The sequence below is a fragment of the Burkholderia sp. RF7-non_BP4 genome (genome assembly GCF_001521935.1).
In the GTDB taxonomy this organism is placed as follows: domain Bacteria; phylum Pseudomonadota; class Gammaproteobacteria; order Burkholderiales; family Burkholderiaceae; genus Burkholderia; species Burkholderia diffusa.
Window position 1 is genome coordinate 57,672 of the sequence record NZ_LOTA01000098.1, and the last position, 42,604, is coordinate 100,275.

Annotated in this window: 42 protein-coding genes and 1 pseudogene (1 of these 43 running past the window's edge); 32 read left to right on the top strand and 11 right to left on the bottom strand. The window is 67.9% G+C overall.

Going from position 1 to position 42,604, the window contains the following annotated elements; all coding sequences use genetic code 11:
* The 6 genes in view from WS49_RS32580 to WS49_RS32605 are tightly spaced (at most 46 nt apart) and all read left to right on the top strand, a layout consistent with a single transcriptional unit that may run on beyond the window.
* Positions 1 to 455 carry the final stretch of an FAD-dependent oxidoreductase gene (locus WS49_RS32580; RefSeq protein ID WP_059537666.1) on the top strand. It extends 1,303 nt beyond the left edge of the window, so 455 of the gene's 1,758 nt are visible here — the last part of the coding sequence; its start codon lies beyond the left edge, outside the window; the stop codon is at positions 453 to 455.
* Positions 455 to 973, top strand: coding sequence for a flavin reductase family protein (locus WS49_RS32585; RefSeq protein ID WP_059951051.1), 519 nt, complete (start codon positions 455 to 457; stop codon positions 971 to 973). Before WS49_RS32580 ends, WS49_RS32585 begins: the two co-directional genes overlap by 1 nt.
* Before the next feature lie 37 nt (positions 974 to 1,010).
* On the top strand, positions 1,011 to 1,202 hold the full coding sequence (locus tag WS49_RS32590; RefSeq protein ID WP_059537672.1) for a hypothetical protein: 192 nt from the start codon (positions 1,011 to 1,013) through the stop codon (positions 1,200 to 1,202).
* A 10-nt stretch (positions 1,203 to 1,212) separates the two neighbouring features.
* The gene (locus WS49_RS32595; RefSeq protein WP_059537800.1) at positions 1,213 to 2,262 is read left to right on the top strand and encodes a ferredoxin--NADP reductase; all 1,050 of its coding nucleotides are present in this window, start codon (positions 1,213 to 1,215) and stop codon (positions 2,260 to 2,262) included.
* 46 nt (positions 2,263 to 2,308) lie between these two features.
* Complete coding sequence (locus WS49_RS32600) at positions 2,309 to 3,895, top strand: FadD3 family acyl-CoA ligase (RefSeq protein WP_059537675.1); 1,587 nt, start codon at positions 2,309 to 2,311, stop codon at positions 3,893 to 3,895.
* 37 nt (positions 3,896 to 3,932) lie between these two features.
* Complete coding sequence (locus WS49_RS32605) at positions 3,933 to 4,706, top strand: SDR family NAD(P)-dependent oxidoreductase (RefSeq protein WP_059537678.1); 774 nt, start codon at positions 3,933 to 3,935, stop codon at positions 4,704 to 4,706.
* A gap of 48 nt (positions 4,707 to 4,754) precedes the next feature.
* Here the strand turns inward: WS49_RS32605 and WS49_RS32610 are convergent, their stop codons facing one another.
* On the bottom strand, positions 4,755 to 5,480 hold the full coding sequence (locus WS49_RS32610; protein WP_059537681.1) for a lysozyme inhibitor LprI family protein: 726 nt from the start codon (positions 5,478 to 5,480) through the stop codon (positions 4,755 to 4,757).
* Between the two features lie 1,169 nt (positions 5,481 to 6,649).
* Between WS49_RS32610 and WS49_RS32615 the strand changes: the two genes are divergently transcribed.
* On the top strand, positions 6,650 to 7,273 hold the full coding sequence (locus WS49_RS32615; protein WP_373557217.1) for a hypothetical protein: 624 nt from the start codon (positions 6,650 to 6,652) through the stop codon (positions 7,271 to 7,273).
* 10 nt (positions 7,274 to 7,283) lie between these two features.
* Here the strand turns inward: WS49_RS32615 and WS49_RS32620 are convergent, their stop codons facing one another.
* Complete coding sequence (locus tag WS49_RS32620; protein WP_059537686.1) at positions 7,284 to 8,870, bottom strand: hypothetical protein; 1,587 nt, start codon at positions 8,868 to 8,870, stop codon at positions 7,284 to 7,286.
* Positions 8,871 to 8,890: 20 nt separating this feature from the next.
* Positions 8,891 to 9,148: a hypothetical protein gene (locus tag WS49_RS35490; RefSeq protein WP_156441493.1), complete on the bottom strand. Its 258-nt coding sequence runs from the start codon at positions 9,146 to 9,148 to the stop codon at positions 8,891 to 8,893.
* Between the two features lie 276 nt (positions 9,149 to 9,424).
* On the opposite strand from WS49_RS35490, the gene WS49_RS32625 reads away from it, so the two are divergent.
* From WS49_RS32625 to infA, 20 genes are all read left to right on the top strand, one after another.
* Entirely contained in the window at positions 9,425 to 10,321 is an 897-nt protein-coding gene (locus WS49_RS32625) for a VOC family protein (RefSeq protein ID WP_059537690.1), read from the top strand.
* 9 nt (positions 10,322 to 10,330) lie between these two features.
* The gene (locus WS49_RS32630; protein WP_059537693.1) at positions 10,331 to 11,224 is read left to right on the top strand and encodes a CoA transferase subunit A; all 894 of its coding nucleotides are present in this window, start codon (positions 10,331 to 10,333) and stop codon (positions 11,222 to 11,224) included.
* A gap of 10 nt (positions 11,225 to 11,234) precedes the next feature.
* The gene (locus tag WS49_RS32635) at positions 11,235 to 12,032 is read left to right on the top strand and encodes a CoA-transferase subunit beta (protein WP_059537696.1); all 798 of its coding nucleotides are present in this window, start codon (positions 11,235 to 11,237) and stop codon (positions 12,030 to 12,032) included.
* Positions 12,033 to 12,040: 8 nt separating this feature from the next.
* Positions 12,041 to 12,967, top strand: a complete 927-nt coding sequence (locus tag WS49_RS32640; RefSeq protein WP_059537699.1) for an enoyl-CoA hydratase — start codon at positions 12,041 to 12,043, stop codon at positions 12,965 to 12,967.
* Complete coding sequence (locus tag WS49_RS32645) at positions 12,964 to 14,052, top strand: NAD(P)H-dependent flavin oxidoreductase (protein ID WP_059537702.1); 1,089 nt, start codon at positions 12,964 to 12,966, stop codon at positions 14,050 to 14,052. Before WS49_RS32640 ends, WS49_RS32645 begins: the two co-directional genes overlap by 4 nt.
* A gap of 25 nt (positions 14,053 to 14,077) precedes the next feature.
* Entirely contained in the window at positions 14,078 to 14,887 is an 810-nt protein-coding gene (locus WS49_RS32650) for an enoyl-CoA hydratase family protein (RefSeq protein WP_059537705.1), read from the top strand.
* Positions 14,884 to 16,053, top strand: coding sequence for an acyl-CoA dehydrogenase family protein (locus WS49_RS32655; protein ID WP_059537708.1), 1,170 nt, complete (start codon positions 14,884 to 14,886; stop codon positions 16,051 to 16,053). The genes WS49_RS32650 and WS49_RS32655 overlap by 4 nt, the downstream gene beginning before the upstream one ends.
* Before the next feature lie 35 nt (positions 16,054 to 16,088).
* A complete protein-coding gene (locus tag WS49_RS32660) occupies positions 16,089 to 17,159 on the top strand; it encodes an acyl-CoA dehydrogenase family protein (RefSeq protein ID WP_059537713.1) in 1,071 nt (356 codons plus the stop codon).
* Positions 17,156 to 18,307, top strand: a complete 1,152-nt coding sequence (locus WS49_RS32665; protein WP_059537716.1) for an acetyl-CoA C-acetyltransferase — start codon at positions 17,156 to 17,158, stop codon at positions 18,305 to 18,307. Before WS49_RS32660 ends, WS49_RS32665 begins: the two co-directional genes overlap by 4 nt.
* Before the next feature lie 41 nt (positions 18,308 to 18,348).
* Positions 18,349 to 19,227, top strand: coding sequence for an SDR family oxidoreductase (locus tag WS49_RS32670; RefSeq protein ID WP_059537721.1), 879 nt, complete (start codon positions 18,349 to 18,351; stop codon positions 19,225 to 19,227).
* 3 nt (positions 19,228 to 19,230) lie between these two features.
* Positions 19,231 to 20,472 (top strand): acyl-CoA dehydrogenase family protein, encoded by a 1,242-nt coding sequence (locus WS49_RS32675; protein WP_059537724.1) that lies wholly within the window; start codon positions 19,231 to 19,233, stop codon positions 20,470 to 20,472.
* A complete protein-coding gene (locus WS49_RS32680; RefSeq protein ID WP_059537726.1) occupies positions 20,469 to 21,668 on the top strand; it encodes an acyl-CoA dehydrogenase family protein in 1,200 nt (399 codons plus the stop codon). The genes WS49_RS32675 and WS49_RS32680 overlap by 4 nt, the downstream gene beginning before the upstream one ends.
* Positions 21,665 to 22,465, top strand: a complete 801-nt coding sequence (locus tag WS49_RS32685; protein ID WP_059537734.1) for an SDR family oxidoreductase — start codon at positions 21,665 to 21,667, stop codon at positions 22,463 to 22,465. Before WS49_RS32680 ends, WS49_RS32685 begins: the two co-directional genes overlap by 4 nt.
* Positions 22,465 to 22,950 (top strand): MaoC family dehydratase, encoded by a 486-nt coding sequence (locus WS49_RS32690; protein WP_059537737.1) that lies wholly within the window; start codon positions 22,465 to 22,467, stop codon positions 22,948 to 22,950. The genes WS49_RS32685 and WS49_RS32690 overlap by 1 nt, the downstream gene beginning before the upstream one ends.
* A 17-nt stretch (positions 22,951 to 22,967) precedes the next feature.
* The gene (locus WS49_RS32695) at positions 22,968 to 24,173 is read left to right on the top strand and encodes an acetyl-CoA C-acyltransferase (RefSeq protein ID WP_059537740.1); all 1,206 of its coding nucleotides are present in this window, start codon (positions 22,968 to 22,970) and stop codon (positions 24,171 to 24,173) included.
* Between the two features lie 178 nt (positions 24,174 to 24,351).
* Positions 24,352 to 25,311 carry a WD40/YVTN/BNR-like repeat-containing protein gene (locus WS49_RS32700; RefSeq protein WP_059537743.1) on the top strand — a complete coding sequence of 320 codons (960 nt, stop codon included), beginning with the start codon at positions 24,352 to 24,354 and terminating at the stop codon, positions 25,309 to 25,311.
* Positions 25,312 to 25,413: 102 nt separating this feature from the next.
* Entirely contained in the window at positions 25,414 to 27,885 is a 2,472-nt protein-coding gene (locus WS49_RS32705; protein WP_059537746.1) for an efflux RND transporter permease subunit, read from the top strand.
* Positions 27,886 to 27,953: 68 nt separating this feature from the next.
* Complete coding sequence (locus WS49_RS32710; RefSeq protein WP_059537749.1) at positions 27,954 to 29,033, top strand: Rieske 2Fe-2S domain-containing protein; 1,080 nt, start codon at positions 27,954 to 27,956, stop codon at positions 29,031 to 29,033.
* 291 nt (positions 29,034 to 29,324) lie between these two features.
* Entirely contained in the window at positions 29,325 to 29,528 is a 204-nt protein-coding gene (locus WS49_RS32715) for a cold-shock protein (RefSeq protein ID WP_006751843.1), read from the top strand.
* Positions 29,529 to 29,990: 462 nt separating this feature from the next.
* Positions 29,991 to 30,254 (top strand): translation initiation factor IF-1, encoded by a 264-nt coding sequence (gene infA / locus WS49_RS32720; RefSeq protein WP_011355053.1) that lies wholly within the window; start codon positions 29,991 to 29,993, stop codon positions 30,252 to 30,254.
* Between the two features lie 174 nt (positions 30,255 to 30,428).
* Here the strand turns inward: infA and WS49_RS32725 are convergent, their stop codons facing one another.
* Positions 30,429 to 30,872, bottom strand: coding sequence for an alpha/beta fold hydrolase (locus WS49_RS32725; RefSeq protein WP_257127752.1), 444 nt, complete (start codon positions 30,870 to 30,872; stop codon positions 30,429 to 30,431).
* A gap of 114 nt (positions 30,873 to 30,986) precedes the next feature.
* On the opposite strand from WS49_RS32725, the gene WS49_RS32730 reads away from it, so the two are divergent.
* Both WS49_RS32730 and WS49_RS32735 read left to right on the top strand, forming a co-directional pair.
* Complete coding sequence (locus WS49_RS32730) at positions 30,987 to 32,234, top strand: alkaline phosphatase family protein (RefSeq protein ID WP_059537752.1); 1,248 nt, start codon at positions 30,987 to 30,989, stop codon at positions 32,232 to 32,234.
* Positions 32,231 to 32,473 (top strand): hypothetical protein, encoded by a 243-nt coding sequence (locus tag WS49_RS32735; protein WP_059537755.1) that lies wholly within the window; start codon positions 32,231 to 32,233, stop codon positions 32,471 to 32,473. Before WS49_RS32730 ends, WS49_RS32735 begins: the two co-directional genes overlap by 4 nt.
* A gap of 57 nt (positions 32,474 to 32,530) precedes the next feature.
* Here WS49_RS32735 and WS49_RS32740 read toward each other — a convergent pair whose 3' ends face one another.
* The 7 genes from WS49_RS32740 to WS49_RS32770 all read right to left on the bottom strand — a co-directional run bounded on the left by WS49_RS32740 (position 32,531) and on the right by WS49_RS32770 (position 40,385).
* Complete coding sequence (locus tag WS49_RS32740; protein WP_059537758.1) at positions 32,531 to 33,448, bottom strand: DUF5677 domain-containing protein; 918 nt, start codon at positions 33,446 to 33,448, stop codon at positions 32,531 to 32,533.
* 176 nt (positions 33,449 to 33,624) lie between these two features.
* The gene (gene dmpG, locus WS49_RS32745; RefSeq protein ID WP_059537761.1) at positions 33,625 to 34,656 is read right to left on the bottom strand and encodes a 4-hydroxy-2-oxovalerate aldolase; all 1,032 of its coding nucleotides are present in this window, start codon (positions 34,654 to 34,656) and stop codon (positions 33,625 to 33,627) included.
* Between the two features lie 16 nt (positions 34,657 to 34,672).
* On the bottom strand, positions 34,673 to 35,572 hold the full coding sequence (locus tag WS49_RS32750; RefSeq protein WP_059537764.1) for an acetaldehyde dehydrogenase (acetylating): 900 nt from the start codon (positions 35,570 to 35,572) through the stop codon (positions 34,673 to 34,675).
* A gap of 13 nt (positions 35,573 to 35,585) precedes the next feature.
* On the bottom strand, positions 35,586 to 36,368 hold the full coding sequence (gene dmpE, locus WS49_RS32755) for a 2-oxopent-4-enoate hydratase (RefSeq protein WP_059537767.1): 783 nt from the start codon (positions 36,366 to 36,368) through the stop codon (positions 35,586 to 35,588).
* 98 nt (positions 36,369 to 36,466) lie between these two features.
* Positions 36,467 to 37,849 (bottom strand): DUF1329 domain-containing protein, encoded by a 1,383-nt coding sequence (locus tag WS49_RS32760; RefSeq protein WP_059537769.1) that lies wholly within the window; start codon positions 37,847 to 37,849, stop codon positions 36,467 to 36,469.
* A 41-nt stretch (positions 37,850 to 37,890) separates the two neighbouring features.
* Positions 37,891 to 39,456, bottom strand: a complete 1,566-nt coding sequence (locus tag WS49_RS32765; protein WP_059537773.1) for a DUF1302 domain-containing protein — start codon at positions 39,454 to 39,456, stop codon at positions 37,891 to 37,893.
* A 149-nt stretch (positions 39,457 to 39,605) separates the two neighbouring features.
* Positions 39,606 to 40,385: an SDR family oxidoreductase gene (locus WS49_RS32770; protein ID WP_059537777.1), complete on the bottom strand. Its 780-nt coding sequence runs from the start codon at positions 40,383 to 40,385 to the stop codon at positions 39,606 to 39,608.
* Positions 40,386 to 40,523: 138 nt separating this feature from the next.
* Here WS49_RS32770 and WS49_RS32775 point away from each other — a divergent pair, with 138 nt between their 5' ends.
* The 3 genes and pseudogenes from WS49_RS32775 to WS49_RS32785 all read left to right on the top strand — a co-directional run.
* Positions 40,524 to 41,369 carry an alpha/beta fold hydrolase gene (locus tag WS49_RS32775; RefSeq protein ID WP_059537780.1) on the top strand — a complete coding sequence of 282 codons (846 nt, stop codon included), beginning with the start codon at positions 40,524 to 40,526 and terminating at the stop codon, positions 41,367 to 41,369.
* A 61-nt stretch (positions 41,370 to 41,430) separates the two neighbouring features.
* Positions 41,431 to 42,219 (top strand): SDR family NAD(P)-dependent oxidoreductase, encoded by a 789-nt coding sequence (locus tag WS49_RS32780; RefSeq protein ID WP_059537782.1) that lies wholly within the window; start codon positions 41,431 to 41,433, stop codon positions 42,217 to 42,219.
* 38 nt (positions 42,220 to 42,257) lie between these two features.
* Positions 42,258 to 42,604 (top strand): annotated as a pseudogene (locus WS49_RS32785) (electron transfer flavoprotein subunit beta/FixA family protein); the annotation flags it as partial.

Here is a 42,604-nt window from a genome sequence, read left to right on the forward strand (position 1 = left end):
TCGGCGTCGATGCGGCCGGGCTGCACGACACGCTGCGCGACATGGCGCGTTACGCGGCAACCGGTATCGACGAGGCGTTCGGCAAGGGCGACAACCTGTTCGACACGTATTACGGCGATCCGAGGAACCAGCCGAATCCGTGTCTCGGGCCGGTCGACGAGGCGCCGTTCTATGCGGTGCGGATCGACGCGGGCGACATCGGCACGAAGGGCGGGCTCGTCACCGACGCGCACGCGCGCGTGCTGCGCGCCGACGGCGCGCCGGTCGACGGCCTGTACGCGATCGGCAACACCAGTGCATCGGTGATGGGCGCGAGCTACCCCGGCGCGGGCTCGACGCTCGGTCCGGCGATGACCTTCGGGTTCATTGCCGCCGACCACCTGGCCGCGCAAGCGGCCGACGCCGGCGGCCGGTCGGACCGGCCGTCCACGACTGAACTAGACGGAGTCCAATGATGAGCGATCTCACTACCCATCCGCTGCGCACCGACATGCTGCTGGCGATGCGCCGCCTCGCGCGCTCCGTCACGGTCATCAGCAGCGCGCACGACGGCCGGCGCTACTCGATGTCCGCGACGGCGGTCGATTCGCTGTCGACCGAGCCGCCGTCGCTGCTGATCTGCATCAACCGCAATGCGTCGCTGTATCCGCCGCTCGACGCCGGTGCGCCGTTCTGCGTGAACGTGCTGTCGGCACGCCACGAAGGCATCGCGATCGACTGCAGCGGCCGCCTGAAGGGCGAGGCGCGCTTCACGACGGGCGAGTGGCGCACGTCGCCGCTCGGCGTCCCGTATCTGCACGATTCGCAGGCGAGCCTCGTGTGCGAGCAGGACGGCCGTTTCGAATACGGCACGCATACGGTGTTCATCGGGCGAATCCGCGAAGTGCTGATGAGCGGCGACGTCGATCCGCTCGTCTATCTCGACGGCGCATATACGACGCCGGGCGCGCCTGCGAACCGCGCGGCCGCGTGACGGCCGCGTGCTTGACCGCATCGGAAAGAGACGACTCATGACACGCAGACTGAACCGCAATATCGCGAACGATGCGGACACAACGATCATGCGAGCGCTCGTGCCGTTGATCGGTGCTGCGGCAACGCAAGTGCCGAACGCGTTCGCATGCATCGCGCCGGCGCTCGCGTCGAACCCGGCACGGATCCGCGCGGGCGAAACCGGCCGGCATGCGGCCGGTGCGGCATGAGGAGCCGGCGATGAGCGATTCCCGTTTTCACCGGCTGACCGTTGCCGACGTCATTGCCGAAAGCGACGACGCATGCTCGTTCGTGTTCGACGTGCCCGCCGCGTTGCGCGATGCGTTCGCGTACCGGCCCGGCCAGTTCCTGACGCTGAACGTGCCGTGCGCCGACGCGACCGTCGCACGCTGTTACTCGCTGTCGAGCGCGCCGGGCATCGACGCGGCACCGAAGATCACCGTCAAGCGCGTGCGCGACGGCCGTGCGTCGAACTGGCTGTGCGACCGCATCCGTGCGGGCGATGCGCTCGACGTGCTGCCGCCGGCCGGCGTGTTCACGCCGCGCACGCTCGACGGCGACCTGCTGCTGTTCGCGGGCGGCAGCGGCATTACGCCGGTGCTGTCGATCCTGAAATCGGCGCTCGTGCACGGCCGCGGGATGCTGACGCTGATCTATGCGAACCGCGACGAGCGCTCGGTGATTTTCCGCGACGAACTGCGGCAGCTCGCGCACCGCCATCCGGGTCGCCTGCGCGTGATCCACTGGCTCGACAGCGTGCAGGGCGTGCCGCAGCAGCGGCATCTCGAGGAGCTCGCGCGGCCGTTCAGCCAGCAGGAAACGTTCATCTGCGGGCCGGCGATGTTCATGGAGAACGCGCTCGCCGCGATGCTCGGCCTCGGGCTGCCGCGCGCGCGCGTGCATGTCGAGCGCTTCGCGTCGCTGCCCGATGCGCCGGCACAGGGCGACGCGGCGGCATCGTCCGCAGCGACTTCCGCGGCCGACTCCGGCGATGGCGCGGCGATCGAGACGGTGCTCGATGGCGAGGCGTTCGCCTTCGACAGCGCGCCCGGCGAAACGCTGCTCGACGCGATGCTGCGCGCCGGCCTGCCCGCGCCGAATTCCTGCCGGATGGGGCAGTGCGGCGCGTGCATGTGCCGCGTCGAACGCGGAGAGGTGGCGCTCGACGATAACCACGTGCTCGACGACGACGAGATCGCGGCCGGCTGGACGCTCGCCTGCCGCGCGCGGCCCGCGAGCGACGCACTGCGCGTGGTGTTCCCCGATTGAGCCGTGGCGCGCCGGCGGCGCGCGCGGCAACCCTGTTGCGATGCCTATGACGATGGACAACGAAATCCTCACCACGCCCGCGCTGATCGCGCGGGCTGCCGCGCGCCACGGCGCGCATCCGGCGATCGAGTCGGAGCACGGCCGGCTGACCTATGCGGAACTCGACGCGGCGCGTCTCGAGGCGGCGCGCGCGCTGCTCGCGAGCGGCATCGACGCGGGCGACCGGATCGCCGTATGGGCGCCGAACCTGCCGCAATGGATCGTCGCGGCGCTGGCGATCCATACCGTCGGCGCGATTCTCGTGCCGGTCAACACACGGATGAAGGGCATGGAGGTGGGCGGCATCCTGCATGACGGCGGCGCGCGGCTGCTGTTCTGCTGCGGCACCTTCCTCGGCGAATCCTATCCGGCGATGCTCGCGCCGCATCGGCCCGCGACGCTCGAACGCGTCGTCGTGTTCGACGGCGAACCGCCGTCCGGCGCGCGCGACGAAACCTGGAACGCGTTCCTCGCGCGCGGTGCGGCGGTGCCGCTCGCCGCCGTGCGCGAGCGGGAGGCGCAGGTGACACCGGATACGGTGATGGACCTGATGTTCACGTCCGGCACGACGGGCCGCCCGAAGGGCGTGATGACCGCGCACGGCCAGAACCTGCGGGCCGCACAGGCGTGGGCCGCGATCGCCGGCGTGCGCCAGGACGACCGCTATCTGATCGTCAATCCGTTTTTCCATACGTTCGGTTACAAGGCAGGCTGGCTCGCCGCACTGTCGAGCGGTGCGACCGTGCTGCCGCATCTCGTGTTCCAGCCCGCCGACGTTTTGCGGCGCATCGCCGACGAACGCGTGTCGGTGCTGCCCGGCCCGCCGACGCTGTATTACGCGCTGCTCGATGCGCCCGATCGCGCGACGCGCGACCTGTCGTCGCTGCGGATCGCGGTGACGGGCGCGGCCGCGATCGCGCCGAGCCTGATTGAGCGGATGCGCGCGGAGCTCGGCTTCGAGACCGTGCTGACCGGCTACGGGCTGACGGAATCGTGCGGGTTCGCGACGCTGTGCCGGCATGGCGACGACGCGGAGACGGTCGCCTCCACCTCGGGCCGACCGATGCCGGGCGTCGAGTTGCGCATCGCGGGGCAGGACGGCGCGGCGCTCGGGCCGGACGAGACCGGCGAGATCTGGGTGCGCGGCTACAACGTGATGCGCGGCTATTTCAACCAGCCGGACGCGACGCGCGAAACCGTCGACGCGGACGGCTGGCTGCATACCGGCGACCTCGGCTGCGTCGATGCGAACGGCAACCTGAAGATCACCGACCGGATCAAGGACATGTTCATCGTCGGCGGCTTCAACTGCTATCCAGCCGAGATCGAGCGGCTGCTGGCCGCGCACCCGGCGATCGCGCAGGTTGCGCTGGTCGGCGTGCCCGATACGCGGCTCGGCGAAGTCGGGCATGCATACGTCGTGCTGCGTCCCGGCGCGCACACCGACGCCACCGCGCTGAACGACTGGGCGCGCAGCAACATGGCGAACTACAAGGTGCCGCGGCATTTCACGTTCGTCGAGCAACTGCCGACGAGCGCGGCCGGCAAGGTGCTGAAGTACCGGCTGCGCGCGGGCACCGAAGCGGCGGCCTGACCGCCGGCGCGCGATACGTCACCAACGGGATGAACGCATGAACGACAACGGATTTCCGCAGGGCGCGGTGCTCGTGTTCGGCGGCAGCGGCGGGATCGGGCAGGGCGTCGCGCGCGAATTCGCGCGTGCCGGCGTGCCGGTCGCGCTCGGGTATCGCAGCAAGGCCGACGTGGCCGAGCGTGTCGCGCGCGACCTGCGCGGCACGGGTGTCGCGGCCACCACGCATCGCGTGGACGTGACCGATCCCGCGCAGATCGATGCGGCGCTCGCGGCCGCGATCGACGCGCACGGTCACGTGCATACGATCGTGTGGGCGGCCGGCCCGTTCGTGAACCAGCGCCATATCGGCGACATGACGCACGACGACTGGCGGCGCGCGATCGAGGTCGAGACGGTCGGTTTCTTCAATGCGGCGAAGGCCGCGTTGCCGCATTTGCGCGCGTCGGGCGGCGGGTCGTTCGTGACGCTCGGCTCGGCCGGGCATCTGCGCTGGCCGGATCGCGATGGATTGTCGGTCGCGCCGAAGGCGGCGAACGAGGCGCTCGTGAGGGGGCTCGCGCGCGAGGAGGGCCGTCACGAGATCCGCGCGAATTCGATCCTGGTCGGCGTGATCGAGGCCGGGATGTTTCCGGTGCTGCTCGAAAGAGGACAGTTCGACCAGGCGTGGATCGACGAGACGCAGAACATGCTCGCGCTCAAGCGCTGGGGGAAGGCGCACGATATCGGCCGCGCGGCGGTGTTTCTCGCGTCGGATCGCGCGAATTACATCACGGGGCAGCAGTTGAATGTGTCCGGTGGGTACGGGTTGTAGCGGATGCATGGGGCCCGCTCGGGCGAGCGGGCTTGGCAGCGGGATGCTTCAGTTGTCCTGGGCGCTGACGTCGCCGGTTTGCGCAATCTTCGCCAGCACGCGTTTCTGGTATGCGTACCAAGAAGTCAGGCATGCTTTGTCCCGGCAATTCTTCTCGCGAAAATTCCATTGCTTACGCGTTCGTTCGGCAAATGCCGCTTTGTCGATGACGGCGTTTTTTGCCTGCTGGTACGTGGCGGCAAGATCGCGGTCGTCGGCCGCGAGATCCGGATCATGGCAGATCAGAAACTCCGGAATGGACTTCGCCTTGGCACAGTCGAAGCTCGTTTGTTGCAGCGGTGAAGCGGCTACGTTGCTCGCAGACTGGTTTGCTGCCGGATCGGCAGCCGGGGACGTTGATTGTGTCGGAGGCGAGATGATCGCCGGTTGCGGTGCCTGATTCAAGGTTGCGATGCGTTGACCATAGGGTGTCAACTGCCCTGACATCGCGTCTTCGATCATCGCGCCGATCAACGAGTTAGGCACAACCCTGACAGTCTCGGTCTTCAGAACCGAGTCGCCGGCCATCGTTTGCGACTTCGCGAAATTGCACGGAGCTTGGCACGTAATGCGATTCGCTATATTCGGATTGTCCTCGTCTACTAAAAGCAAAATATAACTTCCGTCCCGAAGGCCGACGTAGCGCATCATCACAAGCGCTTTTGCGGCCTTTCCTGCTCGGACGTCATCTTCGCTGAGCGCCGGCTCATACCCGTACGTACCGTCCTGGCTCATTGCGTAATTGTGCGACGGAGGAGCAGGGGTGGGCACGGGTGCCGGGGCGGGCGGGAGTGTGGTGGTGTCGCTTGCCTTAGTCGAGCTAGCTGGCAACGCTTGCGCGCTGCTGTCGGAATGCTTCGAGTCGCAAGCGGCTACCATGCCTGCGGTCAGTAAAAGAAGTGCGATGCGCTTCACGATATCCCCGAGAGTTGACTTGATCTTATTAATTGCTGACGGTCGGTTCAGACATCCGACACATTCCGCTTCGATTGCGATTGAGTTGCGGACCTGCCGGCATTCCGGATCAGCTTTATCTTGGTTGGGCATTGTATCAATGTGGGTCCGCCCTTTTGTAATTCTATAAAGCAGAAAATCAGTGCGCCGCAATGATTCTCGTTCAGCGGTGAGCGTCGCGGATGAATCTCTGTCCGCCAGCATGCGCGTTGACCAGGGCATCGTGGTAGCCGGGTGCGCTTGACGTGACGCATCAAAGCGTTTGAATGCGCGACGACATTCACAGATACCGGTCTCGGTATTCCCCCTGACTCGCACAGCACGCTCCCGCATCCGGATTATCGTCGCGGCCGGCACAAGGTCACACGAATGAAACGCTTTTCGCGTTGCGCGCCGTGTGACGTGGTTGCTCATCGTGCCGAAACGGCATACCGACGGCTCGCCCGTACTTGTCCGGTGCGCATTGCGGTGCTCGCTGCAAGCCGCTCCGGTTATCAGCGTAGCGTCGAAGCCCCGAAAACAGATGCGTTCCTGAAACATTTCCGTCGATTCCCTCCCGCGTAACCCCGCACGTCAGGCCGCGACGCTTGTCCCGCGCCGGTCCGCGCCGCATGGCACACCCCTTGCAGTTAGGCCGGGGCTGCTCGACATAACCGCGATCGATGGCAACCACGAATCGCGGGAGCGGCACGCAACGACATCGAAATATCGGGGATCGGATCGCGCCGCGGGATGACGGCCGGTCGTGTCGGACGCGCGATGCGTCGTATCGGCGACACGAACGGACACCGCACGTGCGATCCGTCAAACAGCAAGCTTGCTTGCAAGATGTCGTGCCGGGGGACCCGCTGCGCGTGGCGGCATGCGCTGCACGCGGCGGGTCGGCTCGCCCGGCACATGTCGGGGAGACGCCCGTGAAAACGACAGTGAACCAATGGGCAGCGCTGGCGATGGTGTTCGCGGCTGGCGCGCACGCGCAGGAAATCTACCTGCAGGGCGGCACGCAAGGCGTCGGCATCGGCGCGGCCGTGAGCTTCAACTCGGTGCTGGGCGCACACGCGGATTTCAATGCGATCAATCTGACGCATGACTTCACCGTGGCCGGCAATCGCTATCAAGACGACATCAAGCTGCGGCAAGGCGGCCTGTATGCGGACATCTTTCCATGGCGCGGCAGCGGCTTTCGCGCGACGATCGGACTGCGCTTCAACGACGACGAAATCCGCGGCGTGTCGGTGCCGACCAACGGCACCTACGTGTTCGCCGGCAAGCGCTACCCGGCGCTGCCCGGGATGTACGCGGTCGCGGAGGCGCGCTATCCGACCGTGATGCCGTATGTCGGGATCGGTTACGGGCATCGGCCGGCGTCGAAAGGGCTCGGCTTCGTCGCCGACATCGGCGTCGCATACGGAATCCCGCGCTGCTCGTACACGCTGTCGCCGGAACTCGCCGCCGCGGCCGGACCGCAGAAGAGCCAGGTCCTGGCCTCCAGCGGCCTCGACGAACTGAACCGGATGATGTCGCGGTATCGCTGGTATCCGGTCCTGCAGATCGGGATCTCGTACCGGTTCTGAGCAGGATGTGCTACTGGATGCGAATCAGCGCGGCGCTCACCGGTGCCACCTTCACGGTCACCTGCCGATTCGCCACGGCAAGCGTCTGCTGCGGCGTGCCGTTCCATGCGCCATTCAGCGCGACCGCTTGCCCGCCGAACGTGATCGGTGTCCCGCCGTTGTAAATGCCCGGATTGGCGAGCTGGGCGCCCGTTGCGTCACCTGACGAAGCGAGCGTCATCACCGTCGCGCGCGACGCCTGCGAACCGAGCGTGACGGTAACGTTTGCGGTGCTCACCGTATCCTTGTTGTTGATGATGACGTAGGTCGCGCCCTGACTGGTCGCGACCGCGAATGCGCTCACGGCCGCCGTGCTCGCGCTCAGCGTCGTATTCAGGAATTCACCTGCGCCGCCGCCCGCGAAGATTTGCGAAAAGAACAGCAGCGCGTAATAGAGCGGCTGCACGGCCGTGACTTCGCCTTGCGAATCGGCGATCGCGGTATAGCTCGCGATCGATCCGTTGTTGTGGAAATTCAGGCCGCTCGCGCCGTACTGCGCATGCGTGAAGATGAAATCGATCGCCCACAGCGCGCTCGCGAACACGTTGCTGACGCCGGCCGGCTTCGTGCTGTTGAAATACGAATTGGTCTCGTCCATCCGGAACGGCACGCCGGCCTTCTGCGCGGCGGACCGCATGCTTTGCAGGGCCGTGACGAGATTCGCATCGGGGTAGGCGAGCATCCCGGCGATCGAGGGCGCGTTTTCGTTGTAGTTGCTGATGTAGTAGTGCTCGGTCAGCAGTGCGATGTTCCTGCCCTGGCTCGCCGCGAACGACTCCGCCCAGCCCGGCGTGTCGCTGGCGGCGGCCGGCCCGCTGAACACGGCGCCGCTGACGGCGCCCGCGATCGCCTGCGCGAACTGGTTCCATCCCGCGATCGTGCCCTGGGCGACGGTGCCGCCGTTCAGGAAGATGCCGTAGGTGATCCCGGCCAGGTTCGGCGTCCTGCTGTCGCCGTATTGATCGGGCTCGTTACCGATCTCGAACGCGAGTAACTGCCCGCCGAGCTGCTGCGACACATACAGCGCTTCGTCGGCCGCTTGCGCCGGCGATGCCACCGAGCCGCGCGCGCCGGCGAAATTGATCCCGTAGATCACTTTCCATGCGGGACATTGCTTGAGGCACGCGACGAATCGCGCCACGTCAATACGCGACACCTGCCCGCGGATCTGCCCCGGCCCGTTGGGCGCCCACGTCATGCGGTCGACGCTGTTCCCGCCGATGCGCAGCACGCCGCCGCCGAGCGCGTTGAGCAGCCCGATCAGGTTCGTGTTGTCTCCGCGGAAGTAGTTGTTGTTGATGTCGGCTTTTTCGAAGCTGAGGCTCGCGAAGTGGGCATCGAGCGCGGCGGTGCCGGACGCGGGCTGCTGCACGGCGAGCGTCAGCGAGACGCCGTCAGGGTGCGGGTCCGGCGGCGGTGCGTCGGACCCGCCGCCGCCGCATGCGGCCAGCATCGATACGGCTGCATACGCGCCAAGGCGAATGAAGTCGCGCCGGTTCATCGCCGCCGACGCCTCGTACAGGTCGGACAGCGAAAGCGGGTTTTTTGTGGTTTTCAATTTGTCATCCTCGTAGGCCGTTATTGATATTTATGAAAGACATTAAACGCCGCCTGCGTAACATACCCGTTACAAGGATCGAAGTCCATGATGCGCGTGTCGAAGTTTGTCTCGGCGCTTCGCGACGCGTTTCCAGAAAGCCGGCGGAAGGCCGCGGCGCTTGTCCCGACGGGGCAGACGCCATGACGCCGGGTTATCGACGACGATTCCCGGCGAGTGGGTAAATGGTTGATTTCTACGCAGAAGAAATAAGCATTCCGGCCGATTTTTTCAGGCATTCCTGATGTTTCGACCGTAAGAAAGATAATCCGCCGAACCGGTTATTCCGGCCGAGCCACACGCATGTTGTCGCCAATGCCCGCGCGTCGTTGCGGCCACGCTTTACCGACGTCGTTTGCGGCGCCGCAGCAACGCGGCATCGTTTCGCTGTGCGCACCCGCCGCGCCGCGCTCCCGCCCCCCGCCGGCTCTCGTCCCAACAGACGATGTGACGCCATCCCCGACCGGCCAGAATCCTTTCACGAACAACGGAATCTGAACCTGGAGGAGGCCGACATGATCGATGTCCGTGCGCTCGGCTACGTCGTCGTCGAGGCGACCCGCGTCGATGCGTGGCGCCGCTACGCGGAAGACGTGCTGGGCATGCAGGCGCTCGACGCACCCGACGGCGCGCTGTACCTGAAGATGGACGAGCGCGATTTCCGCTACGTGATCGTCCCCGGCGCGACCGACCGCTATTTCGCGTCGGGCTGGGAACTGCCCGACGGCGCCGCGTTCGACGCCGCGCTCGTGGCGTTGCAACGGGCGGGCGTCGAAGCCGTGCGCGCCACGCGCGACGAAGCCGCGCTGCGCCGCGTGCAGGCCATGGCGTGGTGCACCGACCCGTCCGGCAATCGTCACGAGCTGTACTGGGGCGCGCGCTGCGACTTCCGCCGCTTCGTGTCGCCGCTCGGCGTCGCGCGCTTCGTCACCGGCGACATGGGGCTCGGCCACGCGGTGCTGCCCGCGCCGCAGTTCGACGCGACCGACGCATTCGTGCGCGGCGTGCTCGGCTTCGAACTGTCCGACATCTACCGCGTGAAGTTCACGCCGGACCCCGCCGAACCCGAGAAGCGCATCCACTTCATGCACTGCCGCAACGCGCGCCATCACAGCCTCGCGCTGTTCGAGATGGCCGTGCCGTCGGGTTGCGTGCACGTGATGGCCGAAGTCGACTCGATGGACGAGGTCGGCCGCGCGCTCGATCGGGTCGTCGCGCACGACGTGAAGATGTCGGCGACGCTCGGCCGGCACTGCAACGACCAGATGATCTCCTTCTACATGAAGACCCCCGGCGGCTTCGATCTCGAATACGGCTTCGGCGGCCTCACGGTCGACTGGTCGAAGCATGCGGTGTTCGAGGCCACGAAGGTGAGCCAGTGGGGCCACGATTTCAGCATCGGATACCGGTAAGCCAGCACGATGACGATGAAACCTCTCGACAAGACGATGTCCGCGCGCGACGTGGTCGCGCAACTCGCCGACGGCATGACGATCGGCATCGGCGGATGGGGGCCGCGGCGCAAGCCGATGGCGCTGGTGCGCGAGATCGCGCGCTCGAACCTGAAGGACCTGACGGTCGTCGCCTACGGCGGCGCCGACGTCGGCCTGCTGTGCGCGGCGGGCAAGGTGCGCAAGGTGGTGTTCGGCTTCGTGTCGCTGGACGTGATCCCGCTCGAACCGCATTTCCGCCGCGCCCGCGAACAGGGCCGCGTCGACGTGCTCGAACTCGACGAAGGGATGCTGCAGCTCGGCCTGCGCGCGGCCGCCGCGCGGCTGCCGTTCCTGCCGACGCGCGCCGGGCTCGGCACCGCGCTGCTCGATCACGCGCCGGAGCTGCGCACGGTCAGGTCGCCGTACGACGACGGCGAGACGCTGCTCGCGATGCCGGCGCTCGAGCTCGACGTCGCGCTGCTGCACGTGAACGCGGCCGACCGGATGGGCAACACGCGCATCGACGGCCCCGATCCGTTCTTCGACGCGTGGATGGCGCGCGCCGCGCGGCGCTGCTACGTGTCGGCGGAAACGGTCGACGCGTCGCTCGCGACCGAAGACCTCGATGCCGCGAAACGCAACCCGTTCGAGCGCTCGCTCGTCACCGGCGTCGTGCCTGCGCCGGGCGGCGCGCACCCGACATCGTGCGGGCCGGCCTACGGCTGGGACCTGCCGCACCTGCGCGCGTACTGCGCGAGCGCGGAAGACGATGCGAAGACGGCGGCGTACCTGCGCGACGTGGTCGGCCAGGACGAACGCCAGTATCTCGAAGGCGTCGGCGGCCTGCCGCATGTGACGACGCTGCCGTTGCCGATTCTGTAAAGGAGCGCCTGTGAGCGAATCTCTCGACCATTCCCTCGCGGAACTGATGATCGTCGCGTCCGCGCGACTCTGGCGCGACGACGGCGAAGTGCTGGCGACCGGCATCGGCACGGGCCCGCGGCTCGCGGCCGGCCTCGCGCGGCTCGCCTACAACAACGGGCTGATGCTGACCGACGGCGAGGCGTATCTCGTCGAGGAGCCGGTCCCGCTCGGCCCCCGTCCCGACGGCTATCGCGTGAAGGCGAGCGGCTGGATGACCTACGAACGCGTGTTCGACTGCCTGTGGCACGGCCGGCGCCACGCGCTGGTGATGCCGACGCAGATCGACCGCTTCGGCCAGGCGAACATCTCGTGGCTCGGCAATGACTACGCGCGTCCGAAGACGCAGCTGCTCGGCGCGCGCGGCTTCCCCGGCAACTCGACGAATCACGCGAACTCGTTCTTCGTCAGCGGCCACGGCAAGCGCACGTTCGTCGAAGGCGAAGTCGACATGGTCTGCACGGTCGGCTACAACCCGGCGCGCCGGCTGCCCGGCATGAAGACCTTCGTCGACCTGCGCAGCATCGTCACCGACCTGTGCGTGATGGATTTCGGCGGCCCCGATCACGCGATTCGCGTGCGTTCGCTGCATCCGGGCGTGAGCTTCGACGAGGTGCAGGATGCGACCGGCTTCCCGCTGGTTGCCGCACCGGAACTCGGCACGACGGCCGCGCCGAGCGCGGAAGACCTGCGCATCGTGCGTGCGCTCGACCCTCACAACCTGCGCGCGACGATCGTGCGCAACAATCCGGCGCCGCGCCGCGGATGAGGTCCGACATGGAAGCGACCCAGATGACGTTCGGCGACGGTGTCGTCGACTACGCGGTCGAGGACGGCATCGCGACGATCACGATGAACCGTCCCGAGTATCACAACGCGCAGAACTCGAAGATGACGTACGCGCTCGACGCGGCGTTCCGGCGCGCATCGCACGACGACGCGGTGAAGGCGATCGTGCTCGCGGGCGCCGGCAAGCATTTCTCGGCGGGCCACGACATCGGCACGCCGGGCCGCGACATTCACGAGTCGTTCGATCGCGCGTCGCTGTGGTACGACCACGTCGACAAGGAAGGCGGCGAATTCCTCTATGCGCGCGAACAGGAGGTGTACCTCGGGATGTGCCGGCGCTGGCGCGACCTGCCGAAGCCGACCATCGCGATGGTGCACGGCGCATGCATCGCGGGCGGGCTGATGCTCGCGTGGGTATGCGACCTGATCGTCGCGTCGGAGGACGCGTTCTTCGCGGATCCGGTCGTGCGGATGGGCATTCCGGGCGTCGAGTATTTCGCGCATGCGTACGAGCTGAACCCGCGCATCGCGAAGGAGTTCCTGTTCCTCGGCGAGCGGATGCCGGCCGAGCGCGCGTATCAGATGGGCATGGTCAACCGCGTCGTGCCGCGCGAGCGGCTGCGCGACGCGACCTACGCGATCGCCGCGAAGATCGCGACGATGCCGCGGCTCGGCCTCGCGCTGACCAAGCAGGCGCTGAACCACGTCGAGGAACTGCAGGGCAAGCGCGCGGCGATGGACGCGGCCTTCGCATGGCATCACTTCGCGCATGCGCACAACGAGCTCGTCAGCGGCGACCGCCTCGGCGGCTACGACGCGCGCAAGATGGCCAGCTCGCAGCGCAGGCCGGAGCAGGCGGAAGGCGAAGGGCGGACCGATGCGGCAACGGCCGCCGTCAACGGAGCCGCCGCATGAGCACGACGCTGCATACCCCGTTGTGCGACCTGCTCGGCTGCCGCTACCCGATCGTGCAGACCGCGATGGGCTGGGTAGCCGACGCACGGCTCGTCGCGGCCACCGCCAACGCCGGCGGCTTCGGCTTCCTGGCCGGCGCGACGCTCGAACCGGAGCAGGTCGAGGCCGAGATCCTGAAGGTGAAGGCGCTGACCGACAAGCCGTTCGGCATCAACTTCCACATGTTCCAGAAGAACGCCGCGCAGGTGGTCGATCTCGCGATCGAGCATCGGCTGCGCGCGGTCAGCTACGGGCGCGGGCCGGACGCGAAGACGATCCGCCGCTTCAAGGACGCCGGCATCGTCTGCATGCCGACCGTCGGCGCGCCGAAGCACGCGGCGAAGGCGGTCGAGCTCGGCGCGGACATCGTGACGGTGCAGGGCGCGGAAGGCGGCGGCCACACGGGCTCGGTGCCGACCACGCTGCTGTTGCCGAAGGTGCTCGACGCGGTGCGGGTGCCGGTCGTCGCGGCCGGCGGGTTCTTCGACGGGCGCGGGCTGGCTGCCGCGCTCGCGTACGGGGCGGCCGGCATCGCGATGGGCACGCGCTTCCTGATGAGCGCCGAATCGCCGGTGCCGCGCGCGACGCTCGAGCGCTACGTGGCGGTGGGCGATCCGGCGCGGATCCGCGTGTCGGACGCGCTCGACGGGCTACCGCAACGCATGATCGACAACCCGTATCTGCTGAAGCTCGAACGCTTCGGCCCGCTGCGCCGCACGCTGTTCGCGCTGAAGACGGCCGAAGCGTGGCGCCGTCAGAACGGATTGCGCACGACCGACATGCTGGGCCTCGCGATCAAGGCGCTGCGCTCGCACGACTACACGGCGAGCCAGACGCTGATGGCCGCGAACGCACCGTTCCTGATTCAGCGCGCGATCGTCGAGGGGCGGCCGGACGAGGGCGTGCTGCCGAGCGGCCAGGCGGCCGCGATGATCGGCGCGATCGAATCGTGCGACGCGCTGATCGCGCGGATCGTCGCGGAGGCCAGCGAGCGGCTCGACGCGCTGGCCGCGTTGCGCGGCGTGGCGGCGGCCCACGCGGCTTGAAAGACATCACAGGGAGGCAGTGGAGATGACTACATCCAAACAACCGGGCGGCGCGATGCCGTTCCGGATCGAGCGCGCCGACGGCATCGCCGAACTGGTGATCGCCCATCCGCCCGTGAACGCACTCGATGCGCAGGGCTGGCACGCGCTCGCGCGGGCGCTCGATGCGCTCGGCGAGGACGACGACGTGCGCGTGATCGTCGTGCGCGGCGAAGGCCGCGGCTTCTGCGCGGGCGTCGACATCAAGGAGCTGGCCGCGCATCCGGAACGGATCGTGTCGGTCAACGCGGGCAACTACGAGACGTTCCGCGCGGTGCACCGCAACCCGAAGCCGGTGATCGCGGCCGTGCACGGCTTCGTGCTCGGCGGCGGGATCGGCATCTGCGGCGCGGCGGATATCGTCGTCGCGGCCGACTGCGCGCGCTTCGGCGTGCCGGAGATCGACCGTGGCGCGATGGGCGGCGGCGCGCATCTGCAACGACTGTTCGGTGTGCAGAAGGTCCGCGCGATGTACTTCACGGGCGAGATGATCGACGCGGCCGAGGCGTACCGGCTCGGTGCGGTCGAGCAGGTCGTCGCGCGCGATGCGCTGCGCGACGCGGCGCTCGCGATCGCCCGCAAGATCGCGGAAAAGAGCCCGGCGATGGTGCGGCTCGCGAAGGAGGCGCTGAACGGCGTCGAGGACGGCGATCTCGAGGACAAGTACCGCTGGGAGCAGGGCTTCACGCTGCAGGCGTACATGACCAACGACTCGACGGAGGCGCGCGCCGCGTTCGTCGAGAAGCGCGACGCGCATTTCGACGCACGGACCAGCGTCGAGGAGGCACGCGCATGAACCTGACCTATACGCCGCAACAGCAGGCGTTCCGCGCGGAAATCCGCGAATGGCTCGCCGCGCACGTGCCGCGCGAGCGGCTGCCGAGTTTCGACACCGAGGAAGGCTTCACCGCGCACCGCGACTGGGAGCGCACGCTGCATTCGGGCCGCTGGAGCATGGTCACGTGGCCGCGCGAGCTGGGCGGGCGCGGTTGCGACCTGATCGAGTGGCTGATCTTCGAGGAAGAGTACTGGCGCGCCGACGCGCCGATGCGCGTGAACCAGAACGGCATCTTCCTGCTCGGCCCGACGCTGATGGATTTCGGCACGGCGGAGCAGAAGGCGCGCTTCCTGCCGGCGATGGCGGCGGGCGAGCACGTGTGGGCGCAGGGCTGGTCGGAGCCGAACGCGGGCTCGGACATGGCCGCGATCCGCACGACGGCGATCCGCATCGGCGACGAATACGTGCTCAACGGCCAGAAGATCTGGTCGACCCGCGCGGTGTGGGCCGACTGGCTGTTCGGGCTGTTCCGCAGCGATCCCGAATCGTCGCGTCACCACGGGCTCACGTTCCTGATGGTGCCGCTGTCGACGCCGGGCATCACCGTGCGCCCGATTCGCCAGCTGAACGGGCAGACGGGCTTCGCGGAAATCTTCTTCGACGACGTGCGCGTGCCGGTCGAGAACCGCCTCGCGGCCGAAGGCGCGGGCTGGCAGGTCGCGATGGCGACGGCCGGCTTCGAGCGCGGGTTGATGCTGCGTTCGCCCGCGCGTTTCCAGCGCACCGCGCAGGCGCTGCGCGACCTGTATCTCGCGCACCGCGACAGCGCGGATCGCGACCCGACGCTGCGCGAACGCGTGGTCGGCGCATGGATGGATGCGCAGGCGTACGCGTTGTCGACCTACGCGACCGCGAGCCGGCTGTTGAAGGGCGGCCATATCGGCGCGGAGTCGAGCACCAACAAGGTGTTCTGGTCGGAGCTCGACCTGCGGATGCACCAGACCGCGCTCGACATTCTCGGCGCGCACGGCGAGGTCGTCCCGCAGACGGCCGCGCAGCACGCGACGCTCGGCCACTGGCTCGACGGCTTCCTGTTCGCGCAGGCCGGCCCGATCTACGCGGGCACCAACGAGATCCAGCGCAACATCGTCGCCGAACGGATGCTCGGCATGCCGCGCGCGTAAGCGCGTCGGCGCCAACCTCACTGAACGGACATCGTATGGATTTCGTATTCGATGAAGACCAGGAGGCGCTCGCGGACAGCGTGAAGCGCCTGCTGATGACCGAGATGACCCCGGAGCTGATCCGCGAGCTATGGGCCACGCCGACGGGCCGCTCCGACGCGCTGTGGTCGCTGTTCGCGTCGCAGGGGCTGACCGCCGTGTCGGTGCCCGAGGCGCACGGCGGTCTCGGCCTGACCGAAGTGGAATGGGCGCTGCTCGCGCAGACCTACGGCTACTTCGGCAGCCCCGAGCCGTTGCTCGACACCGCGCTCGTGTCGGCCGGCGTGCTCGCGCGGCTGCCCGCCGCCGACTGGCGCGACGCGCTGCTGCGCGACATCGCCGAAGGGCGCGCGCGCGTCGCGCTCGTGCATCCGGTGAACCCGTATGCGGCCGACGTGCACGTCGCGCAAGCGCTGCTGTGCGAGCACCGCGGCGAGCTGCACCGCGTGAATCCCGCGCAGTGCGCGTGGCGCGCGGTCGACAGCGTCGACCCGTCGCGGCGCCTGTTCACGCTCGACTGGGAGCCGTCGGCGGCCACGCGCATCGCGAGCGCCGACGAAGCCGCGCCGCTGCTCGATCGCGCGCTCGACCACGGCGCGTTCGCGGTCGCGGCGCAACTGCTCGGGCTCACGCAGCGCGTGCTCGACGTCGCGATCGACTACAGCGCGCAGCGCAAGCAGTTCGGCAAGGCGATCGGCTCATACCAGGCGCTCAAGCATCTGCTCGCCGACGTCGCGATTCGCTACGAGTTCGCGCGGCCGGTGGTGACGCGCGCGGCCCGGGCGATCGCCGACGATCACCCGCAGCGCGCGGTGCTGGTGTCGCACGCGAAGCTCGCGGCGACCGCCGCCGCGCAACTGGCCGCGCGCCACACGATGCAGGTGCACGGCGCGATCGGCTACACGTGGGAGCTCGACCTGCAGATCTTCATGAAGCGGATCTGGGCGCTCTCCGGCAGCTGGGGCGACAACGCATTCCACAAGGCCCGCGTGGCCGACGCGATCCTCGGCGACGCATTGCCGATCGGCCCCGCGCAGACCTTCGACTTCGAGGAAACCCACCGATGAAACAAGCCTATATCGTCGACGCGCTGCGCACGCCGACCGGCCGCCGCAAGGGCGGGCTCGCGCACGTGCATGCGGCGGACCTCGGCGGCTTCGTGCTCAAGACGCTCGTCGAGCGCAACGCGATCCCGGCCGACGAATACGACGACGTGGTATTCGGCTGCGTCGACACGATCGGCCCGCTCGCCGGCAACATCGCGCGCACCTGCTGGCTCGCGGCCGGGCTGCCGCTCCAGGTGCCGGGCGTGACGGTCGACCGCCAGTGCGGCTCGTCGCAGCAGGCCGTGCACTTCGCCGCGCAGGCCGTGATGAGCGGCGTGCAGGACGTGGTGGTCGCGGGCGGCGTGCAGACGATGACGCAGATCCCGATCTCGTCCGCGATGACGAGCGCAGCGCCGCTCGGCTTCAACGACCCGTTCTCGGGCAGCGCCGGCTGGCGCGCGCGCTTCGGCGACGCGCCGGTGTCGCAGTTCGTCGCCGCGCAGCGGATCGCCGATCACTGGAACCTGTCGCGCGATGCGATGGAGCGCTACGCGCTGGAAAGCCACCGCCGCGCGGTCGCGGCGATCGAGGCAGGCCATTTCAAGCGGGAAATCGTGCCGCTCGAAGGCGTGCGGCACGACGAGACGCCGCGCCCCGACACATCGCTCGAAAAGATGGCGACGCTCGAACCGCTGATGCCGGGCGGCTCGCTGACGGCCGCCGTCGCGAGCCAGACCTGCGATGCGGCCGCCGCGTTGCTGATCGTGTCGGAGGATGCGCTGAAGCGCTACGGGCTCACGCCGCGCGCACGCATTCACCACCTGAGCGTGCTCGGCGACGATCCGCTGTGGATGCTCACCGCGCCGATCCCGGCGACCCGGGCCGCGTTGAAGAAGAGCGGGCTCGACTGGTCGCGGATCGACGTCGTCGAGATGAACGAGGCGTTCGCGTCGGTCGCGCAGGCGTGGCTCGCGGACACGCGCTTCCCGCACGAGAAGACCAACCCGAACGGCGGCGGCATCGCGCTCGGCCACCCGCTCGGCGCGACCGGCGCACGGCTGATGACGACGCTGCTGCACGAACTGGAACGCACCGGCGGTCGTTACGGATTGCAGACGATGTGCGAAGGCGGCGGCCTCGCGAACGTCACGATCATCGAGCGCCTGTGAGCGCGGCACTTTCACGATCCCTCGATCCAGGAGGCACAAGCATGGGAATCTGTAACGGACGCACCGCCATCATCACCGGGGCGGGCGGCGGCCTCGGGCGCGAATACGCGCTCGCGTTCGCGGCCGAAGGCGCGGCGGTCGTCGTCAACGACATCCGTCACGAGGCCGCGCAGGCCGTGTGCGACGAGATCGCACGACGCGGCGGCCGCGCGCTCGCGAATGCCGACGACATCACCCGGATCGACACCGCGCAGCGGATCGTCGATGCCGCGCGCGAAGCGTTCGGCGACGTGCACGTGCTGGTGAACAACGCGGGCATCTGCCGCGACAAGATGTTCACCAGCATGACCGAAACCGACTGGGACGACGTGATGCGCGTGCATTTGCGCGGCCACTTCTGCCTGTCGAGCGTGCTGGCGCGCGTGTGGCGCGACGCCGCGAAGGCCGGTCACGCGGTCGACGCGCGGATCGTCAACACGAGTTCCGGCGCCGGGCTGCAAGGGTCGATCGGCCAGTCGAACTATGGCGCGGCGAAGGCCGGCATCGCGGCGCTCACGCTGATGCAGGCGGCCGAGCTGCAGCGCTACGGCGTGCGCGTGAACGCGCTCGCGCCGGCCGCGCGCACGTCGATGACCGAAGGCGTATTCGCCGACATGATGAAGAAGCCCGAGGACGGCGGCTTCGACTATTTCGATCCGGCCAACGTCGCGCCGCTGGTCGTGTGGCTCGGCAGCGCGCTGTCGGCCGACGTGACGGGCCAGGTGTTCGAGGTCGCGGGCGGGATGATCGCGGTCGCCGAAGGCTGGCGCACCGGCCCGAGCGTCGACCGCGGCGCGCGCTGGGCGCCGGCCGAGGTCGGCCCGGCGGTCGCGCGGCTGATCGCCGACGCGCGTCCCGCGCAGCGCGTGTACGGGAGCTGACGCATGGATCTGGCGCTCACCGACGAACAGGCGATGATCCGCGACGCGGCGGCCGACGTGCTCGCCGAACGCAGCGCGTCCGCCGACGTGCGACGCGCGCTCGAGCAATCGGCCGGCCGCGACGACACGCTGTGGGCCGCGCTCGCGGGCGAGCTCGGCTGGAACGCGCTGTCGCTGCCGGAGGCGGCAGGCGGGATGGGGCTCGGCGCGGTCGAGCAGACGTTGTTGATGGAGCAGCTCGGCCGGCGCGTCGCGTGCGTGCCGTATTTTTCGACCGCGTGCCTGGCCGCGACCGCGCTGGCGAGCTGCTCCGACGTGCCGCTCGCGACGGGCTGGCTCGAGAAGATCGCCGAAGGTGCATGCAGCGCGACGCTGGCCTTGCCGTTCGAGCTTCCCGCCGGTGCCGGGCAGTTGCCGGTCGTCGCGGAAGAAGCAGCGGGCGGCTATGCGTTGTCCGGCACGATCGAACAGGTGATCGACGGCGCGCGCGCCGATCTGCTGCTCATCCCCGCGCGGATCGCGAACGAGGGGCAGTCGATCGGCCTGTTCGCGATCGACGTCGCGACGGCGCCCGGCCTGAGCATCGCGCCGCTCGACACGCTCGACGCGACGCGGCCGATCGCGCGCATCGTCCTCGACGACATCCGCGTGAGCCGCGACGCGCTGTTCGCCGGCGGCACCGTCGCCGCGCGGGTGCTCGAGCGTGCCGCATGGTTCGCGGCGCTGGCGCTGGCCGCCGAACAGCTCGGCGGCGCACAGCACTGCCTCGACCTGACGCTCGACTACACGGGCCAGCGCGTGCAGTTCGGCCGCGCGATCGCGTCGTTCCAGGCCGTCAAGCATCGCTGCGCGCAGATGATGGTGCTGATCGAATCCGCACGCTCGGCGGTGCTCGGCGCGGCGCACGCATGGGATGCGGACGCGGGCGGGGCGGCGCCGGGCGCGGCGTTGCGCGCCGACGTCGCGGCCGCGAAAGCCGCCGCGAACGACGCATATGCGTTCTGCGCGCAGGAAGCGATCCAGCTGCACGGCGGTGTCGGCTTTACGTGGGAATACGACCCGCATCTCTACTTCAAGCGCGCGCAGGCATCGCTCGCGCAGTTCGGCAGCACGCCGCAACTGCTCGAATGGATCGCCCGCCATGCGATCGACGGCGACACGTCGCGGCGCGAGGCGGCACTGGCGTCGCCGCAGGCGTCGATCGCCACGCGTCCGTCCGCCGCGCGCACCGGAGCACTCCAATGAACAGCGAAACGCGCGAACAGCAATTGCGGCACGAAGTCGCCGACTGGGTGCAGTCGCACCTGACCGGCGAATTCGCGTGCCTGAAATACCGCGGCGGCCCCGGCGACGAGGAAGCGTTTCCGGAACTGCGCAAGGCGTGGGAACGGGAACTGGCGCACGGCGGCTGGACCGGCCTCGGCTGGCCGACCGACGTGGGCGGCCGCGGCTTCTCGGTCGCCGAGCAGGTGATCTTCCACGAGGAATATGCGCGTGCCGGCGGCCCGGGCCGGATGGGCCATATCGGCGAAGGGCTGCTCGGGCCGACGCTCGTCGCGTGCGGCACCGACGACCAGCGCGCGCGCTTCCTGCCCGGGATTCTCGCCGGCACGCAGTTCTGGTGCCAGGGCTACTCGGAACCGGGCGCGGGCTCCGATCTCGCGAACGTGCGCACGCGTGCCGAGCAGGACGCCGACGGCACCTGGCGCGTGTTCGGCCAGAAGGTGTGGACGTCGCTCGCGCACGATTCCGACTGGATCTTCGTGCTCGCGCGTACCGATCCGGCATCGAAGGGCAACAAGGGGCTGTCGTTCCTGCTGCTGCCGCTCGACCAGCCGGGCATCGAGATCCGCCCGATCAGGCAGCTCAACGGCGGCGCCGAATTCAACGAAGTGTTCTTCGACGGCGCGCGCGCGGCAGCACGCGACCTGGTCGGCGCGCCGGGCGACGGCTGGCGCATCGCGATGACGCTGCTCGGCTTCGAGCGCGGGATGTCGACGCTCGGCCAGCAGATGCAGTTCGTCCGCGAGCTCGAATGGGTGATCGACGCCGCGCGCGAGTCGGGCGCCGATCGCGACCCGGTGCTGCGCCAGCGGATCGGCCGCGCGTGGGCCGGGCTGCGCGTGATGCGCTACAACGCGCTGCGGATGCTGTCGGGCGCGGACGACGCGAACGGCGCCACCGCGCCGCTGCGCCGCGAGGCGCTGATCTACAAGTATTTCTGGTCGAACTGGCACCGCGACCTCGGCCAGCTCGCGATGGACGCGCTCGGGCCCCGCGCGAACGTGATCGATCCGGCCGACGAGAAGCTCACCCATCTGCAGCGCGTATTCCTGTTCTCCCGTGCGGACACGATCTACGCCGGCACCAACGAAATCCAGCTCAACATCATGGCCGAGCGCGGGCTCGGCATGCCCAGGGAACCACGAGGCACAGCATGACCGAACCCCAGATCCAGAAAGCGCCGGCCTACGTGCCGGGCCACCAGCTGCTCGCCGGCAAATCGGTGCTGATCACGGCCGCCGCCGGCGCCGGCATCGGCTTCGCGGCCGCGCGTCGCTGCGCGGAGGAAGGCTGCCGCGCGCTGTTCATCTCCGACATCCACGAGAAGCGCCTCGAACAGGCCGTGGAGACGCTGCGCGCCGAAACGGGGCTGCGGCAGATCTACGGCCGCCTGTGCAACGTCGCGGTCGAGGATGACGTGCAGGCGCTCGTGGCCGATGCGCAGGACAGGCTCGACGGCGTCGACGTGCTGATCAACAACGCCGGGCTCGGCGGCGCCAAACGCATCGTCGAAATGGACGATGCCGAATGGTCGCGGGTGATCGACATTAGCCTCACCGGGACGTTCCGGATGACGCGCGCGATGCTGCCGCACATGCAGGCCCGCGGCCGCGGCGCGATCGTCAACAACGCATCGGTGCTCGGCTGGCGTGCGCAGGCGGAACAGGCGCACTACGCGGCGGCGAAGGCGGGCGTGATGGCGCTCACGCGCTGCGCGGCGCTCGAGGCGTCGCCTTACGGCGTGCGCATCAACGCGGTCGCGCCGAGCATTGCGATGCACGATTTTCTGAAGAAGTCGGCCCCGGCCGACTTGCTGAATCAACTGGCGTCGCGCGAAGCCTTCGGGCGCGCCGCCGAAGTCTGGGAGGTCGCGAACGTGATGGTGTTCCTTGCAAGCGATTACGCGTCGTACATGACGGGCGAAGTGCTGTCGGTCAGCAGCCAGCACGCATGATGGAGACGACCCTCGACCCCGTGCGCGCGACGCCCCGCGTGTTCGCGCATCCCGCTGAACTCGCGGCGGCCGTCGGCGACACGCTCGGCGCGAGCGCGTGGCTCGCGATCGACCAGATCCGCATCGACGGCTTCGCCGACGCGACGGGCGACCACCAGTGGGTGCACGTCGACCCGGTCCGCGCGAAGGACGGCCCGTTCGGCGCGTGCATCGCGCACGGCTACCTGACGCTGTCGCTCGTCAATCATTTCCTGCCGCAGATCGTGCGCATCGACGGCGCGCGGCTCGGCGTCAACTACGGCTGCGACAGGATCCGCTTCCCGGCGCCGGTGAAGGTCGGCGCGCGCGTGCGCGGCGTCGGCGAGCTGCTGCGCGTCGAGCCGCTCGACGGCGGCGTGCAGGCATGGATTCGCGTGACCGTCGAGATCGAAGGCGACGCGAAACCCGGCTGCGTGGCCGACACGATCAGCCGTTACTACTTCTAGATTCAGAGAGCCAGCTCATGGAAGACGCAGTCATCGTTTCCGTCGCACGCACGCCGATCGGCAAGGCGTTTCGCGGCATGTTCAACGACACAGAGGCGCCCGCGCTGGGCGGCCACGTCGTGCGCACCGCGCTCGAACGCGCGGGCGTCGCGCCGGCCGACGTCGACGACGTGCTGATCGGCTGCGCCGCGCAGCAGGGAACGCAGGGCTACAACATCGGTCGCCTGTCGGCCGCGGCGGCGGGGCTGCCGGCGTCGGTGCCCGGCATGTCGATCGACCGCATGTGTTCGTCGGGCCTGATGTCGATCGCGAGCGCCGCGCGCAGCATCGGCGCGGGCGACGCGCGGATCGTCGTCGCGGGCGGCGTCGAATCGATCTCGCTCACGCAGAACAAGCACAAGAACGTCTACCGCGCGCGTTCGCAGGCCGTGCTCGATCACCAGCCGGCCGCGTACATGGCGATGATGGAAACCGCCGAGATCGTGTCGCGCCGCTACGGGATCTCGCGGGCGGCGCAGGACGAATTCGCGTTGCAGAGCCACCAGCGCACGGCCGACGCACAAGCGGCCGGCCGCTTCGACGCGGAAATCGCGCCGCTCGACGTGACGCGCGGGCTGTTCGACAAGGAAGGCAACCCGACCGGTCACGAGGCCGTGCGCGCGGCGCGCGACGAAGGCGTGCGCGCCGATACGACGGCCGAGCGGCTCGCGGGGCTCAAGCCGTCGTGGAGCGGCGGCAAGGTCGTCGAGCAGGGCGAGTTCGTGACGGCCGGCAACGCGTCGCAGCTGTCGGACGGCGCGGCGGCGGTGGTCGTGATGTCGCGCGACGAGGCCGCGCGTCGCGGGCTCGCGCCGCTCGGCACGTTCCGCGGGCTGGCCGTGGCCGGCTGCGAGCCGGACGAAATGGGCATCGGCCCGGTGTTCGCGATTCCGAAGCTGCTGGCGCGCTTCGGGATGACCGTGCGCGACATCGGGCTGTGGGAGCTGAACGAGGCATTCGCGTGCCAGGCGCTGTATTGCCGCGACACGCTCGGCATTCCCGACGAGCGGCTGAACGTCGACGGCGGCGCGATCGCGTTGGGCCACCCGTTCGGGATGTCGGGCACGCGGATGACGATGCATGCGCTGCTCGAAGGCGCGCGCCGCGGCGTACGGCATGCGGTCGTGACGATGTGCATCGGCGGCGGGATGGGTGCCGCCGCGCTGTTCGAAGTCGGCGCGTAACGGCATGTAACGGCGTTCGACGCAGCCGCACCGGCGGCCGCACCGACAACCCGGTTCGGCCGCCATCCATTCGGAACCATGCGAGGCCGCGGCGACGACCGACGGCCCGGAGACTTGCAGCGGCAGGGCGAGCGCGTCGGCGCGGGCCCGGGCCGCTTGCCAGGACAGGAGACAACCGATGAAACGTACCTTGCCAGGACTCGCGATGTCGGCGCTCGTGCTCGGCGCCGCGCTGTTCGCGTTCTCGCCGCGCCCGCTGCCGGCGTTCCCGGTCACCGCGATCCATGCGGACCGCCTGCAGATCAACGGGCTCGCCCGGGCCGGCACGCGCATCGTCGCGGTCGGCGAGCGCGGCGTGATTCTGCTGAGCGACGATGCGGGCCGCCGCTGGCGGCCGGCGTCGGTCACGCCCGACCAGGGCTCGACGCTCACGCAGGTGAGCTTCGTCACGCCGACGCTCGGCATCGCGGTCGGCCACGACGGCCGGATCGTGCGCAGCGACGATGCGGGCGTGCACTGGCGCGCGGTCCACAGCGACAACGCGCATTCCGATCCGCTGCTGTCCGTCTGGGGCAGGGCGAACGGCCCGCTGTTCGCGGCCGGCAGTTTCGGCCAGCTGCTGCGCTCGGACGACGCCGGGCTCACGTGGCAGCCGCTGAAGACGCCGGCGGGCGACCGCCACCTGAACGCGATCGTCGGCGACGGCCACGGCAATTTGCTGATCGCAGGCGAGAGCGGCACGCTGCTGCGCTCGACCGATAACGGCGTGACCTGGGACAAGCGCCCGTCGCCGTACGCAGGCTCGCTGTTCGGCGCGCTGATGCTCGCGAACGGCGACTGGATCGCGTACGGCATGCGCGGCAACGTGCTGCGCAGTGCCGATCGCGGCACGACCTGGACGCACGTCGACAGCCATGTGCCGGTGTCGTACTTCGGCGCGACCCAGCTTGCCGACGGCGATCTCGTGCTGGTCGGCCAGGGCGGCGCGATCGTCGCATCGCGCGACGGCGGCCTGACCTTCGACGTGCGCAAGCTCGGCGGCGTGCAGAGCCTCGCGGCCGTGCTCGACATGGGCCGGGGCGCGCTGCTGCTCGGCGGCGAGGCCGGCGTCGCGCCGCTCACCGTGTCGCCGTCCTGATGCGCGGCGGCGGCGCTTGGCGCCGCCCGCATCCGTTCGCGTCGCTGCGCCGACCCGTACCGCCCGCATCGTCCGTCCCATCCGTTCCGACCCGAGAAATCCATGAACGACCTGTCACGCCCCACCGAAGCCGTTCCCGCATCGCGCCTCGCCGCGTTCGTCGAGCGCTGCGCCGACACGATCATCCGGCAGCGCCGGCTGCTGATGCTGCTGTGCATCGCGGCGACGCTCGCGCTCGGCCTGTCCGCGACGCGCCTGAAGCTCGATCCGGGCTTCAACAAGATGATTCCGATGCAGCACCCGTACATGCAGGTGTTCGAGCGCTACGCCGGCGCGTTCCCCGGCGCGAACACGATCCTCGTCAGCCTGCGCTGGAAGGGCGACGGCGACATCTACAACCAGACGTTCATGGACGCGCTGCGCCACGCGACCGACGACGTGTTCTTCATCCCCGGCGTGAACCGCTCGCGCGTGTTCTCGCTGTTCACGCCGAACGTCCACTACACCGAAGTGACCGAGGCCGGCTTTCGCGGCGACGTGGTCGTGCCCGGGCAGTTCTCGAGCGCGAACCCGGACGATCTCGCGAAGGTGCGCCGCAACGTCGCGCGTTCCGGGCAGATCGGCCGGCTGGTCGGCAACGACCTGAAGTCGGCGCTGATCCGCGCGGAACTGCGCGAGACCGATCCGGCCACCGGCAAGCGGCTCGACTACAGCGCGGTCGCGCGCCAGCTCGAGGAAATCCGCGCGCGCTACGCAAGGCAGGGCATCGACGTCAACATCATCGGCTTCGCGAAGCTGGTCGGCGACGTCGAGGCAGGAATCGCCGGCGTGATGGCGTTCTTCGCGCTGGCGTTCCTCGTGACGGCCGCGCTGCTGTTCGCCTATACGCGCTCGCTGAAGACCACCGTGCTCGCGCTCGTCGTCGCGCTGCTGCCCGTCGTTTGGCTGCTCGGCGCGCTGCCGCTGCTCGGGCTCGGCATCGACCCGATGTCGATCCTCGTGCCGTTCCTGATCTTCTCGATCGGCGTGTCGCACGCGGTGCAGATGACCAACGCGTGGAAGCAGGCGCTGGTGCGCGGCGCGTCGTCGGTCGAGGCCGCGCGCGACGCGTTCCGCAAGCTGTTCGTGCCGGGCACGGTCGCGCTGCTGACCAACGCGCTCGGCTTCATGGTGATCATGCGGATCAAGATCGACATCGTGCGCGAACTCGGCATCACCGCGTGCCTCGGCGTGCTGCTGATGATCGTCACCAACAAGGTGTTCCTGCCGATCCTGCTGTCGTACACGCGCCTCGAGCGCGGCACGCTCGCGCGTGCCCAGCGCACGGCGGCGGCCGGCGGCAGCGGGAAGTGGTCGCGCTTCGCGGTGTTCGCGCGGCCGGCGCCGGCGCTCGGCGTGTTCGCGGTGGCGCTCGCGCTGCTCGCGTACGGCACGCTCGAGTCGCGCAAGCTGGAGATCGGCGACATCGGCACCGGCGCGCCGGAACTGCGCGCGAACTCGCGCTACAACATCGACAACGCGGCCATCACGCACCAGTACAACATCGGTGTCGACGTGCTGTCGGTGATCGTCGAGACGACCGGTTTCGACGATGCGTGCCTGCATTATCCGGTGATGAGCGCGATCGAGAAGTTCGAGATGAACATGCGCGGCGTGGCCGGCGTGCAGTCGGTGACGAGCGTGTCGTCGCAGGGCAAGGTGTTCATCGCCGCGTTCAACGAAGGCAACCCGCGCTGGGCCGCGCTGCCGCGCTCCAGCGACGGGCTCACGCAGGGCTCCAATGCGTTCGATCCCGACAACGGGATGAACACCGCGAACTGCAAGGCGATCCAGGTGCTGATCTACACGCAGAACCACGAAGGCACGACCATCGCGCACATCGTCGACGAGATCAAGCGCTTCGCGGCCGAGAACCCGACGCCGAACGTCGCGTTCCGGCTCGCGGGCGGCAACGTCGGCGTGATGGCCGCGACCAACGAGGCGGTGGGCGACGCGGAGATCGCGATGCTGCTGTCGATCTTCGGCGCGATCGCGCTGCTCTGCGCGGTCACGTTCCGCTCGTGGCGCGCGGTGCTGTGCATCATCGTGCCGCTCACGCTGGTGTCGATCCTGTGCAACGCGGTGATGGCGCGGCTCGGCATCGGGCTGAAGGTCGCGACGCTGCCGGTGATCACGCTCGGCGTCGGGGTCGGCGTCGACTACGGGATCTACCTGTACGAACGCCTGCAGCACGACATCCGCCACGGCGCGACGCTGCCGGACGCATTCGCCGACGCGATGCGCCAGCGCGGCACTGCGGCGCTGTTCACGGCCGTCACGATGTTCATCGGTGTCGGCACCTGGGCGTTTTCCGCGCTGAAGTTCCAGGTCGACATGGGCGTGCTGCTCGCGTTCATGTTCCTCGTGAACCTGTTCGGCGCGGTGTTCCTGCTGCCCGCGCTGGCCGCATGGCTCGGCGTCGAGCGGGCGGAGCGCCGCGTGTCGCGCGAGCCGCAGCCGGCATCGCCGCCGGCCGCGCCGGCCCCCGCGCTCAAGCCGACGCGCACGCTCGAACCCGGCAATCCGGTGCGCTGAGCGACGCAACCCCGTTACCCCGGTGCGCGGCGGGCCGCCGCGCGTCCCCCAAAGAGGAGTCAACCCACATGTCCGCACGCCCTTACAAGATCGAAGCCCAGCCGCTCGCGCAGCGCTATGCGCGCGGCTGGCACTGCCTCGGGCTCGCCCGCGACTACAAGGACGGCAAGCCGCACACGCTGAACGTCTTCGGCCGCAAGCTCGCCGCGTTCGCCGATTCGACCGGCAAGATCAACGTCGTCGACGCGTATTGCCCGCACATGGGCGCCGACCTGAGCCTCGGCACGGTCGAAGGCGACAATCTCGTCTGCCCGTTCCACGGCTGGGCGTGGAACGGCGACGGGCAGTGCGCGTCGATCCCGTACTGCAAGCGGATTCCGCCGAAGGCGCGCATCGGCGCGTGGCCGACCTGCGAGGAAAACAACCTGCTGTTCGTGTGGAACGACCCGGAAGGCAATGCGCCGCCGCCGGAAGTCGCGATTCCGCGCCTCGACGTGTGCTTCTCCGGCGAATGGTCGGACTGGGTCGTCGACAAGATGGTGATCCAGGCGAACTGCCGCGAGCTGGTCGACAACATCTCGGACGTCGCGCACTTCGCGACCGTGCACCACGCGCCGATCGACTATTTCGCGAACCTGTTCGAGGATCACAAGGCGACGCAGCTGATGGTCGGCCGCAGCGAGAAGCTCGGCGGCGACAGCCTGACCGCGTTGTCGACGTATTTCGGGCCGGCCGTGCACATCACGCAGATGACGGGGCAGAGCGGCGGGCAGCCGATCCATTCGGTGCTGCTGAACTGCCACGTGCCGATCGACATGAACAGCTTCGAGCTGCGCTACGGCGTGATCGTGAAGAAGGTGGCCGGCCTGAGCGACGCGCAGAACATGGAGATCGCGAACGCATATGTGAAGGAAGCGCAGCGCGCGTTCTACGAGGACGTCGACATCTGGCACAGCAAGACGCGCATCGACAACCCGCTGCTGTGCGAAGGCGACGGCCCGCTGTACCAGATGCGCGACTGGTATTCGCAGTTCTACCTGGACGCGGCCGACGTGCGGCCGTCGAGCGTCGCGCGCAAGACGTTCGAAATCAAGATCCGCGACGGTGCGGCGCCGCCGCCGCTGCATCACGTGTTCGAGCCGCGGTGACGGGGCAGTAACGGCGAAGCGCGGCGAAAATAGGGGGCGCATCGTTTCGTGTCCCGATCGCCGCCGACGCCCGCCAGGCAAGGCGCGCGCGCCGCCGCGCGCCTGCAACGCATCGAAAGAGCTTGACGGATCGGCCTGCACCGCGTAGTGTCCGAGACCGAAGTCTTCAAGAAGTTCGATTGCTCATCATTGGCCGCACGGCGTGCGGCAGTCGTTGGTCTCTCCCTCTTTTGATTCTTTCTGTGCCCGTCACGGGGCGCATGTTCAATTATTCGTATTAAGGAAGTATTTGTGGATACCGGTACCGTCAAGTGGTTCAACGAAACCAAGGGCTTTGGTTTCATTTCCCCGGACAACGGCGGCGACGATCTGTTCGCCCATTTCTCGGAAATTCGCGGCACGGGCTTCAAGACCCTGGCCGAAGGCCAGAAGGTCAGCTACGAAGTGAAGCGTGGCCCGAAGGGTCTGCAAGCGTCGAACATCACGCCGCAGTAAGCCGCTTCGGCACCGGCCGTCGAATGACGGCCGCTGCCGGTCGGATTTCGCGCGGAGGCCGGCCCGAGCCGGCGTCCTGCGCGTTTCGACGCACACGACCGATGCATCGCGGAATTCACGATGCATCGGTCGTGTGCTTCCCTCATCCATCGCAGGTCCGTACGACGTGCGATCCAACGCCCTCGCGACGCGCTCGCCGCATCGCCAGCGGCCCATGCTTCAACCCGAGTAGACCGTCGCCATGCCGCACGCGGCGCGGTCCCGACTTTGCGCGGTGCCGATCGCATCGCCGCCACCGACCGCCCGACCGCCGCATTGCGCCGGGCTCCGATTGCAAGACGGGCGCGTCGCCCGTCTGAACGAATTGATCCCCGGCATCCCGCCGGCCGCCGTCCCGTTGCGGGGCACGGCGCCGGTGAGTTCGCCGCGGCCGCGGTCATCACCTTGTCTGGAGGAATTGGTTTGGCAAAAGAAGAACTGCTGGAACTGGACGGAATCGTCGACGAAGTGCTGCCGGACAGCAAATACCGTGTCACGCTGGAAAACGGCGTCGTGGTCGGCGCGTATGCGTCGGGCCGCATGCGCAAGAACCACATCCGCATTCTCGCGGGCGACCGTGTGACGCTGGAACTGTCGGTGTACGACCTGACGAAGGGCCGCATCAACTTCCGCCACAAGGACGCGAATTCGCCGCGTCCGCCGCGCACCGGGCAACCGCGTCGCTGAAGCAGTAGCGATCGGGCAGCGCAACGCCGCACCGATCGAAATCCGTCCGGCCCGTTCATGCGGCCGGGCACACCGGATGGACGGCGCGGTTCGCGCCGTTCGACGGTCGCCGGCGGCGTCGTCACGCCGCGCCGGCTAACCCCGCCTTTACCGGCCGCCGCGCGTGCGCAACGCTCAGGCAGCCGCGTCGCGCAGGAAATCCTCGATGACCATCGCGAAATACGGCGGGCACTCCTGCATCGGGTAATGCCCGCAATTCGGTATGGTCGCGAGTCGCGCGTTCGGGTGCCACGCGAGGAACGTCGCCTGCATCGCCGCTTCGTCGAGCCCCGGGTCCTTGTCGCCGACGATCACCAGGAAGCGCGTGTCGAGCCCGCGGACATCGTCGACGAAATCCGTTCCGGTCAGCATGTCGAGATACGCGAGCCGGCAGGCCGGCGCCACGCGCTCGCGGTTCTGCCGCAGTTTCAGGTCGGCCCAGCGCGCCGACAATCCACCCGTCACGAATCGCATGAGCCGGCGAAACGCATCATCATCGACGGCCGTGCTCGCGAAGAACGCACGCGCGACGACGCGGTTCGCATGCGGCTTTACGTGCGGGTCGGCGCGGTCGTACACTCGTCGGCAATTCGCGGCCCGCGCCGCGCGTGCGGCTTTCAATTCCTTCAGCGTCTTTCAGCGGGCCAACGGCCGTGCCAGCCGGACTTTCGTCGCGCAACGCCAGGAGGCGCCATGAGTGCAGACGCAGCCCCCGCATCCCCATCGGTTCAGGACCGCATCCGGCACGTGTTCGTGTTGATGCTCGAGAACCGCTCCTTCGATCACCTGTTCGCGCTGTCGGGCTACCCCGGCATCGTCGCCGCGTCGCCGGGCAACAGCAACGCGTATGGCGGCGCGGTCTATCCGTTCGGCGGCGGCGCGCCCGACCGGATGCCGACCGATCCGTGCCACGAATTCACCGACGTGCTCGAGCAGCTCTGCGGCGCCGGCGTGCCGTTCGTGAAAGGGCAGGCCTATCCGCCCGTCAACAATTCGGGGTTCGTGTCGAATTACGCGACGTCGCATTCCGAAGGCACGCCGCCGCAGCCGGCCGACGCGGGCAAGATCATGCAGGGCGCCAACGTGCAGATGCAGGCCCCGTCGCTGCACGCGCTCGCGAACGCGTTCGTGCTGTGCGACGCGTGGCACGCATCGATGCCGGGGCCGACCTGGCCGAATCGCTTTTTCCTGCACGGTGCGTCGTCGGCCGGCCTCGATCATTCGCCGACCAGGGAAGAAATGGCCGGGTGGGACGCGTTCGACGGTTTCCCGTATCCGAAGGGTTCGATCTTCGTCGCGCTCGGCGACGACAACTGGCGCATCTACCAGGACCAGACGGGCAATCCGGTCGGCCACGTGCCTCAGGTCGCGTCGCTGAAGGGCATCAGCTTCTTCGACATCGACGACCTCGCGCATTTCGAGGCCGATCTCGCGGCGGGCTATACGGCGCGCTATACGTTCATCGAGCCCGGTTACGGCGACATCGTGCACGGCACCTACCAGAACGGCAGCTCGCAGCATCCGATGGACGGCCTCGCCGGCGGCGACCAGCTCGTCGCGCGCGTGTACAACGCGATCCGCAATTCGCCGGTGTGGAACAGCAGCCTGCTCGTGATCTGCTACGACGAGCACGGCGGCTTCTACGATTCGGTCGGGCCGGGCGCTGCGCCGCCGCCGAACGATGGCGCGGCGGCGACGCTGAACGCGAGCGGCTTCGGGTTCGACGTGTACGGCGTGCGGGTGCCGGCGATCGTGATTTCGCCGTGGGTCGCGGCCGGGCGGGTCGACCATACGGTGTACGACCATGCGTCGGTCGCCGCGACGCTCGAGCGGCTGTTCGACCTGGCGCCGCTGACCGACCGCGACCGTCTCGCGAACGACCTGCTGGGGCTCGTGACGACTACGTGCCGGACGGATTGTCCGCAAAGGATCGGAACATGAGTACGACATTGGACCCGCGCGATGCGCTGCCCGTGCGCGACGGCACTAGCCTGATCGCGTACCTGCACATCCTGAAGAAAGCGCATGCGGCGCTGGTCGGCCATGACAAGGCCCATCAGCGCTTCAGCGAGATCGTGACGCGAGGGCAGGCGCGGCAATACATCGAGGAACTGATGCCGTCGCTGCTGCAGGCGCGCGAAGCGCATCGGCGGCGCAGGCACGGCGGGAAGCATCGGTGAGCGTCGAGGAGGCTGTCATCCTGGTCTTTGGTCGGAGCGATTGCCCATGCCGCCGCGTCATCCAGCGCGTTCGTCGGGCGATTGTGCAACCGGACAAGGTTCTTCCGAGACGGAAAACAGATCGGTCAACGTATCGTCGTTCATCGATATCGTGATTTCGGACAGATGCTTTCCCAATTCCATCGCTTTCTCTTCCATGTCCTCGTTACCCATTGCGATCGAGAGCCTGCAGACTGCCTCGGCGTAGAAAGATAGGACACTTGCGCACAGATAAACCGCGAACGATATTTTTTCGGCTCGCATCGAGCGATAGGCAAGGTCTTGATGTTCTTGCAGGTTGTGCGTCACCATGAAAAGATTGAAAACATCCTCGGCAAGGGTATGAACCGAGTCCGACGCGGGTGTGAAGAGGTCATGGTAGAAGTGTTCGAGGTCGAGTGCCTGAAAGCGTCGGCGTGCATCTGGCCACGGCTTTGCCTTGGCGAGTTCTGGGACGAGTTCTTCTGAGTCTTTCAGGTGTTTCAGCCGGATTTCCGCGATCTTCACGCCATCGTCTCGATTGGCATTCTTTAGATAGTCGTGCCATTTTTTTGCCCGCTCACGAGCACCGAAGAAGTGTTGCTTCAACAACGAAAGCGCGCGCTCGGATGTTGGGTCGTCAAGGACGTAGAGAAAGTTTACCGTGTGCTCGAGCGTAATGCGTGCGATCGCTTCGGCAGCACTGAAACGCTGTTTCTCGATATTGTCGAGCATGGAATCGTTCAGCTCGTCAATGGCTGTAAGAAGCGCGAAGCACTCCACCCGTTTCAGATGCGAGGCGATACCGCTGAACTCGGATTGAATTGCGGTTTCGAGAAGCGTGCTAAGAGATGACAGGTTTTCCCGCAGTGCGGTTAAATTCTGGAAGTGCGCATCGTGCTTGTCAGTATGCTTTCCGAGCCAATCGAGCCATTGGCTTTCCTTGTGATTGTCCATGAATATTGATGTTTTTGGTGAGCTGATGATGACGTGTTGATTAAATCATAATTTTTACGTGTTCGAATACCTGGCATGCGTTCGGAGAATTATGCTTGCCGATCTCCGGGCGCAGTAAATGGAAACGGGGCAGATGCCCCGTTTCTGTCTCCGCGTCGTGCTTTGTGTATTACACGTTACGCCGCCACCTCCCGCGCGCGAACCATCGTCAGCGCCGCATCCTCGATCATGTCCTCCTGCCCGCCGACGAGCCGCTGGCGACCCAGTTCGACGAGGATGTCGCGCGCCGGAATCCCGTATTTCGCTTCCGCACGCTTCGCGAACAGCAGGAACGACGAGTAGACGCCCGCATAGCCGAGCGTCAGCGCATCGCGGTCGAGGCGGATCGGCGCGTCCATGATCGGCACGACGAGATCCTCGGCCACGTCGGAAATCGCGAACACGTCGACGCCCGTCTCGATCCCCATCCGGTCGCACACGGCGACGAACACTTCCATCGGCGTATTGCCCGCGCCCGCGCCGAGGCCGGCCGCGGCCGCGTCGATCCGGTTCGCGCCGGCGGCGACCGCCGCGACCGAATTCGCGACGCCCATCGCGAGGTTGTGATGGCCGTGGAAGCCGAGTTCCGTTTCCGGCTTCAGCGCGGCGCGCACCTGGCCGATCCGCGCGGTCACGTCGTCGGGCAGCATGTGGCCGGCCGAATCGGTGATGTAGATGCAGTTCGCGCCGTACGACTCCATCAGCTTCGCCTGCACGACGAGCTGCTCGGGCGACGACATGTGCGCCATCATCAGGAATCCGACCGTATCGAGTCCGAGCGTGCGCGCCAGGCCGATGTGCTGTTCCGACACGTCCGCTTCGGTGCAGTGCGTGGCGACGCGGATCGTGCCGACGCCGAGTTCGTGCGCCATGCGCAAGTGCTCGACGGTGCCGATGCCCGGCAGCAGCAGCGCCGACACCTTCGCCTGCTTCAGCTCCGGGATCACGGCGCTCAGGTACGCCTCGTCGGTATGCGCGGGAAAACCGTAGTTGACCGATGCGCCGCCGAGCCCGTCGCCGTGCGTGACCTCGATCAGCGGCACGCCGGCCGCATCGAGCCCGCGCGCGATGTTGCGCATCTGGTCGAGCGTGATCTGATGACGTTTCGGGTGCATCCCGTCGCGCAACGACATGTCGTGGACGGTGATCTTCTTGCCTGCAAGTGACATCGTGTGACTCCTCGACTCAAGCGGTGGCGGCCGTCGCGGCCAGCATCTGTTCGGCGAAACGCTCGGCCGTGGCGGCCGCGGCGGCGGTCATGATGTCGAGGTTGCCCGCGTACTTCGGCAGGTAGTCGCCGAGCCCCTCGACTTCCATGAAGACCGACACGCGGTTGCCGTCGAACACTGGGCCGTTCTTCAGCGTGTAGCCGGGCACGTAGCGCTGCACTTCCTTGACCATCGCGTGCACCGACGCGGTGATCGCATCGACGTCGGGCGACCCGTCGGTCAGGCAGTGGATCGTGTCGCGCATGATCAGCGGCGGTTCGGCCGGATTGATCACGATGATCGCCTTGCCCTTGCGGGCGCCGCCGACCTGTTCGATCGCGCCGGACGTCGTGCGCGTGAATTCGTCGATGTTCTTGCGCGTGCCGGGGCCGACCGAGCGCGACGATACCGTTGCGACGATCTCGCCGTACGCGACCGGCTGCACGCGCGACACCGCGTACACCATCGGGATGGTCGCCTGGCCGCCGCAGGTCACCATGTTCACGTTCATCTGCGCGCTGTCGAGGTGCGCGTCGAGGTTCACCGGCGGCACGCAATACGGCCCGATCGCGGCGGGCGTCAGGTCGATCATCTTCACGCCGAGCGCGGTGAGCTTGTCGGAGTTGTCGCGATGCACGTAGGCGGAGGTCGCGTCGAACGCGATGCGGATGTCGTCGCCGGCGACGTGCGGCAGCAACCCGTCGACGCCCTGGTCGGTGGTCTTCAGGCCGAATTCGCGGGCGCGCGCGAGGCCGTCGGATGCCGGATCGACGCCGACCATCCACACGGGTTCGAGCACGGTCGAGCGGCGCAGCTTGTACAGCAGGTCGGTGCCGATGTTGCCGGGCCCGATCAGTGCGCATTTGATTTTCTTCATCAGGTTCGTTCCTTTAGATAAAGCGGACGTCGCAACTGCCGATGCCGGAGATGTGCATCGACAGCGCGTCGCCGGCCGTGACCGGAATCAGTTTCGCGAGCGAGCCGGACAGCACGATCTCGCCGGCAAGCAGCGGCACGTCGTATTCGGCGAGGGTGTTCGCGAGCCACGCGACGGCGTCGGCGGGATGGCCGAGCGCCGCGTCGCCGCGGCCTTGCGCGACGCGCTCGCCGTTCTTCTCGATCGTCATCTGGCACGCGGCGAGGTCGAGCGTGCGCGGGTCGACGCGCGCATCGCCGAGCACGTACACGCCGCACGACGCGTTGTCGGCGACGGTGTCCTCGATGCGGATCGCCCAGTCGCGGATGCGCGAATCGACGATCTCGAAGCAGGGCGCGACGGCGGCCGTCGCGGCGATCACGTCGGTGCGGTCGATGCCGGGGCCGCGCAGGTCGCGCGCGAGGATGAACGCGATTTCGCCTTCGGCGCGCGGCGCGATCAGCGATTCGGTGGCGATCGCCTCGCCGGCCGCGTAGTGCATGCCCGACAGCAGGATGCCGAAATCGGGCTGGCGCACGTTCAGCATGTCCTGCACGGCCTGACTCGTCACGCCGATCTTCTTGCCGACCACCGATTCGCCGCGCTCGACGCGGCGTTCGATGAAGCGTTGCTGGATGCGGTACGCATCGTCGAGGGACAGCCGGCGCGGGCGGCTCGACAGCGGCGCGACCGGTGCGCGTGCGTGCCACGCGGCGTACAGCTCGTCGCCGAGCGTCGTATGCAAGCGGGAAGACATGAAAGGGCCCTCGAATGGAAAAGGCCGCCGTCCCGGGCGGCGTCGGGCGCCGGAGCGCGGCTCCGGCGCGTGGGGCGCGGGCGTGCCGCGCCGGATGCTTAGTTACCCGAACTGCGGATCGCGTCCGGCGAGAAGTACGCTTCGCTGAACTGCGGGCTGCTGTCGAGTTTCGGCATCGGCCCTTCGTTGGTCAGGCGGTCGGCCATGTACGCGCCGGAGATCAGGTCGTGGAAGAACACGACGCCGGGGTAGAACGTCTTCGCGTCGTACGCGTACAGCGTCGTCGCGACGTTGGTGCGCCACAGCTGGCCGCGGGCGTCGTAGTTGTCGGCGAGCAGCGTCATCCACGAATCCTCGTCGATGTACAGGACGCGCTTCGCATACTGATGGCGATAGCCGCTCTTCAGCGTCGCCTGCAGCACCCATACGCGATGCAGCTCGTAGCGGATGTACGACGGGTTCTCGTGGCCCTTGGTCAGCAGGTCCGCATACTTGACCGAGCTGTCCATCGCCTTGTAGTTGTCGTACGGCACGTAGATTTCGCGCTTGCCGACGATCTTCCAGTCGTAGCGGTCGCCGGGGCCGTTGTACAGGCGGTCGTCGTCGACGGTGCGGAAGCCGCCGGGGCCTTGCGGCTGGTCATAGCCGTATTCGGGCGCCTGGCGCACGCGCCGCGTGCCGGGGTTGTACATCCACGTGCGCGACGAGTTGTCGGCGCCGGCCTTGTCCCAGTTCGTGAAGCCGACGATCAGCGAGCCGCGGTCCGACAGCGGCAGCTCCGTCGCGTTGCGGTAGAACGTGCGGTTGTTCAGGTCGCTCTTCACGTCGTACTTGCCGACGTTGCGCGGCGAGTAGATGTCGTAGCGCACCTTGCCCCACGCGATGTTGCCGTCGGAGTACACGACCGCCTGATCGTAGGTCGCCTGCTCGGTGCCGATCGCCGACGAGAAGCGCTGGTTCCACAGCAGCTCGGCGGCCGTCTTCGGAATCGGGTAGGGCACTTGCGGCGGCGCGTTGGTCAGCCCGTTCGCGTCGGGCGTCATCGTCGAGTCGGGCGCGTACGTGCGGATGTCCTTGTAGACGGAATCCGCGTAGCGGAAGTCGCGATGGCTCGGGTAGACGTTGATCTTGAACGTGGCCGGGTAGCGCTTGAACATCGCCTTCTGGCCGTCGGTCAGGTGCTCCGCGTACTGCGCCATGTTCTCCGCGGTGATCGTCGCGACCGGCTTCTCGCTCGCGAACGGATCGGGGTAGCGGCCGCCGCGCTTGTACTGCACGTCGGGCGGCGTGCCGAGCCACTTGCCCGACCACTCCGGCACGCCGCTGTCCTTGCTCGCGGCGCGCACCGCGCCCATCGGCGTGAGCGGGCCGTCGAGCGCCTTCAGGTCGTCCGGCGTGACCTTCGGGAACGACGCCGTCGCGACGAGTGCGCACGCGGCCATCACCGACGCGCGCAGGAGGGGGAGACGAGTTCGTTTCATGACAAATCCTCTTCTTGCTGAGTGACGAGCGGCCGGGCCGCTCAGAAGTGGTAGGTCGCCGTGGCCAGCACGTAGTCCCGATCGGCGAGCGGACGCGTGACGGGATTCGGCGAACCGAGGAACTTCGCGTAGACGAGCGACAGCGACAGGTTGCTCAGGCGCGTGAACGTGACGCCGGCGGTCACGCGGTGGTCGCCCTGGCCCGTCAGCGAGCCGAGCGCGCCGGCCAGCGGCGACGTACCCGCCAGGTCGTGCGTGTACGTGAGCGGCACGTCGAGATCCCAGCCGTTGAACACGTTCTTGTAGCTGAGCGTCCAGGCCAGCTCGAGGGCGAGCGCGTTGCGCGAGTTCGTGAGGGTGGTCGAGCCGTCGACGGCCGAGATGCCGCCCGCGTGCACGTACGTGATTTCACCGACCAGCGACTGTGAATTCGCGAGGAAGCTCGGCCCGATCGAGTAGATGCCGGACAGGTTGAGCTGCGTGACGTTCGCGCGCGTCGCCTGCGCGCCGGTCGGCGTGTTGACGAGCACGGCCGCGCCCTGGCGGTATGACGCCTCGCCCGCGACGTTGACCGGACCGACCTGCGTCGAGAAGCTCGCGCCGGTCAGCTTGATGTTGTTGAAATAGGTCTGCCGGTACTGGAGCACGGGATAGAACGACGTGACGACGCTCGGGTTCATGTCGTTGTAATGCAGGTGATACACGCCGAGCTCGGTATCGCCGAACACGCGCAGGCGTGCGCCGATACCCCACTGGTTGTGCGCGCTCGGTTTTTCGTCGGCGCCGCGCGGAATGATCATCCCGCCCGGGCCGATGATGAACTGCGCGCCCGGGCCGACCACGTCCGAATAGCTCCAGTACGTGCCGGGCGCGGTCAGGCGGTTCTGCTGGAACGAGAACTGGTAGTAGCCGAGCAGGCTGAAGTTCGGCGTGATCTGCCACTGCGTCGAGATCTGCGGCACGGGCAGCAGGATGTCCTTCACCTGAGCGCCCGCGACATAGGACTTGGTGGCGTCGGCCGGGCCTTGCGCGCCCGCGATGTTCGGGAAGAACAGGCTTTCGCCCCACGCGACCACCTGGTCGCCGACCTTCACGTTCAGGCTCGTCGCGCCGATCTTGAAGGTGTTGTACGCGTAGGCGGCGAGCAGCGTCGTGTGGCCGCCCGACCAGTAGCGGGCATCGCTCGTGAAGTTGTTGTACTGGCCCGAATGGTTCACGGTGCCCGGCGCGTCGTTGTAGTTCGGGCGGTGATAGGCCTGATCGTAGAACGTGCTCGCGCGGACGAACACACCCCAGTCGTCGTGCTTCAGGTTCACTTCGCCGAGCAGGCTGACCTGATTTTCGATCAGCTTGTTCTTCGCGAAGTTGCGATCGCCGTCGTCGCCATTGATGTTCGCGGGCGTCAGCAGATTGCCGCTCGGCGCACGCGTGCGCATGCCGAGGCCGTAACTCAGCGTGAACGTGTAGTCCAGCGTCGTGTCGGCGCCAAGCTCGATCGTGCTGCCTGCGTGCGCGCTGGGAACGGCGCACGTCAGCAGCGCGGCGGCCAGCGTCGACAGCGTGGCGGTGGCCCGCTTGTCGGTACGACGCGAAATCCGTTGATGCATGGTGTCTCCTCTGGGGTATCGACGACGGTCGACTGTGGTTGTCGTGAGAGGCAGAGTAGGGAGATCGCGGTAGCAGGGAATCGTCGAAATGAACTAGATGACTTCCCTAGGACTGGAAACGATCGGGGCGCGCCGGTCGCGTTCGCGCGTCAGCGTGGTTCCGTTCGTGCCGCCGCGAGGAACGCCGGCCGTTCGCCGCCCCCGTCGAGCCGCAGGTTCGCGCCCGACGTGTACGACGCATCGGGCGACGCGAGGAACAGGCACGCCGACGCGACGTCGTCGGGCGTCGCGAGCCGGCCGGCGGGAATCGTCGCGCGGATCGCGTCGAGCGCGGCGTCGTCGCCGTAGTGGCCTTCGGTCGCGGATTCCGTCTGCACGAGGCTCGGGCTGATCGCGCACACGCGCACGCGCGGCGCCCATTCGACCGCGAGCGACGTGACTGCGTTGACGAGGCCCGCCTTCGCGGCGCCATAGGCGGCGGTGCCGGGCGAGGGACGCGATGCGCTGACGCTCGCGATGAACAGCATCACGCCGCCGTGCGGTTGCGGCTGCATGATCGCGTTCACGCGCTGCGCGAGTTGCAGCGGAGCGATCAGGTTCAGTCGCACGATCGATTCGGTGAAGCGCGGCGACGCGTCGGCCGCGAGCACGAACGGCGAGCCGCCCGCGTTGTTGACCAGCACGTCGAGGCAGCCGGTGGCGTCGCGGATCGTCGCGAGCATCGCGTCGACCTGCTCGATGTCGCGCAGGTCGGCCGCAATGAAGGTGGCCGTGCGGCCGCCGCCCGAAGGCGGCGTGTCGGGCGCGCTGCGCCCGCACACGAACACGCGCGCGCCCGCCGCGAGAAACCGCTCGGCGATGCGCCGCCCGATGCCCTTCGTGCCGCCCGTCACGAGCACCGTCCTGCCGCTGTAGTCGAATCCGTTCATCGTCTGCCTCCGTTTCGGTGGCCCGATGATAGGAACAAGCGCGCGCGGTTTCGTAGTCTGAAAGGATGATGCCGGCCGGCGCCGCCGGCGCAATCATCGTGGCAGGCATCCATCGACCGACGAAGGAGACAACCCGCGATGACGACCCCCACGACGCCGCCGGCCGGCATCTTCACCGACGTACCGGGCGGCCTGCGCCTGCATCATTTCGAGGCGGGCGACGGCCGCCCGGTGGTGTTCATCCACGGCAGCGGCCCGGGCGCCAGCGGTTTCAGCAACTTCAAGCACAACTACCCGGCATTCGCGGCTGCCGGCCATCGCGCGATCGTCGTCGACCTGCCGGGCTATGGGCAGTCGTCGAAGCCGTCCGACGTCGCCTACACGCTCGATTTCTTCGTCGATGCGCTGCACGCGCAGCTGTCCGCGCTCGGCACCGGGCCGGCCGTGCTGCTCGGCAATTCGCTGGGCGGTGCGATCGCGCTGAAATACGCGCTCGATTATCCCGACGAAGTCGACGGGCTGATCATGATGGCGCCGGGCGGCGTCGAGGATCGCGACACCTATTTCCGGATGGAAGGGATCCAGCGAATGGTGAAGCTGTTCACCAATCGCCAGATGAATGACGACACTATGCGCGAGCTGCTGACGCTGCTGGTGCACGATCCGGCGATCGTCACCGACGCGCTCGTCGCCGAGCGGATGAAGGTATGCGTCGAGCAGCCGACCGAAGTGCTGTCGACGATGAGCGTGCCGAACCTGACGGGGGCGCTCGGCGACCTGCGCTGCCCGGTGCTCGGCTTCTGGGGCACGGACGACCGCTTCAATCCGGTCGGCGGCGCGCTGACGTTTCTCGAACGCTGCCGCGACGCGCGCTTCGTGCTGCTGAACCGCTGCGGCCACTGGGTCATGGTGGAACACGCGGCGTATTTCAATCGCGAATGCCTCGATTTCCTGGCGGCGCCTGCCGCGGCCGCCTCACGATAACGCCCGATGCCCCTGATGACCGGCCCGTCCGAGGCCGGTTCGCTGACTACACGGAGACACAATGAAACTCATCGAAGACCTGTTCGACCTGCGCGGCAAGGTGGCCGCGATCACCGGCGGCGCACGTGGCATCGGCGCGGAAACGGCACGCACGCTGGCCGCGGCCGGCGCGAGCGTCGCGATCCTCGACGTGCTGTCGCAACCGGCGGAAGCGCTCGTCGAGGAGATCCGCGCGCAAGGCGGCCAGGCCGCGTTCTGGTCGCTCGACGTGACGCGCGAGGCCGACGTGGCGCGCGTGTTCGACGAGATCGTCGCGCGCTTCGGGCGCCTCGACGTGCTCGTGAACAACGCGGGCATCGAAGGGCACAACGTGCCGACGCACGAACTCACGCTCGCGCAATGGCAACGCGTGCAGGACGTGAACGTCAACGGCGTGTTCCTGTGCACGCGCGCCGCGATTCCGCACCTCGAGGCGGCCGGCGGCGGCTCGATCGTGAACCTGTCGTCGATGTACGGGATCGTCGGCGGTCCCGACGTGCCCGCGTATCACGCGTCGAAGGCGGCGGTGCGGATGATGGCGAAGGTCGACGCGATGCTGTATGCGGCGAAGAACATCCGCGCGAACTCGGTGCATCCGGGCTATATCCGCACGCCGATGCTCGAGGACGCATTCCGCCAGATGGGTCAGGATCCGGACCGCGCGTTCGAATACATGCAGACGCACGTGCCGATGGCGAAGATCGGCAGCCCGCGCGACATCGCGGCCGGCATCCTGTATCTCGTGTCGCCGGCGGGGCGCTACGTGACGGGTGCGGAGCTGGTGATCGACGGTGGATACACCGCGCGCTGACGCGCCGCGGCGGTCGAAACGAAACAGGAGACACGCAGTTGAAAGCGCTCGTGGCAGTGAAGCGCGTGGTCGACGCGAACGTGAAGGTCGGCGTGAAGTCCGACCGCACCGGCGTCGACATCGCGAACGTGAAGATGTCGATGAATCCGTTCGACGAGATCGCGGTGGAAGAGGCCGTGCGATTGAAGGAGGCCGGGGTCGTGGCGGAGGTGGTGGCGGTGTCGGTCGGCGTGACGCAAGCGCAGGAAACGCTGCGCACGGCGCTGGCGATCGGTGCGGATCGCGCGATCCTGGTCGAGTCGAACGATAGCGTCGAGCCGCTGGCCGTCGCGAAGATCCTGAAGGCGCTGGTCGACAAGGAACAGCCGCAACTCGTGATTCTCGG

Coding starts and splice junctions, on each gene's coding strand:
- WS49_RS32735 (WP_059537755.1), top strand. CDS start 32,231: ATGAGTACGACATTGGACCCGCGCGATGCGCTGCCCGTGCGCGACGGC.
- WS49_RS32640 (WP_059537699.1), top strand. CDS start 12,041: ATGGAAGCGACCCAGATGACGTTCGGCGACGGTGTCGTCGACTACGCG.
- WS49_RS32605 (WP_059537678.1), top strand. CDS start 3,933: ATGAACGACAACGGATTTCCGCAGGGCGCGGTGCTCGTGTTCGGCGGC.
- WS49_RS32700 (WP_059537743.1), top strand. CDS start 24,352: ATGAAACGTACCTTGCCAGGACTCGCGATGTCGGCGCTCGTGCTCGGC.
- WS49_RS32670 (WP_059537721.1), top strand. CDS start 18,349: ATGGGAATCTGTAACGGACGCACCGCCATCATCACCGGGGCGGGCGGC.
- WS49_RS32705 (WP_059537746.1), top strand. CDS start 25,414: ATGAACGACCTGTCACGCCCCACCGAAGCCGTTCCCGCATCGCGCCTC.
- dmpG (WP_059537761.1), bottom strand. CDS start 34,656: ATGTCACTTGCAGGCAAGAAGATCACCGTCCACGACATGTCGTTGCGC.
- WS49_RS32685 (WP_059537734.1), top strand. CDS start 21,665: ATGACCGAACCCCAGATCCAGAAAGCGCCGGCCTACGTGCCGGGCCAC.
- WS49_RS32615 (WP_373557217.1), top strand. CDS start 6,650: ATGGTGTTCGCGGCTGGCGCGCACGCGCAGGAAATCTACCTGCAGGGC.
- WS49_RS32590 (WP_059537672.1), top strand. CDS start 1,011: ATGACACGCAGACTGAACCGCAATATCGCGAACGATGCGGACACAACG.
- WS49_RS32740 (WP_059537758.1), bottom strand. CDS start 33,448: ATGGACAATCACAAGGAAAGCCAATGGCTCGATTGGCTCGGAAAGCAT.
- WS49_RS32765 (WP_059537773.1), bottom strand. CDS start 39,456: ATGCATCAACGGATTTCGCGTCGTACCGACAAGCGGGCCACCGCCACG.
- WS49_RS32710 (WP_059537749.1), top strand. CDS start 27,954: ATGTCCGCACGCCCTTACAAGATCGAAGCCCAGCCGCTCGCGCAGCGC.
- WS49_RS32630 (WP_059537693.1), top strand. CDS start 10,331: ATGACGATGAAACCTCTCGACAAGACGATGTCCGCGCGCGACGTGGTC.
- WS49_RS32760 (WP_059537769.1), bottom strand. CDS start 37,849: ATGAAACGAACTCGTCTCCCCCTCCTGCGCGCGTCGGTGATGGCCGCG.
- WS49_RS32660 (WP_059537713.1), top strand. CDS start 16,089: ATGGATTTCGTATTCGATGAAGACCAGGAGGCGCTCGCGGACAGCGTG.
- WS49_RS32655 (WP_059537708.1), top strand. CDS start 14,884: ATGAACCTGACCTATACGCCGCAACAGCAGGCGTTCCGCGCGGAAATC.
- WS49_RS32770 (WP_059537777.1), bottom strand. CDS start 40,385: ATGAACGGATTCGACTACAGCGGCAGGACGGTGCTCGTGACGGGCGGC.
- WS49_RS32650 (WP_059537705.1), top strand. CDS start 14,078: ATGACTACATCCAAACAACCGGGCGGCGCGATGCCGTTCCGGATCGAG.
- WS49_RS32675 (WP_059537724.1), top strand. CDS start 19,231: ATGGATCTGGCGCTCACCGACGAACAGGCGATGATCCGCGACGCGGCG.
- WS49_RS32775 (WP_059537780.1), top strand. CDS start 40,524: ATGACGACCCCCACGACGCCGCCGGCCGGCATCTTCACCGACGTACCG.
- WS49_RS35490 (WP_156441493.1), bottom strand. CDS start 9,148: ATGCCTGAAAAAATCGGCCGGAATGCTTATTTCTTCTGCGTAGAAATC.
- WS49_RS32645 (WP_059537702.1), top strand. CDS start 12,964: ATGAGCACGACGCTGCATACCCCGTTGTGCGACCTGCTCGGCTGCCGC.
- WS49_RS32595 (WP_059537800.1), top strand. CDS start 1,213: ATGAGCGATTCCCGTTTTCACCGGCTGACCGTTGCCGACGTCATTGCC.
- WS49_RS32610 (WP_059537681.1), bottom strand. CDS start 5,480: ATGAGCCAGGACGGTACGTACGGGTATGAGCCGGCGCTCAGCGAAGAT.
- WS49_RS32625 (WP_059537690.1), top strand. CDS start 9,425: ATGATCGATGTCCGTGCGCTCGGCTACGTCGTCGTCGAGGCGACCCGC.
- WS49_RS32600 (WP_059537675.1), top strand. CDS start 2,309: ATGACGATGGACAACGAAATCCTCACCACGCCCGCGCTGATCGCGCGG.
- WS49_RS32780 (WP_059537782.1), top strand. CDS start 41,431: ATGAAACTCATCGAAGACCTGTTCGACCTGCGCGGCAAGGTGGCCGCG.
- WS49_RS32690 (WP_059537737.1), top strand. CDS start 22,465: ATGGAGACGACCCTCGACCCCGTGCGCGCGACGCCCCGCGTGTTCGCG.
- WS49_RS32750 (WP_059537764.1), bottom strand. CDS start 35,572: ATGAAGAAAATCAAATGCGCACTGATCGGGCCCGGCAACATCGGCACC.
- WS49_RS32680 (WP_059537726.1), top strand. CDS start 20,469: ATGAACAGCGAAACGCGCGAACAGCAATTGCGGCACGAAGTCGCCGAC.
- WS49_RS32730 (WP_059537752.1), top strand. CDS start 30,987: ATGAGTGCAGACGCAGCCCCCGCATCCCCATCGGTTCAGGACCGCATC.
- WS49_RS32695 (WP_059537740.1), top strand. CDS start 22,968: ATGGAAGACGCAGTCATCGTTTCCGTCGCACGCACGCCGATCGGCAAG.
- WS49_RS32665 (WP_059537716.1), top strand. CDS start 17,156: ATGAAACAAGCCTATATCGTCGACGCGCTGCGCACGCCGACCGGCCGC.
- dmpE (WP_059537767.1), bottom strand. CDS start 36,368: ATGTCTTCCCGCTTGCATACGACGCTCGGCGACGAGCTGTACGCCGCG.
- WS49_RS32585 (WP_059951051.1), top strand. CDS start 455: ATGAGCGATCTCACTACCCATCCGCTGCGCACCGACATGCTGCTGGCG.